The following is a 57,095-nucleotide window of genomic DNA, read 5'->3' on the forward strand; positions in this document are numbered from 1 at the left end:
CGGCATTCCACGACACCGTCTTCAGAGTCGTCGAGGCGACCAGCTTCTTCAGGCCGTTGATGCGGTCCATGTAGGGGCTATCCCTGATGTCTGGCCAGCGTGCGAAGAACATCTCGTAGGTGACGCGGCCAAGCAGGAAGAACTCGACGTTCGAAAGCGCCTGCAAGGCATGGTCCACATTCTCCCCGACGAAGAACGGCGAGGCCCATGTCATGGGTCCCTCGATGACGCCATCCAGCGAGACGAAACTCGACACGATCAGGCGCCGCATGCTCACGCCGCCCTTTCGCTGGTCTTCTCACCGGCTGCCGGCAGCCCCAGTCTCGGCCGTACCCAGGTAGCGAAGCGGGCAATGGCATCATCGGCTTCCGGCGCCCGCCCGGCCATCATCTGGAAGGAGTGCAGCATGCCGTCGAAGACGTCGAGCCGGGTCTCGACGCCTGCCTGTCTCGCCCGCTCGGCGAACATGCGGCTTTCGTCGACAAGCGTCTCGTCGGCGCCGGCCTGCAGGAAGACGGGTGGAAAGCCGGAGAGATCGGCGTAGAGCGCGCTGACCTCGGGATCGCGCCGATCGGCATCGCCGATGAAGTTGGCCGCCAGCCAGTCGACGCCAGCCTTGGCGAAGGCCGGATCTTTTTCGCGGTTAGTCTCGTAGCTGGCAGCGGTCATCGCCATGTCGAACCAGCCGGAGATGATCAGCGTGGCAACGGGCAGCGGCCGCCCCTGCGCGCGCAGCCGCTGCAGGACGCCATAGGTCAGCACCGCGCCGCAGGAGTCGCCGGCGATCACCATCCGCCGGGGGTCGAAGCCCTGGTCGACAAGCCAGTCCCAGGCTGCCATCGCCGCCTCGAGCTGGGCCGGATGCTTGGCCTGATGCGCCAGAGGATAATCGTAGACCAGCGCCCGGCAGCCGACGGCCTTGGCGAGATGGCCGACCAGCTTGCGGTGGGTGTAGATCGAGCCGCCGATGAAGCCGCCGCCATGCGCATAAAACAGCACCCGCTGCTCGTCGGCGCCCTTGGGCACGACCCACATCGCCGGCACGCCGCCGGCATCGACCTCGATATAGTCAACGCCGCGCGGCTCGCCGGTCAGCGCCGTCCAATGGACATCGTTGTGGTCGATGATCGCTTGCGGGCTGGTCAGCTTGCCCGCATTGGCCGCGATCGCCGCGTAATGGTTCCTGTTTGCCTCGCTCTCGATGCTCGCCATGATATTCTCCTGGGGTTGCGGATCGCGGAAGGCGCGACCTTCGAAGGCAGAGACGTACGGGCAGGCAAAAAGGATACGCGGCGGTGGGCGCTTTTTTTTTTGCGGACGCGCTCAGCCGCCAAACATCGCGGCATGCCGCCGGGCGAATTCGACGAACGGCGTCGGCCGCACGCCGAACATCTCATGCGTGGCCAGATGCACCCGCGATTTCGGCCGCCGCCGCCGCTCCGCCAGTTGCTCGTCGAGCGCATCGGCGAAGTCGGCAGGGACGCCGGCGGCCAGCAGATTGCGCCGGCGCTCCTGCGGGCTGACATCGACATAGCGGACCGGCTTGCCGATCCCTTGCGAAATCCGCGCCGCGATGTCGCTCATGGTCAGCGCCTCGGGTCCGGTCATGTCGAGGCTCTCGCCTTCGTGGCCGCCATCGCGCAGCAGCCGGACGGCGATCTTGGCGATGTCCTCGACATCGACCGGCGACAGTTCGGTATCGCCGAGCGCGAGGTAAAATGCGCCTTCCGCGGCGATGGTCGGCGCGTCGCGCAGATAGACCTGCATGAACTGGCTGGGGCGCAGATGAGTCCACGCCATGCCGGCTCCCTCCAGATAGCGCTCGACCTCCTCATGCATGCGCGTGAAGCGGAACTTGGTCGCGTCATAGCCGATGTTGGATTCGGCACCGGAAAACTTCACCACATGCGTGACGCCGGCCTGCTTGCAGGCGTCGATGAAACGGCACTGCGTCTCGACCATGTCTTGCGCGGCGGTCGAAATCATCAGCACGCGATCGATGCCGTCGAGTGCCGCGCCAAGCGTCTCCGCCCGGCGCATATCGCCTTCGATCAGGTCGATGCCGGCAAGTCCGCCGAGCCCTGCCGCGGATGCCCGGTCCAGATCGCGAACCAGCGCCCGCACCTCATGCTTCTGCCGCGCGAATTCGCGCACGATTGCCTTGCCGTTCAGGCCGGTGGCGCCTGTCACCAGGATCATGGTCTGTCTCTCCATTCAGCATTGATGCGGCCGCCCTTTCGGCGACCGCATCTTGAAGACGAAGAGAAGCGGGCAAAGGATTCCGGCCAACGTCTTTTTTATCGGCGCGAGGCCAGTATGCGCCGGATCAGCCCGCCGGCGCGTAGCGGCTGACCACCATGCCGCAGGCATAGGCCTTCGCGCCGAGCAGCCGGAGGTTTCGGAACCCTCCCTCGTCGAAGATACGGCGGCCGGCGCCCAGCACGGCAGGATTGACGAACAGCTGGAACTCGTCGACCAGCCCGGCCGCGATCAGCGCCGACGCAAAGCCGGCGCCGCCGAAGACGGCCATGTCGCCGCCCTCGCCCGCCTTCAGCGCGTTGACCTCGCGCGGCAGGTCGCCGCTCACCACCGTCGTGCGCTCCCAACGCGAGGCCTCGAGCCTGTCGCTCGGCACCACCTTGCGCGCCTCGACGATGCGCCGCGCGAAAGCATAGAAGGGATCGGCCGGATATTTCCTCGCCGCATTGCCCCAATGGGTGAGGTAGCCCTCCTCGGCCATTTTGCGGCTGAGCAGGATGGTGTCGATGCCGGCAAACACGGCGTTGAAATCCTGTTTCAGCTCGGCGTCCCAACCATTGTCGTCGCCCCACTCCCAGAGCTGCCACGGGTGATCGGCATCGGCGCCGACGAAACCGTCGACCGACATCTGCATCTGCAGGATGAGGTTTTTCATCGGGTGTCCTCGTCAGATTTGCCTAGGTATGGTTTACTTTCGGAACCATTTGACCTGCCGGGCAAAATGATGTCAATAGTAAAGTGATTTAAAATTGGAACCATAGGGATGTCGACTCGCGAACGATCCGCTTGCCCGATCAACCTGTCGCTGGAACTGCTCGGCGATCGCTGGACGCTGCTCATCATCCGCGACCTGATCTTCGCCGGCAAAAAGCATTTTCGCGAGTTCCTGCAATCCGATGAAGGCATTTCCTCGCGCACGCTGGCCGAGCGGCTGCAGGCACTGCAGGACGAAGGCATCCTTACCCGCAGCGACGACCCGAGCCACGGATTGAAGGCAATCTACCGGCTGACCGAGGCCGGTATCGACCTCTTGCCGGTGCTTGCCACGCTCGGCGCCTGGGGCAGCAAGCATCGCAAGGCCGATGACAAGCTGGCCCGTATCGCCGAGGAACTGGCTGCCGGCGGCGAGCCGGCGCTGGAACGGATGAAGGTGGCACTGCGGGCAGAGCATATGGTGTAGGCGGGAGCGCTGTTCTAAGGGCGAAGCAGCTTCCTTGAAAGTCGGCGCCGCGGGTCGCCGGCGGAGCCGCCGCCCTTTCTCCCCGTCACTATACGGGGAGAAATGCCCGGCAGGGCAATGAGGGCAGCACTGCCGCCTGGGTAGCCAGTCGAAGCATTTGAACTAGGTCACACTCCCCAACGAGATGCCTCCACAACCTGCCTCCCGATTGACATTGGTCCGCTTTTGTTCTCTATATGTTCCGGTCTATCAGCAATCGCGGATGAGCGGAACAGGATGGAAACGACGGCCACCATCCTGCATGCCGATCTCGACGCCTTCTATGCCTCGGTCGAGCAGTTGCTCGACCCCACGCTGCGCGGCAAGCCGATCGCTGTCGGCGGCGGCGTGGTGCTCGCCGCCTCCTATGAGGCGCGCGCCTTCGGCGTGCGCGGCGGCATGCCGGGGCGCAAGGCGCGCGAGCTTTGCCCGCAATTGATCTTCGTCGGCGGCAATTTCAGCCACTACCAACGGCTGGGCGACGCGGCGATCAAGGTGCTCGACGATTTCACGCCGGTGGTCGAGCGCATCTCCATCGACGAGGCCTTTGCCGATGTCGCCGGCTGCACGCATCTGTTCGGCTCGCCGCGAGAGATCGCCATGGCGATCCGCCGCCGTGTGCGGGCAGAACTCGGCCTGCCGATCTCGATCGGCGTGGCGCGCACCAAGCACTTGGCCAAGATCGCCTCGCAGGTCGCCAAGCCCGACGGGCTGGTGGTGGTCGACCCCGGTACCGAGCTTGCCTTCCTGCACGATTTGCCGGTCTCGCTGATGTGGGGCGTCGGGCCGGCAACCAGGGCGCGGCTGGCCGAGATCGGCGTCGAGACCATCGGCGAACTGGCCCGCACCCACAGCGGCGCGCTGACGCGGCTGCTCGGCCCGGCCGCCGGCGACAAGCTCGCGGCCCTGGCGTGGAACCGCGACCCGCGCAAGCTGGAGACGAAGCGCCGGGCGCATTCGGCCGGCGCGCAATCGGCGCTTGGGCAAAAGCCGGCCGTGGCGCGGGTGATCGTGCCGACACTGCTGCATCTGGCCGACCGCGTCGCCAGTCGGCTGCGCGCCAAGAACCGTCCCGGCCGCACGGTGACGGTGCGCGTGCGCTTCGCCGATCTCAGCGCCGTCACCCGCTCGATCACGCTGGACCAGCCGATTTCGGCGACCGTGATGCTGGCCGAGATCGCCGGCGACCTGGTGCGCGGCGTGCTCGCCGAGCATCCACTGGAGAAAACCATCTCGCTGCTGGCGATCTCGGTCTCGCATCTGGAAGAGAGCGCCGAGTTGCAGCTCGACCTGCCGCTCGGCCTTGCCGACGAAAAGCGCCGCCCCGGCAGCCGAAAGGGCCTCGCCCGTTTCGGCGCCGACCGCGCCGTCGACAAGATCCGCGAGCGCTTCGGCAAACAGGCTGTCGGCTACGGCACGGTGGCGTTGGAGGCGGCCCGTTCGGTGCCGGACGAATTCAGGGAGTTGGCGGAAAAGGAACTGTGAGCGGAGAAGCCCTCCCGTCGCTCACGCCTTGCGGATCAACGTGCCGAACCAGGCGGCGCCGCGGTCACGGCCGACAGCAGCTCGCGCTTCACCAGCACCGGCTTTTGATAGGTCTTCCTCACGGCAATTCCCCCACACCCAGGCGTCTGGCGGCAACTAGCATCCGGCAGGCACCGCTTGTCAAGAAGAGGCGAAATTGGCTAGCGGGGCAGTTTGCAGATCGCGAAAATGGTTGCAATGATCGAAGCGAAGGGAGCGGCGGCGCCGACTGTCGAGATCTAATAAAAGAGGGTTGCAGTGTGACCATCCTTGACAAGGCAAAGCAATGGGCAAGGGCCATCAAGCGCGATGTGGTCGCCTTGTGGCTGGCCGCCCGCGATCCCCGCGTTCCCTGGTACGCCAAGGTTGCCGCCGGCGTGGTCGCCGCCTACGCGCTCAGTCCTATCGATCTGATACCCGATTTCATTCCCGTCCTCGGATATTTGGACGATCTGATCATCGTACCGCTCGGCATCCTGCTTGCGGTGAAGTTGATCCCCGCCGCTTTGATGGCTGAGTTTCGCGCGGAAGCCATTCGCCGATCCAGGCCGGCCAGCCGCGGCGGTCTCGCATTCATCGTTGGAATTTGGGTTCTGATGGCCGCCGCGCTCATCTGGTTGTTCTGGCCAGATCGCTCGGCCTAGATTTCAGGCCCGGCGTTTCTCATTGCCCCGGCAGCCCCACGTCAAAGCCGCGCGGTGCCGAAAATCCGATCCCAGAAAATCGACGTCACGCCGAAATTGGCGTTCTCGTCGACATGGTGATGCACCGCGTGGCGGCGCTTCAGCATATAGAGATAGCTCGGATGGGTCGGATGCCAATGATGGATCATGTGGTGGACGCTGATGTACCAGAGGTAGCCCAGCATCAGACCGCAGCTCACCGCGCTGGCGGTCGCGAAATCCGAGACCATCCAGACAGGCAGGAACGCCACCAGCGCATGAACGCCGAGGCTGAGCCAGGTGGGCGTGCCCACCGGGCTGCGCTCCTCGATATGGTGACGGTCGTGCAGGTCCCGGATCCAGGGAACGTGGTGCAGCACGAAGCGATGCAGGACGTATTCGATCAGCGTCCACAGGCCAAGGCAGGTCAGCGCCGTGCCGATCCAGTCCGGCGCGCCTTCCTCTCCGGCCTCGATCAGCCCGGCCACGCCCAATACGGCGATCACCAGCGGATAGACCACGAAGTCGCTATAGTAGCCGATCAGACCCAGCTGCATTCGGACGAATCACCTGACTTTCGACGCCGCCCCAAAAGCGATGCTATCAGATTGCCGGACTCGCGCATGAGGTGCAATCCGGATGCGCCTGACATAGCGTCGCAATTTCCCGGTGCAAGATCGGCAGACTTCGCACCAGTGCCGCAAACGGACATGCAAACATGGCAAAACGCAGCGCCGGCCTGCTGATCTATCGCCGCAGCGGTGGTGACATCGAGGTGCTGCTGGTCCATCCCGGCGGCCCGTTCTGGGCGAAGAAGGACGATGGCGCCTGGTCGATCCCGAAGGGCCTCGTCGACCAGGGCGAGGACGAGCTGGCGGCGGCACGACGCGAGACCGGGGAAGAGCTCGGCATGAAGGTCGAAGGCGCCTTCGCGCGCCTTGGCGACTACCGGCAACCGGGCGGCAAGATCGTCTCGGCCTGGTCCGTCGAGGCCGACATCGACGTCACCGCCATCAGCAGCAACACCTTCACCATGGAATGGCCGCCGCGATCCGGATCGATGAAGGAATTCCCGGAGGTCGACAGAGCCGGCTGGTTCACATTGGCCGAGGCCGAGGTGAAGATTTTGCAGGGCCAGCGCCCGATGCTGTCGGATCTGGCGGAGCAACTGGGCGTGGCATGATCGCCGACGGCAAAGCTGCCAATCTCCCCCCAAGAGGGGGAGATTGCCGGCAGGCCAGAGGGGGCGCTGTCCCGCCAACGTCTCGGTCAATCAGGTATGTCCGTCGGAGGCTTGCGTGAAAGAGGATCATACCGATAGGCAGTGATCCTTGGCGCCCCCCTCTGCCCTGCCGGGCATCTCCCCACGAGGGGGAGATTGGCTGTCATCCCCCAAACCGCGCCGCCGTCCACGCCCCGCTGGCCGCGTTCGACTCCACGGCGGCGGCGACGAACTTCACGCCGCGCGCGCCGTCGACCACGTCGGGCACCTGTGCCGCGCGGGCAGGATCGACCACGCCCCCCGAACGGTGGGCGCGGATGATGTCGGCGGCGTCGCGGTAGAAATTGGCGAAGGCCTCGATATAGCCCTCCGGATGCGCCGCCGGCATGCGCGAGACGCGCCGGGCTTCAGCCGTCGAGCCATGGCCGCCGCGCACCAGCGTGCGGGTTTCCTCGCCATGGACGGAAAAGCGCAGTTCCTCCGGCCGCGTGCCCGACCATTCGAGTCCAGCACTGTCGCCATAGATGCGCACGGAGAGGTCGTTGTAGTGGCCGGGCGACGTCTGGCTGGCCAGGATCGTGCCGCGCGCGCCGTCGGTCCAGCGCACCAGCACATGCGCATTGTCGTCGAGCCGGCGCCCCGGCACGGCGGTGAACAGGTCCGCCGAGACCGAGTCGGCCTCGCGGCCGGAGATGAAGCTTGCCAGGTTGAAGGCGTGCACGCCGATATCGGCCAGCACCGCCGACTGCCCTGCCCTCGCCGGATCGGTGCGCCATTCCGCCTGCTTCTGGCCGTCGGCATCGATCGGCTTGGTCAGCCAGTCCTGGATATAGGCGCCATGCACAGACACGATCCGGCCGAGCTCGCCCGCCATCACCATCTCGCGCGCCTGGCGCACCATGGCGTAGCCGGTGTTGTTGAGGGTGACGACGAAGCGCCGCTTTTTCGCGCGCGCCAGCGCCACCAGCGCTCGCGCGTCATCAAGCGTCGTCGACAGCGGCTTGTCGCAGATCACGTCGATTCCGGCTTCGAGAAAGGCGGTGGCGATCGGCGCGTGCAGATGGTTGGGCGTGACGATGACGACCGCCTCGATGCCATCCGGCCGCGCGGCCTCCGCCTTGGCCATGGCGCGATAATCGGCATAGCTGCGATCCGGCGCGATGCCGATTTCGGCGGCCGAGGCGGCGGCATTGTCCGGATCGGACGACAGCGCGCCGGCGACCAGCGCGATCTGGTCGTCAAGCCGCATGGCCAGCCGATGCACCGCGCCGATGAAGGCGTTGCGGCCGCCGCCGACCATGCCCACCCTCAAGCGCGTGCCCGCCGACCCGTCCGATGTTGCGTAGACCATGTTTCCTCCTCCACCTATCACTTCGTCATCCTGGGGCGGAGCAAGGAGCGCAGCGACGCGGCGCAGACCCCAGGATCCATGCCGTGGCTTCAAGGCGTTGCGACGGTGCAGAATCTTCTGATTCCGCCGCGTTCCTCGGCAACTGTCACGGCATGGATCCCTTGGGCCGCGGAGCAGCTCCAGGGGTCTCCGCGACGGAGCTTCGCTCCTGCTTCGCCCTGGGATGACGACGTTGGAAGGACTTACCGAGCCCCCCTACCACCCTCGAACAGGATTTCCAATTTCCATATTGTAAAACGATCGTATCGCGCTAGCCTGAATTCATGAGCGGGGCGAGAAAACCATCCGGACGATCCAGTGCCGACGAGGCGGCAACGCGCAAGCGCGGGCGTTCGCTGGCGGCCCTTGGCTATATACAGCCGCAGACCTACGAAGAGCTGCGCGCGGTGCTGTCGTCCGGCACGGTGCATTTTCCGAAGCGCCTGCGCCAGGTGGCGATCTTCCTGTGGCAGCATCCGAGCGAGGTCGCGCTCGGCACCATCGCCCAAGTGGCGGCACAGGCCGGCGTGCAGCCCTCGACGCTGGTGCGCTTCGCGCAGATCTTCGGCTATTCCGGCTTTTCCGATTTCCAGGGCCTGTTCAAGGACCACGTCAAGGGATCCTGGCCGGAAGGCCGTGGCGAGCAGCGCGCTGAGGCCGAGCCTAACGCCGCCATGCATTTCCTGCGCGGCATGGTCGGCGCCTCGCAGGCCTCGCTCGGCCGCATCGAAAGCGGCTTCGATGTCGAAAGCTTCGAGAAGATGTTGGCGACGCTGGCCGACGCCGACCTGATCTACGTCATCGGCTCCAAGCGCGCCTTCCCGGTCACCACCTATCTGTCGCTGACGCTTTCGCAGCAAGGCGTGCGCAACGTGCTGGTCGACAATGTCGGCTCGACCGCGCTCGACCAGGTCGGCTGTATCGGCAGGCAGGATGCGGTGCTGGCGGTATCCTTCAGCCCCTACAATTCGATCACGCCCGACCTCGTCGCGGTGGCGCACGAACGCGGCGCCCGCATCGTCACCATCACCGACAGCACCTTCTCGCCGCTGATCCGGCTCTCGGACAGCTGGCTGGAGGTGGTGGAATCCGACTTCGCCGGTTTCCGCTCGCTGGCCGCGTCGCTCGCCGTCGGCATGGCGCTGGTCCAAGGCGTCGCGGCAAAGCGCGGCAAGTGAATATTGGAGGTTTTGATGGAGAGTTTCGACTTGTGGCGGCGACCATAAATTATCGACGCCCGCGCCGCCCCTCATCGCCCTGCCGGGCACTTCTCCCCGTATAGTGACGGGAGAAGGGGCTGGCCTCAGCGCTGGCACCCCCTTTGCAACATTGGTGATTGGCGAAATCGGTGACGACAGCGCCCTCTCCCCGTCACTATACGGGGAGAGGATGCCGGCAGGCAGGTGAGGGGCGGCGCGGACTTTAGCGATGTCATCTGATGAACCGCCACTGGCACAATTGACTACCGGGAATTATCGTTCCATATTTTGAAAAATAGAAACTTTGTTCCGGGAAGAGGAATGGAGATCAGGCTCGAAGGCAAGGTGATATTGGTCACCGGGTCGACGCAAGGCATCGGCCGTGCCATCGCCGAGACCCTGGCGCGCTCCGGCGCGGCCGGGCTGCTGGTCACCGGCCGCGAGAAGACGCGTGGCGATGCGGTCGCGGCGGAGCTTTCGCGGCTGGGCACGCCGACACTCTTCGTCGCCGCGGACCTCGGAGACCCGGAAACTCCGGCCCTTTTGGCGCAGGCCTGCATCGAGCGCTTCGGTCGCATCGACGGCCTGGTCAACGCCGCCGGCCTCACCGACCGCGCGTCCTTCCTCGACGCCAGCCCCGAAGACTGGGCGGCGCTGTTCGCCGTCAATGCGCGCGCGCCGTTCTTCCTGATGCAGGCGGCGATTGCCGACATGCGGAAACGCGGCCAGGGGGGCGCGATCGTCAACATCCTGTCGATCAACGCCCATTGCGGCTCGCCGGAGCTTGCCGTCTATTCCGCCACCAAGGGCGCGCTGGCGACGCTCACCAAGAACGCCGCCAACGCCCACCGCTTCGACCGCATCCGCGTCAACGGCATCAATGTCGGCTGGACCGACACGCCGGCCGAGCGTGTGATGCAGGCGCAGACGCTCGGTCATGGCCCGGGCTGGCTTGACGCCGCCAACGCCGCCCAGCCCTTTGGCCGGCTGCTCAGGCCGGACGATATCGCCAACCTCGCCGTCTTCCTGCTTTCCGACGCGGCCGGGCCGATGACCGGGGCGGTGATCGACCAGGAGCAGTCGGTGATCGGGGCGAACCGGTGAACGCCATCGAAACGCTTGGGCCTGGCCTGCTGGAGCGGCTTCCCGCCGCCGTGCAAAAGCCGACCTACAACCGCGCATCGCTGTCACCCGGCATGGCCCATCTCGGCGTCGGTGCCTTCCACCGCTGCCACCAGGCCGAATACACCGACGACCTGCTCTCGCTGAAGTTCGACCGCTGGGGCATTGTCGGCATCAATATCCGCCCGCCCGCGCTCGCCGACACCCTTGGCCGGCAAGGCGGCCTCTACACAAGGCTGATCCGCGAGAACGACCATGTCGAGGCGCGCGTCATCGGCAGCATCGCGAAGGTGGTCGACAGCCAGGACAGCGCCGCACCGGCGCTCGCGGTGCTCGCCTCGCCCGACATCGAACTGGTGACGATGACGGTGACGGAAAAAGGCTATTGCCATATCCCGTCGACCGGCGCGCTCGATCTCGGCCATCCCGACATCGTCCATGATCTCGCCAATCCGGAAGCGCCGCGCAGCCTGCCCGGCATCCTGGCGCTGGCGCTGGAGCAGCGCAGGGCCACGCATGGCCGCAAGCTGACACTGCTCTCCTGCGACAACATTCCGACCAACGGCGTCATCCTGGAAAATGTCGTGCGGAGCTTTGCCGAACGGCGTGGCAATGGGCTTGCCGACTGGATTGCGGCCAATGCCGCCTTCCCCTCCGCCATGGTCGACCGCATCGCGCCGGCTGTGTCGCCGGATGATCTCGACAGCGTCGAACAATGGTTCGGCTATCGCGATGGGGCCGTTGCGGTGGGCGAGCCGTTCCGGCAGTGGGTGATCGAGCAGAAATTCGCCGGCCGCATGCCGCGCTGGGACCTGGCCGGCGCGACCTTCGTCGACGATGTCACGCCGTTCGAGCATCTCAAGATGCGGGTGCTGAACGGGGCGCAAACGACGCTCGCCACGCTCGGCGTGCTGGCGGGGCTCGAACACACATTCGATGCCATCGCCGACCCGCTGCTGTCGGTCTTCGTCAAGCGCATGCTGGTCGAGGAGACGCTGCCGACACTGACGCCGGTGCCCGGCATGGAGCCGAATGCCTATATCGAGCAGAGCCTCGGCCGGCTGAAGAACACAGCGATCCGCCATCGCAACCACCAGATCGCCACCGACGGCTCGCAGAAGATCGTCCAGCGCCTGCTCAACCCGATCCGCGACCGGCTGAACCAAGGCGCCGGCATCGGCCTGCTGTCGGTGCCGGTCGCCGGTTGGATGGCCTATCTCATCCTGGCCTCGGCGCGCTTCGGCAAACGCTGGCCGGTGTCGGATCCCTATGCCGGCAGGTTCGCCGCGATCGCCGACGAAACCGGACGCGACGCGCCGGCGCTGGCTTCCGCCATCCTGACCATCGACACGATTTTCGACCCCGACCTTGCCGCCGACGAGGCGTTTCGCAAGACGGTGACTTCAGCGCTGGGCGAACTGCTTTCGGACGATCCGATGGCGGCCGTTCGACACAGTCTGGAGCAAGACGGGGTCGCGAGGTTGAAACGATCCAAACTATCGGCATTATAAACATCGATCGCGGGTTCGCGGTCAGGGGAGGCATGATGAAACTTGGACTGCTCACCGCACCATTCGCGGAGACTCCGCTCGGCGAGGTCGCCGGCTGGGCAAGCTCCGTCGGCTTCGAGGCCTTGGAAATCGCCTGCTGGCCGAAAACCTCCGGCGCCACCCGCCGCTATGCTGGCACCAGCCATATCGACGCCGCCGGCACCTCGGCCTCGCAGGCGAAAGAGATTGCCGCTTCGCTGGCGGAAAAGAACATGTCCATCTCCGGCCTCGGCTACTACCCCAACCCGCTGCATCCCGATCCCGCCCACCGCGAGGCGGTCATCGGCCATCTGAAGAAGGTGATCGTGCTGGCCGCCAATATGGGCGTGCCGGTCGTCAACACCTTCTGCGGCGGCGATGCCTCCAAAACCGTCGACGTCAACTGGCAGGATGCGCTGAAAGTCTGGCCCGGGATCGTCGCCCATGCACGCGACCACGGGGTGAAGCTTGCCTTCGAGAACTGCCCGATGATCTTCAGCTATGACGAATGGCCGGGCGGGCACAACATCGCCTATTCGCCGCAAGTCTGGCGCCGCATCCTGGAGAGCTGGGGCGGCGATGTCGGCATGAATTTCGACCCCTCGCACCTGGTCTGGCAGATGATCGACCAGGCCCGCTTCATCAGGGAATTCGGCCCCTACATGCTGCATGTCCACGCCAAGGACCTGATGATTGATCATGATGGTTTGTACGAGCGCGGAATCCTTTCGGCCGGGATAGGCTGGCAGGTGCCGCGCATGCCGGGGCTGGGCGATGTCGACTGGAGCGGTTTCTTCTCCGGCCTCTACCGCGCCGGCTATGACGGCTCGGTCATCATCGAGCATGAGGACAGGCGATTTGAAGGCAGCGACGAGCAGGTGAAGCGAGGTTTCCTGCTCGCCCGCGACGTGCTGCGTCCCTTCGTCAAATGACGGCAAGGCGAGCCACTTGACTCCGTTTGTGAGTGGCACGGCTTAACGGGTTGGAACTGAACTGAAAAACAATGTGGAGGAAGACTGAAATGAAGACATATCTGACCATGGTTCCGCTGCTTGCCAGCGCCGCCCTGCTGGCCTCGGTTGCGATCTCGTCCGCCGCCGGCAAATACACGATCGGCATCTCCAACACCGTGCAGGGCAATGGCTGGCGCGAGGAGATGGTGTGCGCCATGAAGGCGCAGGCGCTCGCCTCGGGCGAAGTGACCAAGCTCAACATCGCCCACCGCAACACCGATGCCGCCGGCCAGTTGGAAGACATCCGCAACCTGATCAGCGCCAAGGTCGACGCCATCGTCGTCAACCCCGCCGATCCGGCCGGCATCAAGGCGGGTCTTGAAGAAGCGACCAAGGCCGGCATCGTCGTCGTCGCCGTCGACCAGGCCGTGACCGAGCCATCGGCCTACATCATTTCCAACAACCAGGAGCAGTATGCCTATCTCGGCGCCAAATGGCTGTTCGGCCAGATGGGCGGCAAGGGCGAGGTGTTCTACATGCGCGGTGCCGCCGGCGCCTCGGCCGACTCCGATCGCGACAAAGGCTTCAAGAAGGCGCTGGCCGAATTCCCCGACGTCAAGGTCGCGCAGGAAGTCTTCACCGGCTGGCAGCAGGACCAGGCGAAGCAGCAGATGCTGTCGTTCCTCGCCACCGGCACGCCAATCAACGGCATCTGGACCTCCGGCATCGACAACGTCATCGTCGACGCGCTGGTCGAATCGCAGGCGCCGCTGGTGCCGGTGGTCGGCGCCGACAATGCCGGCTTCGTCGGCCAGTTGAGCTCGGTCAAGGGCCTCGTCGGTGCCGCCGTCACCAACCCCGGCTCGATCGGCGGTGCCGGCGTGACGCTGGCCCTGCAGATCCTCGACGGCAAGAAGCCGGCCCAGCAGACCGTGCTGGTCGACCCGCAGCTCTGGGACAACGCCACCGACGAAGGCAAGGCCAAGCTGAAGGCCGCCGCCGACCCGTCGCTGAGCCCCGAATGGCCGGTCTCGATCTCGATCCCGGACTGGACGACCTACACCAAGGAGCAGATCGTGGCCTGCAAGGGGCCGGGGGAGTAAGGCTGAGGTTTGCCAACGGACCATCCGTCGGCGCTGCCCCTCACTGTCCTGCCGGACATCTCTCCCCGTAAACGGGGAGAGAGAAGCTGGCCGCAATGCCGGCGACAAGCCCCCCTCTCCCCGTCTCTATACGGGGAGAGGATGCCGGCAGGCAGGTGAGGGGCGGCGCCGACATTTCTAATTATTCGACCTCATAAATCGAGAACCAATCAATTTGACCACCAGCCCCCTCCTCGACGCCACGGGCGTCGCCAAGAACTACGGCGCGGTTGCGGCCCTGCGCAATGCGTCGCTGTCCGTCCTGCCGGGCGAGGTGCATGCGTTGATGGGGGCCAACGGCGCCGGCAAGTCGACGCTGGTGAAGATCCTGACCGGCGCCATTTCAGCCAATGCCGGGCGCATCCTGATCCGGGGCGAGGCGCGCGACATACGCTCGCCGGCAGCCGCGCGCCGCGCCGGGCTGTTGCCGGTCTACCAGGAGCCGTCGCTGATCCCCGATCTCGACGTGCTGTCCAATCTGCGGCTCACCGGAACGCCGGTCGAGCCGTTCCGCGCCTGGGTGCGCGAACTCGGCATCGCCGACCTCGACCTGCGCGACAGCGCGCGCGACATTCCATTGGCCGTGCTGCGCGTGCTTGATCTGGCCCGGGCGCTCGCCGTTGAACCCGACGTGCTGCTGCTCGACGAGATGACCGCGGCGCTGCCCGCCAACCTTGCCGAAAAGGTGCTGGAAGTGGTCCGCCGCCAGGGCGACGCCGGCCGCGCGGTGATCTTCATCTCCCATCGCTTCGTCGAAATCGCCGCCCTTTGCGACCGCGCCACCGTGTTGCGCGACGGCGAGACCGTCGGCGTCGTCGACATCGTGCCGGGCGTCGAGGAAAAGATCGTCGAGCTGATGCTGGGCACCCGCATCGAAAAGGCCAAGGTCGCCGCCCGAAGCGTCAGCGAGAAGGCGGCATCCGCCCCTGCCCGACCGCGCATCACCGTGAAAAACCTGCGCGTCGGCATCAAGCTCGGCGATGTCTCCTTCGATCTCGCCGATGGCGAAGTGGCCGGCGTCGTCGCGCTCGAAGGCCAGGGCCAGGACGAGCTGTTCGCCGCCCTTGCCGGCTCGATCCGGCCGTCCGGCGGCACGATCGAGGTCGACGGCCAGGCAGTAAAATTCTCACACCCGATCGACGCCATCCGCGCCGGCATTGCCTATGTGCCCGGCGACCGTTCCGAGGCGCTCGCCATGCAGCGCTCGGTGCGTGAGAACATTGCGCTTCCTTTCAGTGCCGCCCTGCGCAACTGGGGCCCCATTCATATGCGCAAGGAGCGCGCCACCGTGCAGAGCGCTATCCAGCGCCTGCAGATCGACACCCGCGCCCAGGGCGAGGTGCAGCGCCTGTCCGGCGGCAACCAGCAGAAGGTGACCATCGCGCGCTGGATCGCGGCGGACGCCCGCACCATCCTGTGCTTCGATCCGACACGCGGCATCGATGTCGGCACCAAGCAGGAGATCTATAAATTGCTGCGCGAACTCGCCGGCCACGGCAAGTCGGTGCTGTTCTACACCTCGGAACTCGAGGAGGTGCAGCGCGTCTGCGACCGCGTCATCGTCATCTTCGGCGGCCGTCTCGTTGACATCTTTCCGGTCGAGGAAGCGGACGAACCGGCGTTGATGCGGGCCGCCTACGGCCTGCCGCGCGGCGCCAAGGCCGATATCGGCATCCTGGCCGATCCCCAGTCCCCGTCTTCGGGGACGATATCATGAACCATTTCCTGCGCCGCCAGGGCTGGGTGTCAGGCCTGTTCGCCTTGCTGATCATTCTGTTCATCGTCACAAAACTGATCCAGCCCGGTTATGGCAGCGGCGATTTCGGCTCGCTGGCGCGGGCGGTACTGCCTTACGCCTTTGCCGTCGCTGCCCAGACCGTCGTCGTCATCGCCGGCGGCATCGACCTCTCGGTCGCCGCCATGATGGCGCTGACCAGCGTCACCGCCGCCTCGATGATGGCGGGGGCCAGCGAGGAATACGCGCTGTTCGTCGTGCCCTTCGTGCTCGCCATGGGTTTTGTGCTGGGCGCCCTCAACGGCCTGCTCATCGTCGTCACCCGCGTGCCCGACATCGTCGTTACGCTCGCCATGCTGTTCGTGCTGCAAGGGGCGGCCCTGCTGGTGCTCGGCGCACCGGGCGGCGCCGCGGCAGAATGGCTGAAGGCGATGATCTCGGGCACCGTGCCGATACCGGGCCTGCCCGACGCCATCGACGCCTGGCTGCCCAAGGCGCTGCTGGTGCTGATCGTCTGCCTCTGCGTGATCTGGGTCCCGCTCCGGCGCTCGCGCCTCGGCCTTTCCATCTACGCCATCGGCTCGAGCGAGCTGGCGGCGTTCCGCAGCGGCGTGCCTGTCGCCCGCACGCGCATCATCGCCTACGCGCTGTCCGGGCTGTTCGCGGCCATGGGCGGGCTGGCGCTGACCATGAGCACCGGCATCGGCGCTCCCATTCCCGGCCCCTATCTGCTCGCCAGCGTCGCCGCCGTGGTGCTGGGCGGCGTCGCGCTCGGCGGCGGCAAGGGCGGCCTGCTCGGCCCCATCGTCGCCGTCTTCGTGCTGCGCCTGGTGCGCACGGACCTGACGCTGCTCGCCATCGACCCCAACGTCACCGCCATCATCGAAGGCCTGATCATGGTCGCCGTGGTGATGTTCGGCGCGTTTATCACGATGCGGGGGCGGCAATGATGGGAGAGAGAAATATAGAGCGTAGCGCTCTACGGCGCCCCCCTCTGGCCTGCCGGCCATCTCCCCCACTTGTGGGGAGATTGGCTGTTGTTGCGGCTTTCGCCAATCTTCAACGTTGCAGAAAAGAGTGGGGCGCCAAAGCGGCCAATCTCCCCCCTTGTGGGGGAGATGTCCGGCAGGACAGAGGGGGGCGCCGTAGAGCGCTACCCTCCCAGAACATCGGACCCACCCCATGAGCACATCAGCGATCACCCCCGTCCCCTTCGGCCGCCGCCTAAAACGCTTCATGGCCGACCGGCCGCTCATCCCGCTGATCATCCTGCTGGTCATCCTGGTGGTGATCCTGCAGATCCTGCGTCCCGGCATCGTCAACGAGCGCTGGATCGCCAACACCATCAAATTCGCCATTCCGCTGGCGATCCTTGCCGGCTGCCAGACCATGACCATGCTGACCGGCGGCATCGACCTGTCGGTCGGCACGGTGGCGACGATGAGCGCCTTCATCATGGCGACGCAGATCGTCAACCAGGACCCGGCCGTGGCGTTCCTGCTGGCGATGATGCCGGCGGTGCTGATCGGCCTCGTCAACGGCATCGGCGTCGGCGTCTTCCGCGTCCACCCGCTGATCATGACGCTGGGCACCAGCCTGATCGGCACCGGCTGCCTGCAGGTCTACCAGCGCACGGTGATCGCGTCGGGCGCCAAGATCCCCGACTTCCTCGCTTGGCTGGGCACCGGCGTCACCTACGGCTTCCCCAACGCCCTGCTGCTCTTCGTGCCGCTGGCCGCGCTCATCGTCTTCACGCTCGCCCGCACCGGCTTCGGCCGCCTGCTCTACGCCGTCGGCGACAATGAGCGCGCGACGCGTCTGTCGGGCGTGCAATACTGGCAGGTCATAACGGCGCTCTACGTCACCTCAAGCGTGCTCGCCGGCATCACCGGCCTGCTCTATATCGGCCTGATCAAGGCCCCTTCCCTGTCGCTCGCCGAACCGCTGGTGCTGCCTTCGGTGGCGGCGGCCGTCATCGGCGGCACCTCCATCTTCGGCGGCCGCGGCGGCTACACCGGCACCATCATCGGCGCGCTGATCCTCACCGTGCTGACGACGCTCCTGACCATCCTGCAGATGCCGGAGGGGGCTAGAAGGATCTTGTTCGGGTTGATCGTGCTGTTCGTCACGGCGGCCTATTTGCGGATCGTCGAGGAGCGGTGAAAGGATCCCGCGAAGGCCACCGTTTTGGATCATCAAGCAATCCAGTGCCTGTGCACAAGAGATAAGCGGCGAAAGGATCGATTTTGAGAAACTCGCCGCTTCCGTATTTTTGCCAACTATATTAGTCCTTGTTGAAGTGTATTGGCGTGATGCCATTGGATACCACTATTTGTTTTCGGCCAGCGTTCACTTTGAACCATTGATTAACCGCCTATGCTTCATTCTGTGAATCGCATGCACAAGGCATGTGAAACACGAGAGCTTGCTCGATGCGGATCATGCCGGATTTCACCGTTACGATACAGAAGCTGATGTCGGCCAAGAGCGGCTTTGCAGGCGCCAACCAGCCCGCGTTCGCGAAAGCAGGCACGGCGCTGCGGACCGAGCCTCCTGTCATTCGTCCGGGTGCAACAGGTGATGAGGACGACGCCGAATACGATCCGTTCGGCAGCTTTGGCCAGGTCGCTGGGGCGCAGGCGTCTTCACCCATCAGTGCAACGTCCACCACGACGGCACAAGACCGTTATTTGCGCGCGGGCGAAGCCAACTTTGACGAACTCCAAGCGGAGTATACACGCTTCATCGGCTCGATGGTCGAGGCAGACCGCCGACACGAAGATTCCACCGTTGCGCGCAACTTCATCCCCACGGGCGAGACACCGGAAACGGTGATGGCGATGGGAGAATATGACTATATGTGGGCCGTCCAGGACGAGATGGAGGCCGCTGCCGACCGCAGCCCGCAGGCGCAGGCCAACAAGGCGATCAGCAACCAGAGCCTGACCTACGGTGATGCCGGCAGGATGACTTCCGATGCCCTGTTCAGCCTGCAGAAGGCCTTGCCAGCTTTGAACAGCGCCTTGGCGAGTGTCACCCCCGAGGCCATTGAAAAGCGCCTGCAAGGCATCGGCGACGACTCGAAACGCCAGCTTCTCGCGCAGCAACTGGCCAGGAACGATATGCTCTTTGCCAAGAGCAATCTGCGCTACGTCGCCAGGATAGTCAAAGGCATCGAGGGTGGCCCCAACAAGGTGACTGGCGACATCCTGCTCAAGAACGACCAAGGCAAGTACCAGCTGGGCGATTTCTCGATTTCGTTCAAGGGCGATGTGTTGCTGACCTCCAAGGACAAGTTCAAGGCATTCACCGGCTGAGCTTGTCCGAGGAGCCGGCCGTCTTGACGGCAACCAACTGATCGCTGGAACTATGGCCTAACGCCGGAACAATATCGAAAGAAGTGGAGCTGCCTTCCAACTGCCCGATGGTGGCGCCCGGCGGCCCGATAGCCAAGTTTATCCTCGATATCTAGGACTTCATTGCGACCACGCATGGGGCCTCCTGCAGATCGAGTATCCCGCCGTCCATGACGCGTGCTGCGTCGCGGCCGCGCGCCACCCCGAGCGCTTGGAGGGACCGCTTCACTCCGTCCACATCGCCCACCACCGGCTCATCGCCCCATCGGAATGGCGAGCGGTCGACGGTGTTATCACCGTCCAGTAAGGGCGGCGTCGTTGCGCACGCGGGCCTCACCAGAAGCCGATGAACGACCTCAATATCGCCGCGGGACCGATCGCCTGCCTGCAGGTGATGCGAAATCCGGCCCGGCCCGTTGCCTCAAGCACGTCGTCGTCGATGTCGCGCAGGATTCTGTGCGCATTGCGCCAGCCGATCCTGGCCAACGCGGCTGCCAGATCCGCCCGCGAGGGGTTAAACAGGCTCTCGTTGGCGGCCGGGTCCCCGGACCGGTCGATGTCATTGCTCGAGACAAGCGCGTGGCGTGGAATTGTCACGTCGGTGCTGGCTTCGAACGGCGTGGACAGATCGAGGAAACGGGAAATGGAACTCAGGCAAAGGGCCGGGGTCGCGACGAGTTGCTCATAGCATACGAAATGCACGGGCGTGCCGGTGCGGCGCAGCGCCTCCATAGCAAAGTAGAACTGGTTCCAGTAGTCGGCGGGTGCGCGGAACCTGTATTCCATCTGCGGCCGCGTGAAATCCTGCCTGATTTCGAAAGGCTGGTTCAGGAACGAACCGAAATGTTTGGCCGGCCTCAAAATGCTGTTGTGCCTGGTGAAACGGAACCAGGACAGGAGCTGAGTGATCGGGTCCTTGCTCATGACAATGATGGGCAAGTCGCCATATTGCAGCGCGCGCCCGTTCATCAGGGCCGGAAAGATCCCATGCTTCCAAAAACCCTGGTCAAAGACGACGGGCACGCCGAGATAGGCCTCGACCAGATGTTTTGCGAGATTCGTGCCCGATTTCGGCGTCCCCATGATGCGGATCCGGGCGACAGTGCCGCCGGCCTGCGTCCGCGATCCACCGGGACCTGGGCTAGTCATCGGCCCTCACAGCGCCAGGCTGCCCTGCTCCGCCGCCTCGGCGTTGGGGTCGCCCGGCGCGGTGGCCCAGGCGAGTTCGACCAGCGTCACCGTGCGCTTTCCCGTGCCGTCGAGCTGGCAGACGATGAGGCCCTGCTCCTCGATATAGGTCAGCAGCCGCCGGGCTCGGCGCATGGAGTGCGACCCATAGGCGCGGGCGATCGCGCCATCGCTCGGGCACGGCCAGCCCTCCTTCGCCGCGCGCGCGATCATCATGAACACGCCCTGCATGTCCTCTGGCAGCAGTGAGGCGCGCACCGAAACATCCCGCCACGCGTCATCCTCGGCCATGTCGGACCCCACCCCGGCACGGGCGCGTGTCAGCATGCGGCGAAATTCCTGGAGATCGGGTATGACCGAAGCCAGTCCCTCGATGCGGCAGCGCACGACGAATTCCTGGTAGAGGACGCCGATGACGCGAAATCCCGCATCGGGTTCGGCCAGGATGGCGCGCAGGATGCGGTCCATCCGCTCGCGCCGTTCGGCCAGATCCTCGGCGCTGGGCGCGGGCTCGGCCGGTTCGGGCCGAATGTCGCGCGGCGCCGATTTCGCCGCCATCAGCTGCTCCAGCAGATCCGGCGACGCCACCCGGCGCGGCGCGCGCATCGTCTCGGGCGGCGGGGCGGCCAGGATGATCGCGCGGGCGTCCTCGAGAGCGGATTCCGGCATCGCCATCAGCCTGGGCGTGCCGTTGCGCGGGCTGGTGTCGGTCGGGCCGATGCGTAGGCCGAGCGGGCGGCGCGACAGCGCCGGCCCCAGCGCCATGAACTGTCCGCGCTCCAGGTCGCGAAAGGCCTCCGCTTGCCGCCGCTCCATGCCGAGCAGATCGGCGGCGCGCGCCATGTCGATATCGAGGAAGGTGCGGCCCATGAGGAAGTTGGAGGCTTCCGCCGCGACGTTCTTGGCGAGCTTGGCCAGCCGCTGCGTGGCGATGATGCCGGCAAGCCCGCGCTTGCGGCCACGGCACATCAGATTGGTCATGGCGCCGAGCGAGAGTTTTCGCGCTTCGTCGGAAACCTCGCCGGCCACCGCCGGCGCGAACAGCTGCGCCTCGTCGACCACCACCAGCATCGGGTACCAATGGTCGCGCGCGACCTCGAACAGCCCGCCGAGGAAAGCAGCGGCGCGTCGCATCTGGTTCTCGGCGTCGAGCCCTTCGAGGTTGAGCACGGTCGAGACGCGGTGGATGCGCGCCCGCTCGCCGGCCGCCTGCAGGCCGCGCTCGGTGTGCTCCTCGGCATCGATCACCAGATGGCCGTAACGCTCGCCCAGCGAGACGAAGTCACCTTCCGGATCGACGATGGTCTGCTGCACCCAGGGCGCGCTCTGTTCGAGCAGGCGCCGCAACAGATGCGACTTGCCGGAGCCCGAATTGCCCTGCACCAGCAGGCGGGTCGCCAGCAACTCCTCGAGATCGAGCTTCGCCGGAGCGCCCGCCGTCGTGTGTCCCATCTCGATCGCAACGGTCATGCCAGACTCATCGGCTCCTTCGCAGACGGGCTTATCAACCCGATCGCGGCCCGTCGAGCCGCGCAGGCCAAGCGATTCGCGTTGCGCACAGCCGAGACAATGATGACGTGGCCACGATGGACGGCCGCAAACCGGCGCGCCGCCTGCCGGTTACTGCCTCGGGCCTGTGGATAGTAACCCCCTGTTCACCATGGGCCGGCGTTCCGATTGCGGGCACCAGGCATCCGCCTAACCTGACCCTGCATCGTGCCCCAACGTGATGCACCCAACGCCCCAAATGGCGGCCGGCGTCTTCAAGTTCCTCTGTGTATGCGCCGGTCGTCAGGTCTGTCCGTCACCTCATCGCTTCCTGCCTCGGCACCGGCGGCAAATGCGGTGCGGCCAGTCCCTTGAAGGGATCACGCCAGGCTTCGACGGCTTCGAGCCGGCGATACCAGCGGGCAAGAGCGGGATAATCACCGAGCGGCAGCCCGGCGACGTCGTTGAACGGCAGGAACGTCGCCATGCGGAAGTCGGCATAGGAGACCGAGTTGCCGACCAGCCATTGCCTGCCGACAAGCGTTGTCTCCAGGATCGCCGCCGTCGCTTGAAAAAGCTTCAGCCCCTCCGCGACCAACTGATGATCGATTGGGCCCAGCCCGTAGCGCTGCTTGGTGCCGCGCTCGAAATGCACCATGTCGCAGGCCCGCGCGAAATTCTCCTTGCCCCAGCTCAGCCAGCGGATCATGTCGGGCTCATCCTCACCGCCGCGCCAGAAATCCGAACCCATGTCGCGCGACAACCGGCAGGCTATGGCGTCGGCCTCCCACAAGCTGCCGCCCGGCCACGCCAGTATTGGAAGGGAAAGATTGGGATTGAGCGGCCGGAACCGCTCCGCTTGCCCCGGCGCGAACGGCGATGCGAATTCGAAGGTCAGCCTCGCCCCGAGATGACGCGCCACCGCGACCGCCAGGCGCGGATTGGGATTGCGGCTGAAGAACAGTTTTGTTTCCACCCCAGCCGGCATCGCCTCGCCCCTGTCACTCATGAATGCTCTCCTTGTCCCCGGCGACCACCGTCAGATCAAGGACGGATGCGGCTGGCGCAATCCGACAAATCATACATCCCACGGGAGCGGGCGGAACGAGCAGCCATCGAAACAGGATGGGTTGGGCAAAGTTTGGGTTGACCGTCTCCGATGGCGAGGCGACACTTCATCCCGCAGCAAGGCAGGAGGAAGAACGATGGATGAGCCCGACCGCTGGCGCCACATGTCGAACGCGCCGAAAGACGGCAGCCGGATTCTCGTTACGGTCCGCCCATCCGAACAGGGGCCGGCGGAAGTCGACCTTGCCTACTGGTCACGCGCCGATCAATTCGGTGAGGAAGGCTGGCGCGCTTCCGATTCCTCGCCTGGCCGCGTCGTCGAATATGCCGAGCCGGAGCTGAAATGCTGGATGCCGATGCCCTCGGCCAATCTCAGCCGGGGCGCCTCGATGCCGGCGCCCTGGGAAGGCGACGACGCGCAGCAGCTGGACGGCTCGGGGATTTAGCGCTCTTCCTCCCCTCTGCGATTGGCGAAATCGCCGAAACCGCCAATCTCCCCCCTCGTGGGGGAGATGTCCGGCAGGACAGAGGGGGGCGCCGTAGAGCGCCAACCTCAATCACAATCGAAACTGCCATGCCTCATACGCCATTGCCGCCGCAGAACCGAGCGAATGCTCGATCGATGCGCAAAGTCATGACCGACGAGGAGTTGAAGCTCTGGAATGAACTTCGCGCGCATCGGCTGATGGGGCTTGGCTTTCGAAGACAATTTCCGATTGCCGGCTATATCGCCGACTTTGCGTGCCCGCAGAAGAAGCTTGTCGTCGAACTCGATGGATCGCAGCATGGTGATGCAGATCTTGCAGTGAACGACACTGTCAGGACGAGGCGTCTGGAGCAGGACGGCTGGACCGTGCTCCGGTTTTGGAATGACGATGTCATCCGCGACATCGACAATGTCAGCCAGCATATTGTCATCATGGCGGGTTTGGGTGGTATCGAATGAAAGGCTGGCGGGACAGCGCCCCCCTCTGCCCTGCCGGGCATCTCCCCCACGAGGGGGGAGATTGGCAGCTTCGACGCCAGCTTTAAAACAAGAACGCCGCCGTCGCCGGGTTCGGACCGCCGCGGCCGTCGGCCGAATCCATGCCCGCGATCGTCTTCAGGTCCTGCGCGTCCAGTTCGAAATCGAAGACGTCGAAATTGGCGGCGATGCGATCCTGGCGGATCGACTTCGGGATGACGATCAGCCCCTGCTGGAGATGCCAGCGGATCATGGTCTGCGCGGCGGATTTCCCATGCTTCTTGGCAATGCCCGCAATGGTCGGGTCGCCGAGCAGCTTGCCGCTGCCCAGCGGGCTCCAGCTTTCCGTATGGATGTCGTGTTTGGCATGGAATTCCCTGAGCGCACGCTGCTGGAAACGCGGATGCAGTTCCACCTGGTTGACGCTTGGCACCACGCCCGTCTCGCCGATGATGCGCTCCAGATGATCAGGATTGAAATTCGAGACGCCGATCGACTTGATGCGGCCAGCCTGCTTCAGCTCGACGAGCGTCTTCCACGCCTCGACATATTTGTCCTGGCTGGGCACCGGCCAATGGATCAGGAACAGGTCGAGCTGCTCGACGCCGAGCTTCTTCATCGTGTCGTCGAAGGCGCGCAGCGCCGCATCGCGCTGGTGGGCGCCGTTGCGCAGTTTCGAGGTGATGAACAGCTCTGCTGCCGGCACGCCGGCGGCGCGGATCGCCTCGCCGACCCCTTCCTCGTTCTGGTAGCCCTCGGCGGTATCGATCAGCCGGTAGCCGGCCTCGATCGCCCAGCCCACCACTTGCGCGGTGATGTCGTGATCGACCTGCCACACGCCAAGGCCAAGCTGGGGAATGGCGGCGCCGTCGTTCAACGTGATCTGTTGGGGCATGGTCTGGTCCTTTTGCGGGGGGATGGTCCAGCCTATCTAGGCTCGACGCCGCGCAACGGCCAGTCGCCGGGGGAAAATTCGCCGGGGGAAAATTCGTGTCCCTTCACCTCGGCCGGCGCACCGCCCTCACCACGCCGGCGTTTCCGCTGCCGCAGAAGAGGCGGTCGCCGCCATCGGATTCCAGTCCCGAGACGCCCATGCCGGCAGGCATGTCGAGCTTCTCCAGAACCTTGCCCGTTTGCGGGTCGACGCGGCGCAGATCGCTCTCGTCGCCCTCCCAGGTGGCGTGCCACAATTCGCCGTCGACCCAGGTCACCCCTGTGACGAAACGGTTGGATTCGATGGTGCGCAGGATTTTTCCGGTCTCGGGATCGATCTGGTGGATCTTGCGCTCCCGGTGCTGCCCCACCCACAGCGTGCCCTCGGCCCAGGTCAGCCCGGAATCGCCGCCATTGCCGGGTGCCGGAATGGTGGAAAGCACCTCGCCGGTATCGGGATCGATCTTCTGGATGCGGTCCTTGGCGAGCTGGAAAAAATGCCGGCCGTCATAGGCGGTGCCGGCATGCGCCGCGACATCGATCGAACGCAACGCCTGTCCGCTCTCCGGATCGAAGGCATTCAGCCTGTCGCCCGAGGCGAACCAGACGTTCTTGCCGTCAAAGCTCACCCCGGCCACCGTCTTGGCGCCGGGAAAAGGTCCGTATTCCCTCAGGATTTCGGCCGCCGAATGCTTCATGTCTTTGTCCTCGATGGTGGTCGTCATCCCGCTGACGTCTGGGATCATGTTCCAAGGTGGGTCGAGAGTCTGAATATCAATGCACCTTAGCCATCTGGCAGCGGCGCGGGGAGTAACAAGGTGGTCGTGAATCCCGCCACCGGCGGCGTCATCCAGCGGCGCGCCCGGCCATGGCCGAAGGACTGCACCTTGCCGGCCTCGGCAAGCGGCTCGAGCGCCCGCTGCACGCTGCGCTGGCCGGTTCCGAGCGCCAGCGCCAGGGCCGAACTCGACCAGGCCTCGCCGTCGGCGAGCAAGGCAAGCACGGCCGCGTGCCGCTCCTCGATCGGCCGCGCCAGCACCATCACCGCGTGCGCCTGGCGCGGCGCCAGCGTGAAGCCATGTTTGGTGGCGCTGATGCCGGCCAGTGGGCGAAGCTCGGCGCGCAGCCGCCCGATCTCGACGCGCAGGCGCGCGCGATGCGATTCATCGGCATGCCTGCCGCCGAAGGCCCGCGCCACGAGTTCCCCCCGCGACACGTCCCCTGGCCAGGCTTCGGCGAGCGTCCGCGCCAGGGCGAACAGCACAGGCCGGCTCGCCAGCGAGATCGTGACCCCGCCGCCGCGCAGGGCGTAGCGGAAGGCATCGACGATCAGCGCCGGCGATCCCTGCAACGCCTCGACCTCCTCGAGCAGCACCGGCAGCTCCCTGCCCTGCGCGATCAGCCGCGCCGCGGGCGTCTCCAGCGCCTGGCTTGCGCTCTCGACCTCCGCGATGAGGCCGGGAATGCCGGCTATGTGGGCGGCATGGCGCGCCCATTCCAGCGCCGCGCGCGCCGGCCTGGTCCGCAGGCGCCGCATGGCGATGCCGGCGACGGCAAGCTCGTGCGCGGCCCTGGCCGCCGGCGGAAGCGGCGCCGGGTCGAGCCCGGCCAGCACATGCTCGGCCTCGTCGAGGCGGCCGATCAAGAGCAGCCGCCGCACCTTGAGGTGGCCGGCATGCGCCGCGTTCAACCGGTCGCCATGCTTTTCCAGTGCCGCGCGGGCCGCGTCGAGCGCCTTGGCCGGCCAGCCGAGATCACGCGAGACCAGCGCGATCTCGGCCTCGGCGACGACGCAGCGGGCGCGCGCGACTGCCTCTTTCGGGTTGAACGCGCGCGCGGCCCGCCGCAACAACAGCTTAGCGCGATCGAAGTCGCCGAGCTGCGCCATGGCGATGCCGCGCAGCGCCAGCGCCGGCGCATCCTCGCGCAGGGCGACGCGGTCGAGCGCACCGAGCGCATCGCCCGAAGCCAGCGCCAGCGCCGCCGCGTTGATCAGCGAGTCCATTCAAATCCCGTCACACTTGTAACTCCCACCTCGGCGCGGCGCTGCCCTACCTTAAGTCAGTACCGTCAACCAGCAAGTCGTGCCGGCAATGACGGCACGCAAGGGAGAACCAGAAAATGCCTGCCTCCACCGACCTCGACCTCGCCACGGCGAATGATACGGCCAAGCACGCCGCACGCCACCCCTGCTGCGCCGGGCCGGAACTCGCGGATTTCGCCGCGCCCGCAACGCCCCGACATTCCCAGGCAACACCACACCGCAACGACGCCACGACTGGCAAAGGAGAAGACCAATGAACATGACGATGAAGATGCCACCGATCGTTTCACGGCAAGACTGGGAAGCCGCTCACAAAGCGATGTTGGTGAAGGAGAAGGCGACGATGCGCGCCAGGGATGCGCTGTCGGCCGAACGCCGCCGCATGCCGTGGACGGAAGTGGACAAGGCCTATGTTTTCGATGGCCCCGACGGCAAGGTCAGCCTGCTCGACCTGTTCGAAGGCCGCCGCCAGTTGATCGTCTACCGCGCCTTCTTCGAGCCCGGCGTCTATGGCTGGCCCGATCACGCTTGCCGCGGCTGCTCGCTCGGCGCCGACCAGGTCGGTCACCTCGCCCATCTCAACGCCCGCAACACCACGCTCGCCTACGCTTCGCGCGCCCCGCAGGCCGACATTGCACGGCTGAAGCAGCGGATGGGCTGGGAGATTCCCTGGTACACCATCACCGACAGCTTCGACAAAGACTTCGGCGTCGACGAATGGCACGGCCACAACGTGTTCATTCATGATGGCGACCGCATCTTCCGCACCTATTTCATCAACAACCGCGGCGACGAGGCGTTGGGTACTGTCTGGAGCTATCTCGACGTCACCCCGCTCGGCCGCCAGGAGACCTGGGAGGACTCGCCCGAAGGCTACCCGCAGACCCCGCTCTACAGCTGGTGGAACTGGCACGACAATTACGAAGCTGGGGCCGACAAGAAATGGGCCGAAGTGTCAGCCGCCGGCGAGGCCGCGTTCCGCGACAAGAGCGAGTAGCAGCGCTTGGCGGGAAAGGGTGGCACGCCCCATCCTGCCTGGTTTCCTCTCCCTCGCGGAGCGGGGGAGAGGAACCCAACTCCTTGCCAACCATCAAGGGAAAAGGCCATGAGCGACATTCATTCCGGCTCCGGAAGCGCGACCCCCGAAAACACCGCCACCCCCGGCATCGCCGACTGGCTGTGCCTCGCCGCGGCGCCGACCTTCGCCCTGATGGCGCTGGTCTCCTGTCTTCAGGGCGGTGGCGCCGCAATGCTGTGCATGGGCGCCTCGCCTCTTACCGGCATGCCGGCAATGTATCTCCTGATGAGCGCCTTCCATCTGACGCCCTGGCTGCGGGTGGTTTCCGGCCGGCGGGCCCGGTAACGGCCGCCGCCCTGTAACCCCACCACAGGCCGGAGAGAGACAGGGCCTCGGACCTGTCAGAGGGTCGGTTCATGCTGGTAAAGCTCATCCATGCTGAGCGACGCCAGGGCCGCGAATGGGGCCTGCTTCTTCACACGGCCGCCGCTCAGGATCACCACGTCATCGCAGAACGAGATGGTGCTGTGGTGATGGCTGATCACGAGGGTCGTGCGGCGGCCGGCTCTCGACTTCAACGTCTCGACGATCGCCGCTTCCGACAGTCCGTCCACGGCATTCGTGGCTTCGTCCAGGATGAGCAGATCAGGATCGCGCACCAGCGCCCTCGCCAAGGCGATCCGCTGCCTTTGTCCCGCTGACAGATTGACACCCCTGTAGCCGACGACGGTGTCGTAGCCCTGGGGCAGATGTTCAATGAACTCATGCGCTTCGGCCAGTCTCGCGGCACGCTCGGCATCGCTGCTCGTGGCGCCATCCTGGCCGTAGGTTATGTTCTCGGAAATGGTGCCGTCCACCAGTTCCAGCTCCTGGCTGGCAAGCGCGACGTGCTTTCGCCACTGGCTGGGGTCGATCCGGTCGAGCGGCGATCCATCGACAAGAATCCCCCCGGAGCTCGGCTCGACAAAGCGGCACAGGAGATTGACGATCGTCGTCTTGCCCGCGCCCGACCGGCCGATGAGCGCCGTCGAGCGGCCGCTTCGGATATCGAAAGTCGCCGAATGCAGCGCCGCCGCGCGTGCGTCCGTGCCGGAATAGGTAAATGCCACGTCGTCGAAGCTGATCCCTTGCCGCAAACCGTGGAATGGCCCGTCGCCTTGCGGAGGCTTGGGCTTGTCCGCCGGATCCAGCATCCAATCGACCTCTTCGAGCGACCCGCTCAAGCCTTGCAGCTGGCTCCACGACATTTGCAAAGCCCGCATATGCGGCTGCAGCCGGTAGAGCAGGATGACGAATGCGACGATCAGCGGGAAGCTCACATTGGCGAACCATGCGCCGATCACCACCGCAAGGAACAGCATCGCATGGAGAACCTCGGTCAGCGGTGGCAACGCCCCCTGCCGGGTAAGCAGGACGAAAGCAGCCCGGCGCACCGCGTCCGATGCCTGGTCGAACACCGCTTGCTCGCGGCTCTCCTGTCCGAAGATACGGATCAGGCGCCCGGCATGGACAAGGTGCAGCATCTGCGATGCGAGATCGCTGTTGCGGGAGGCGACGCTGCGGCTGGGCGCTTTCAGATTGGCCGAGAGAACGGCATGGACGACCTGGATGAGGGCCAGGCCCAATGTGACCAACAGTGTCATCTGCCACGACAGCAGGAGCAGGAACGCCAGCAGGATGATGGCCGCCGATGCGCTGACGATGGCCGACAGCATGATCTGGATCGCATCCGATGCCCGCCAGGATTCGTTCGAGATGATGTTGAGCAGCCGTCCGGGACTTTGCTGCAGGAAGAACGGGTAACCTATCCTGAGGAGCTGCTCCGACAGCGCGCTGCGGATCGAATGGCTTGCCTTGCCGTAAATGAAGGTGGTGAGCAGCGTGTTCGCGAATGCGAACACGTTCTTCAGGATGATCGAGCCGAGGATGGCGACCGAAATGACGATCAGCCGGTCGCGCTCGTCCAGGCCCGATCCGAAATACTGAAAGACGGCGGACAAGCCGGCCATTCCGGCCGCATCCGCGTGTCCCATGATTATGCCCAGCAAGGGGATGATCAAGCCTATGCCGAACCCTTCGAGGGCGGCGCCGACTAGACCAAGAACCACCACGGCCGGAAGCAGTCGCAACTGCTTCGTTCCGAGCGCGCGGCCGAGCATCGGCAAGCTTGGCGGCAAAAATCGCATTATGGCCTGTCACCTCGCCTGGGCATCTGCCTGCCGATCCTGCGGCACTTGCACTTCTTGCGGCCATCTCGCCAGCAAAAGAACCGCAAATCTGGCCGCGCCGGTCAGATTCATGACGACGATCGGCCAATGCGACAGCTGGAGTTCGCGGTCGAACCGCGGACCACCCGCCAACTCCCGCAAAGCCCCTCTCGTGGCCCAATAGAAATGGCGAAGCAGCCAGGGCGCATGGCGGACATGTTTCAGGCAAAGGGCGCCATTGCCGAAGCTGTAGTCGCGGTGGAGCTTTTCGATCGATTTGCGGTCTCGCCGGCCATGATAATGGAAAACTGTCATATCGGGCACATATTCGACCGGGATGCCGAGCAGCATCGCTCGAACAAGGTAATCCGTGTCTTCCGCTGACCGCAGCGGGCCGCCGGCGCCGAACCGTTCGTCGAAATGACCGATACGGGCCGCGACATCGCGGTGCATCACCATGTTGCAGCCAAGCACGAAGCCGCCCGGATGAACATCGGGGGTGAGCCGCTCGCGCACCCGCGAGCGCTTGATCGTGAACGGCAAATCCCTGGGATCGCCGAGTTCGACGCAGCCGCCACGGATGAGCCATTGTTCGCCGGAAGCATAGTGTCGTTCCAGATCGCGGAGGTAATCGCCATCGATCTCGCAATCATCATCGACGAAGACCAGGACGCGGCCGCGCGCGCGCGCCACACCGGCGTTGCGGGCGGCGGCCAATCCGGGGCGCGGCTCGCGCACGGCTGTGAACGGGATATCGGATATTTCGGCGATGCCGGCCAGGCGCTCCGCCGTGCGGTCGACCGAACCATTGTCGACGACCACGAGTTCGGCCGCGAAGCCGGCATGGGCGCGGCACGCGCTTTGGACCGACCTGATGCAAGCCTCGAGCACGGCGACACGGTTGCGCGTGCATATGATGAAGCTGACCGCCGGCGGCGACCGCTCGGGCCGGGGATCGACGGGAACGAGCTCCGTCCGGCGATCGCGCTGCGTGGGTGGGCGGGCTTTGACGATCATCCCTGCGGCTAGCTCAACTGATGGGACGCCAGGACCGCAGCGGCAGGCGTGGATTTCAGGTACCGCGCCACGGCGTCCGCCTGGCGGCCGGCCGACATCGAGACAAGACTGAACCATGGCGCGTAGGCGGCGGGACGCAACGCGTACTTTTCGCGGCGTCGAATGAAATCCCATTTTGCGGTCCGCGTCAGGAATTCGTGCGTCAGCGGAGGTTGCATTTCGTCGCCTATGAGTTGGTAGAGGAAATAGAACAGGTTCAGCGCGCCGGCCGCAAAACTCGGCCGCGTTTCCGTCGGCAGCGCGGAGATCCTCGCCTCGAGTGCAAGAATGAACGCGGCGGCCCGGCGAACCGTGTCGGTCGAAACGGCCTCGCCGATGTCGCGCAGATCGCGCGTGTCCTGTGCCAGGCCTTCCCGCTCGAGGTTCTCGGCCACGATCGTCAGATGTGTCCGGCGCATCTCCTTCCTGTGCCTGCTCGTTACGCTCCCGTCATGGATACGGTAGACGATCAGGTTTTCGGGGATCATCGCCGCCGGATAACGATCGGCGAGCCGCCTGAAGAGGTCGAAATCCTCGGCGTGTTTGTATTTCGGATCGTAGAATAGAACGTCCTCTTTTATGACTTTCCGGTTGTATACAACCGTGGAATGCATGAATATCGTGAAGAACATCGACAATATACGGAGCTGGCCGAACCGGAAGACCGGATCGGGTGTACCCTTGGCGACGCGGTTGCGAAGCAAGGTATCGAAGCCGGCGCCACACAGAGCGAGATCGGGCTGCCGGTCGAACAGCGCCACCTGGCGCGACAGGCGTGACGGATAGGCGATATCGTCCGCGTCCATCCTGGCGATAAGGTCGCCCCGAGCGACAGCCAAACCCTCGTTGAGGGTTGCGATGAGGCCCCGGTTTTCGCGGGAGATGATGGAGATCCGATTGTCGGCCTGCCGGTGCCGCTGCAGGATTTGCAGGGAGTTGTCCGTCGAGCCGTCGTCGATCGCAATGACCTCCAGGCGATCGTGGTCCTGCCGCAGGATGCTGCCGAGCGCGGTGCTGAGATAGGGTCCCGCGTTGTAGACCGGCAGCAGAACGGATACCAAGGGAGCGGCCATGGTCAGCTCCGATCCGTTCGTTGAAGATCGCCTGCCGCCTCGCGGCCATCGAGCAATCCACCGGGATAAGCCCCTGCCGCGCCTCTGGGCCATCCGGCGTCGGTCGTATCGGCGCGGGCCCGGATGCGCGTGCCAGCTCCTGGCGCGACATAGGGAAAGTAGCGCTTGAAGCTGTTGAGCGGCTTTTCGAAAACCAGCCACGATACCGACGCCAGGATAAGGGTGGCCGTTCCAGCAACCAGGAACCGACCCGCCCCCTGCTCCGAGACGTTGACGGGGATCCACGGCTGGGACTTGACGGCCAACGACAGGAGTATGGGGTGGTACAGATAGACGCCATAGCTGACGCGGCCAAGGGCGGTGAGCGGCGGCAGTTCGAGAAGCCAGCCCCGGTACCCCCGATGGCCTCGAGAACAACTCGCGACGATCATCACGAGAGGCCCGAGCGGAAGGATTTGCGACAGCAGCCAGCGGCCCCATTCCTGGACAGTGTCCGGCGGCGCCGGAGCAAACCACTGCAGGGCGAAAAACGCGACCGCGAGCGCCGGCCAGCCAAGCCGTAACCACTGTGGCAAGACGGTGGCCCTGGTTCGGTAGACGGCAAGCCACGCACCCGAGGCGAGCGCGTCCATGGAAGCCGGTGGAAGCAGATCGCGCGCCAGCGCGGGGGTTCCAGTGATCGGCCAGTAAAAGCGATACGACAATGACAGCACGATGACGCCGATGCAGATCGCCTCGAGGCGGCGGCGTGGCGCCAGCAAGACGACCAGCGGCCAGGCGATATAGAACTGCTCCTCGATGCTCAGGCTCCAGAAATGGCAAAGCAGCCAGGGCGACCAGTCATTGCGCAGCGCGTACCAGAAATTCGACAGGTAAAGCGCATGCCAGATCAGCGATCCCCTGGAATGCTCCAGGTCAACCATCCAGACGACGCCCAGCACGGCAAAATAGGGCGGGAATATTCGCAGTGCCCGCCTGATGTAGAAGGATCTCAGCGCGGGCGCGGCCTCAAATTCAGCCGCCGAACGCGCTTCCAGGAGAAGGCGCGTGATGAGAAAGCCGCTCAGCACGAAGAACAGCCGCACGCCGATGTGGCCCCAGAAAGAAGAGCCTCCCGCCGCGAAGAAATGGGAATACAGCACCAATGTGACGGCGATGGCCCTCAATCCGTCCAGCTGGGTATCGCGAGAGTTTCCCATCAGCCGCTTCCCCCGGCGGAACATCTCTGATGAGGCTGCCGGGGCATCCCCACGAATTCCCGGCTTCGAGAGTCAAAGGGGTTCGCAACGGACGACCCGCATCCTTGCCGGCGCTTATGTTCGCCAAAGCGCCGACAATGCAAAATCCACGCTCCACGGGCCCGCCCGGGACGGGTCCGATATCGCATATCTGCCAGCGGAAAGCTCAAGTTGGTCAACTTGACGGAACCCTCGCCGCGCGTTTCCAGTTGGCCAATGAGTGCTTCCGCGCAATGGTGCGGCGCAACACAAAAGATTTACCGTGCTGAAATAGTTTTGTGAAGCGAGGGCTAAAAACCGACTAAAAACCGCCCTGATTTTGCCGCTAACGCCAAAGAGGCCGTTAATCGTGCGAAGTGCATGAGGTTGTTCGGGTAAAGACACACATATTACCGGTTGCATCTCGGGAAAAACATCCAGATTTTTCTACAAAACATCGAAAATTATATTTTCAATATGCCATTATAGCAAAATTAGACCGAGAATTATACGAAATAATTGGTCTTTTGCGGCGCAGCATAGCCGATCACCGCTCAGAATCGAAGCCGGGACTGGCGCGTCTGGTGCAGTCCAGGCGCCTCTTCATCCCGCCTTTACAGCCCCGAACCGCAAGCCATCCATCAACAGCTTGACCAGCCGGCGCGAGCGGTCGCGCCATTCAGGGGTGTCGGGTGCCGAGTAGATGCCGCCGAGCGCATGCAGCACGTCGGAGGCATCGACGTCGCCGCGGATCGTGCCGTCGGCGACCGCCGCCTCGACCAATTGCCGCAGCGCCTGCGACACTCGTCCCGACGTGTCGGAAAACAGCGTCGAATTGGTGGTGAGAAGGATGCGCAGGCTGGTCGCCAGGCCGCGCTTGGTGGCGATATAGTCGACGAAGCGGCGCATCCATTCTTCCAGCGCGACATCCGAGGGATGTTTTGCCGCAAGCTCGCCAGCCGCTGCGCACAACCCCTCCACCTCGCGGCGATAGACCACCTCGACCAGATGCTCGCGCGTAGGGAAATGGCGGTAGAGCGTGCCGATGCCGACGCCGGCGCGCCGGGCGATCTCCTCCAGCGAGGCGTCGATGCCGCGCTCGGCGAAGACCGAAGCCGCCATCTCGACCAGCCGGTCGCGGTTGCGTTGCGCATCCGCGCGCAACGGCTTGTCGGCGGCGGCGGGTTTTTGGTCGACGGTTGTGACGGGCTCAAAAGCCAATTTTTTCTCCACCAGGGATATGGGGGCTTGAACCATGCCTGGCCAGCCCCCACGTAAATAAACGGAGGCGCCTCCGTTTTAGTGGAGCACCTTTATCATATAATCAGGGAGCCCGGTATGTCACGTCTTTCGAAGCCGCAAGCTGTCAGCTTCCTCACCCGCGGTGGATTGGCTGTCGCCTGACCTTGCCCTTCCCTTCCAAAGCGCCAATTCATTCCCTCAGCGTCAAGCAACTGGAGCCAGACGCCCATGACGAAAATCCCCGTCCATCTCGATATCAACGGCCGGCATCACGAGTTGCAGCTCGAACCGCGTGTCACGCTGCTCGATGCCTTGCGTGACAGGCTCGGCCTGACCGGCACCAAGAAGGGCTGCGACCACGGCCAGTGCGGTGCCTGCACCGTCCATGTCGACGGCGAGCGCGTGCTGGCCTGCCTGATGCTGGCAGCCCAGGCCGAGGGCCGCACCATCACCACCATAGAGGGGCTTGCACGGGAGGGCGAACTGCATCCCGTGCAGGCTGCCTTCCTCGAACAGGACGCCTTCCAGTGCGGCTATTGCACATCAGGCCAGATCATGTCGGCGGTGGCCTGCATCCGCGAGGGCCATGCCGGATCGGACGAGGAAATCCGAGAATACATGGCCGGCAATCTCTGCCGCTGCGGCGCTTATCCGCACATCGTCGCCGCCGTGCGCCAGGCAGCGTTGGAGGCCGCGTCATGAGGGATTTTTCCTATCTTCGCGCCACCTCGGCCGACGCCGCCCGCCAGGCGGCCGCGCTCCCCGGCGCCATGCTGCTCGCCGGCGGCACGACGCTGATCGACCTCGCCAAATGCGGCGTCGCCGAACCAGACACGCTGGTCGACATCACCCATCTCGACGGGCTGGACCGGATCGAGATCGACGAGCGCGGCGCCATCATCGGCGCGCTCGCGACGATGAGCCATGTCGCCGACCACGCGGACATCAAGGGCCGCTTCCCCGCCATCTCGGAGGCGCTGTGGCAAGCGGCTTCGGCGCAGATCCGCAACATGGCGACCATTGGCGGCAATCTCATGCAGCGCACGCGCTGCCCCTATTTCCGCGATCCCTCGAATTTTGCCGCCTGCAACAAGCGCGAACCAGGCAGTGGCTGTTCGGCGATCGGCGGTGTCACCAGGGGCCATGCCGTGCTTGGCACCAGCGAGGCCTGCATCGCCATGTATCCCGGCGATCTCGCCACGGCGCTTGTCGCTTTCGATGCAACAGTTCATCTCGGCGATCGGCGCATCCTCGTCGATGACTTTTTCCTGCTGCCCGGCACGACGCCGGACAAGGAACACGCGATCGAGCCGGGCGAGATGATCACCGCCATCGAAATCCCCTCCTCCGCGGCCGTCCGGCGTTCGACCTATCTGAAGGTCCGCGACCGGCAGTCCTACGAGTTCGCCGCCGCCAGTGCAGCCGTCGGCCTCGAACTGGAAGCTGACGGACGCACCATCCGCGACCTGCGCGTAGCGCTCGGTGGCGTCGCCACCAAACCCTGGCGGGCGCGCGCCGTGGAAGACGCCTTGAAAGGCAAGATGCTGGAGCCGGAAGCTGTTCGCGCCGCCAGCCTGCTCGCCGTCGAAGGCGCTGTCGACCATGGCGCCAACCACTACAAGATCGAGCTCGCGCCGCGCGTCGTCGCACGGGCTATCCTCAAGATGGGAGAAACGGCATGACCGTTCACGACATCAGAGTTGGTGAATCGAAACGAGGCGATGCATCCGACGGCGGCGCCGACGCGGTCGGCGGCCGGCTGTCGCGCGTCGACGGCCCGGCCAAGATCACGGGTGCGGCCAAATACGCCGTCGAGCAGCAGCTCGAAGGGCTCGCCTATGCTGTGCTGGTCGAAAGCACCATCGCATCCGGCAAGGTGCGCGCCATCGACAGCAAGGCGGCCGAGGCGGCACCGGGCGTGCTCAAGGCGCTGACGCCAGACACCATCATCAGCCTGAAAACCGCTTCGGACTGGTTCGGCACCCCGCCGCCCGACAGGCCCTATTGTCCGCTGGCGCGCGACATCACCTTCTCGGGCCAGCATGTCGCGGCCGTCGTCGCCGAGACCTTCGAGCAGGCCGTGGCCGCCGCGGCGATGGTCAAGGTCAGCTACGACGAGGCGCCTTCCATCGTCGACCTCAGCGACGGCAAGGCCGGCGACGGCATCCCCGTCGATGCCATGACCAAGGAATGGGGCGACGCCCAGGCCGCCTTCGCCTCGGCCCCGGTGCGGATCTGCGCCGCCTACAACACACCACGTGAATACCAGGCGCCGATGGAGCCGCATGGCCTGATCGCCCGCTGGGAAGGCGACCACCTCACCGTGTGGGAGCCGAGCCAGTGGCTGGACGGCATGGCGCGCACCTATGCCGAATGGTTCGCCGTGCCGTTCGAGAATGTCCGGCTGGTGTCGCCCTATGTCGGCGGCGGCTTCGGTTCCAAGGCGCTGGCGCTCAGCCATGGCGCGATTGCCGCAAGTGCCGCCAAAATGCTTGGCCGGCCGGTGCGGCTGGTGATGACGCGGGCACAGACCTTCACCGGCTATGGTGGCCGCGCCGCGACCCGCCAGACGGTGACGATCGGCGCTGACCATGACGGCCTGATCCAGTCGATCGTGCATCGCGGCGTCAACGAAACGTCGATCGACGGCATGTGGGTCGAGCCGCTGGGCTCGGTCACCTCGATCATGTACGCGACGCCGAACTTCTCCTCCAGGCAGAATGTCGTAAGGGTGAATTCGGTGGTGCCGGGCGCCATGCGCGCGCCGGGCGAAAACCCGTCGGCCTTCGGCATCGAAAGCGCCATCGACGAACTCGCCTACGAGGTCGGCATCGATCCGCTGGAAATCCGGCTGCGCAACTACGCCGAGCAGGATCCGCATGCCAAAAAAGCCTGGTCGACCAGGCAGTTGCGCGAGGCTTTTGCGGCAGGCGCCGAACGCTTCGGCTGGGCCAGGCGCACGCCCGAGCCACGCTCGATGCGCGACGGCAACCATCTGATCGGCTGGGGCGTGGCCGCCGGCACCTATCCGGTGCGGCGCGCCTATGGCGAGGCGGTGGTGCGCATCCTGGCCGACGGCTCGGTCGAGGTCGAAAGCTCCTCGATCGACATGGGCCAGGGCACCTACACCATCCTGGCGCAGACTGCCGCCGAGACGGTCGGCGTGTCCGCTGACGACGTCGTGGTGAAACTGGGGGACTCCCGCTTTGCCCGTGCCGGCGTCTCCGGCGGTTCGCGGCTGGCCGGCGTGATGACCGGCGCGGTCTACAAGGCGGCGACTTCGGCGCTCGACCAGCTGATCGGTCTGGCGATCGGCGATCCACGCTCGCCCTTCCACGCGCTGCAGGCCAACACTTTGGTCGTCGCCAATGGCCGCATCACCGCGCCACGCGGCGATGGCCCCGATGTCTCGATCGCCGAGCTGCTCAAAAGCGTCGGCCGCCACCGCATCGAAGCGACCGGCGACACCATGCCGGCCAATTCGACGGCGGAAGACCGCTACAAGAACTACACCACCATCGCCATGGCGCTGCCGCACACCGAGGGCGACTATTCCCGCCACTCCTGGTGCGCGCATTTCGTCGAGGTGCGCGTCGACGAGGATTTCGGCACGGTGTGCGTGTCGCGGGTGGTTTCGGCGCTGGATTCGGGCCGGCTCTACAATCCGAAGCTGGCCGAAAGCCAATGGAAGGGCGGCATCATCATGGGCATCGGCCAGGCGCTGCTCGAAGAAGGCATCGTCGACCGCCGCCACGGCCGCATCGTCAACAACAACCTCGCCGACTATCTCGTCCCCACCAATGCCGACATCCCCGACATTGAGGTGATCTCGGTCGGCATCCCCGACCTGCATTCCTCGGTACTCGGCGGCAAGGGCGTCGGCGAACTGGCGATCGTCGGCATGGCGCCGGCCATCGCCAATGCGGTGTTCCACGCGACGGGAAAGCGGATCAGGGATCTGCCGATCACGCTGGAGAAGCTGATCTGAGCGCGTAATCTCCCCCCTCGAGGGGGAGATGTCGCCGAAGGCGACAGAGGGGGTCGTCTCGCGTGAAGCGCTAACCTCCGATCGTCGCAAGAAAGTCGCGCCCAGTCGAACCGACCCCCTCTGGCCTGCCGGCCATCTCCCCCTCGAGGGGGGAGATCACTTTCCCTACCATTCCAATGCGAACGCCAGCTTGCCGAAATGCAGGCCGCCGGCGGCCATGTGGGCGTAGGCTTCGGTCGCTTGATCAGGTGAAAACACCTTGTCGACCACCGGCTCGATCCGGGCCGCGCCGATGGCCCTGGCGGCGTCGAAAAGATCGGACACCGATCCGGTGTTGTTGCCGGTCACCTTCAGCGCCTTGATGATGATCGGCAGCAGGTTGATCGTGGCTTCGGCGCCGGTGACGAAGCCGATAGTGAACAGCGTGCCGCCGGGCGCGGTGGCGTTGACGGCGCGGGCGAAGGTGGCGGTGCCGCCGGTCTCGACGACAAGATCGGCGCCGCGGCCATCGGTCAGTTCCAGCACCTTGCCGTCCCAGTCTGATGTCGCGCGGTAGTTGATGAGATGATCGGCGCCGAGCGCCTTTGCCCGCTCCAGCTTTTCGTCCGACGACGAGGTGATGATGACGGTGGCGCCGGCGGCTTTCGCCAGCTGCAGGGTGAAGATCGAGACGCCGCCAGTGCCAAGCAGCACGACGACCGAGCCCGGACCGACATTGGCGGCGCGAATGGCGTTCCAGGCGGTGGTGCCGGCGATCGGCAGCGTCGAGGCCGCCTCGAAGGACAGATGCGCCGGGACCGGCACCACCGAATTTGCCGGCAGCGCGACATATTCCGCCAGCGATCCGGGCAGCGAAACACCGCGCATCTGCGTCATCTCGTAGGGCCGCGGCGGCCCGCCGATCCAGCGCGGCTTGGCATGCGCGACGACGCGATCGCCGATGGCGAGCCTCGTAACGCCCTCGCCCAGCGCGACGATCTCGCCGGCGGCGTCGGCGACGGGGATGAGCGGGAAGCTCGGCCCGGGATAGTTGCCGCTCGCCACCGCCACATCGACGAAATTGAGGCTCGCCGCACGCTGGCGGATCAGCACCTCGCCGCGCTGCGGTTCGGGAGTTGCAACGGTGGCGGCGCGGAAGGCGTCCAATCTGGGCTGGCTGAGTTCGATGGCTTTCATGATTTCACTCCGGTGGAACGATTTGATGGATTGAGTGAACCTATTTGCTGCGCTATCTCTGGATAATCCTTGTTTTCTGCAATTGAGAACTGTGAATAATGCAGCAATCTCACGAACCCGCGGCCCTTGCCGAGATGGCTGCCTTCGCCGCCATCGCCGAGGCGCGTTCCTTCACCAGGGCGGCGGCCCGTGTCGGGCGCGACGCGACCATCCTGTCGCGGCGCCTGCAGTCGCTGGAGGCGCGGCTGGGGGTGAGGCTGCTCTCGCGCACGACGCGCAGCGTGTCGCTGACCGAAGCGGGTGCCGAATTCCTGGTGCGTGTGCGCGCCATCCTCGCATCCGTCGACGAGGCCGAGGCCGTCGCGTCCGCGCATGCCGGGGGCGGCCCGCGCGGCCTGCTCAGGCTGGCGCTGCCCGGCACGTTCGGGCGCATGTGGATCGGGCCGCTGCTGCCTCAATTTCTTGCCGAATTTCCCGATGTCCGCATCGAGGCTGAATTCTCCAACCGCTTCACCGATCTGGTCGCCGAGAATTTCGATGTCGCCGTGCGGCTGGGCAGCCTGGAGGATTCACGCCTGGTGGCACGCAAGGTGGCGACGCGGCGCCGGCTGCTCTGCGCCGCTCCCTCCTATCTCGCCCGCAGGGGCAGGCCGGAGACACCGCAAGCGCTGCTCGACCATTCCTGCCTGGGGTTCTCGGGCTTCCAGACCTTTCCGGCCTGGGAGATGACCGACCGCGAGGGCCGGCGTGCGCGTGTCGAGGTTTCGGGGCCGTTGGTCACCGACGATGCCGAGGTGCTGGTCCAGGCCGCCGTGCAAGGCATCGGCCTGATGATGAGCACCGACTGGCTGGTCGGCCGCGAACTCGCCGATGGCCGGCTGGTATCCGTTCTGGAGGAGTGGACGCTGGCGGACGAAGGCGCGGTCTATGTCGTCACGCCCTCGGCCAAGGGAAAAGCCGCCAAGACCCGCGCCTTCGCCGACTGGATCGGCAAGCGCTTCGCGCCGGAGCCGCCCTGGCGGCGGTAAAGCCTCTGACCCGCTGGCGGTAGAGACTACGCGCTCCGCCTTCAGGGTCCGTGAGCCGCCAGCGGCGTGCCGATATCCGACACGAGTTTGACGAGGTCGGCTTGGCGTCTCGTGCCGGTTTTGGCGAAGATTCGATTGAGGTGGGTCTTCAAGGTGTTCTCACCGATGCCGAGCGACGACGCGCTCTTGGACGCTGACAATCCGCTGCCGATCCGCAGCAGCACCCGCGCCTCCGCGGGTGTGAGGTCGAACAGCGTGGTCAGAACGGCCTCCGGGAGGGGAGAAGACGATGTCGTCGTCGATATGAACACTGCCGCGCATGCCGGCCGGAAAACCGCGCGCGCCGTTCCTTCAGTCAGCGGCAACACATAGGCAACGGCGGGCGGCTGGCCCTGGGCCGAAACCGGCAGCCCTATGCCGCGCGCGCCAAGCGAAGCATCCGCGCTCGCCGCACTGGCGATCGCGTCCAGGAGGGCGCGGGCCACCACCGGATTCTGTGCCTGGAGCACGCCGTTCCTGGAGAGAATGGGACCCTGCACCGAAAACATCTGTTCGGCGGCCGCATTCGCATGGAGGATTGCTCCGTTGGCGTGGGTAAGCACGACAGGCACAGCCAGATGATCGAGCGCCTGGCGATAAAGATGGGTGGTGACGCGGCCCTGGTCGAGCAGATCTCCGATCAGCGAAGCACGGCGCAGATGCGGCGAGAGCAATGCCAGGAAATGCTGCTCTTCGATCGAAATACCTCCCCTGCTGGCGCGCGTGGTGCAGCCCAAAAGCCCGATTCGGTCCGGCGTATGAACGAATTTGGTGATGCAAGCCTCGCGCAGTCCCTGCGGTTTGGCCCAGTTCTGAAAAAACGGCGTCAGCTGGAGTTCGCTTTCGCTCATGAGCGACAGCGTCGCAACCGGCCGGTCGACATCGCCGACCACCGCTGCCTTCAGTCCGGGAATTCCATCAAAGTCATAGTCCTCCTCTAGCACCCGCATCTGCACGGGATCCCAAGGCGATTGAGCCGCGAAGCGGCCGCTATTATGGGCGGTGCCGGCAAGGGCGATGGTGGTGTAGGCCGCGTCGACGGCTTTCGTGATGCGGGTCATGACTCCGGCCCAGCCTTCCGGGTTCAAGACGCAATCATAGATATCGCCGATAATCGAACTCAGGACTTCGCTGCTCAGCCTTTCCACCACACCTCCAGGCACGCCCCGATCTCGCCTCGGAGGAATTTGTGACGTCATACTTTTGGATGACGCCAGTCGCGGCCGCTCTCGACTATGGGTTCAACTTGATCGCCTGAACGCCGGGCCGCCACTGTTGCCGGTTATTGTCGCAATGGAAAGCATCGCGTTCGATATTTTTTAAGCCGTGGATACTTGTCGAGGTTCCCCATTGTCTCGAAAGACGGTGTTTTCATCGGCGCGGTTGTCACCGCATCTTGACGAACGCGAACGATTTTCCCTGTGGCAAAACATCCATGTCGCGGAAATATTGTCGGTCGAACACGGCAGTCCGGAAAACCTGCCCTTCGAAGCGTCCATCGAGGCCACGGCTGTCGGTTCAGTGGTTCTCGGCCAGATGTCCGGAACCATCGAGCAGGCGACAAGGAAAGCGAGCAACATCGCCAATGACGGTTATCTGTTGCTGATCAACAAGGCCGCCACCGTGTTGTCAGGGGTACAGGTCGGCCGCGAATATGCCGTCGGTCAGGGAGAGGCCGTGCTCGTCACTGCATCGGAAGCTCTGAAAATGACCGGTGCCGACAGCAATGTCTGGACGAATGTGGTGATCCCACGCGCGATCCTCCTGCGTGCCTTCCCGCAGATCGATGACAGGCTGGGGTTGAAGATCGGCGCCGACAGCGAAGCCCTCGATCTTCTCAAACGCTATTGCCTGCTTCTTGAAAGCGGCAGCCCGCTTGCCTCGGCGGATCTGATCACGCACGCGACGGACACGATCGTGGATCTGATCGGCCTGGCGACCGGCGCGAAAGGTCGGGCTGCCGAACTGGCCGGGCTTCGAGGCCTGCGCGCTGCCAGGCTGGAGGCCGTCCTGGCAAGGATCGCCGAGGATTTTATCGATCCCGGCATCTCCGCCCAAAGTGTGGCGCAACAACTCGGCCTGTCGGTGCGCTACGTCCACGACCTCCTTCAGGAGACGGGAATGAGCTTCTCCGAACGCGTTCTCGAACTGCGTTTGCAGAGCGCCCACAGGATGCTCTCGCACAAACACAGCGACATGCGGGTCAGTGACATCGCCCTGACAAGCGGATTCAGCGACGTATCGTACTTCAACCGCTGCTTTCGTCGCCGCTTCGGCTATACGCCGACAAGCGCCAGATAAGTTTGCACCTTTCGGTCCGATATCAGCCCGTGCGAGGCCGAATCCGCAGCGCCTGCGCGACCGATGACGCCGAACTGCCACAGTGCGCGCAAAAGACGCTGCTTTTCGCTCCAGTCCAATTCCAGTGCCGCCCTGCCCAAGACAAGGCCGGGCTCCAATGACATGTCAGCCTTCAGGGTGAAACGACTGTCATGTCAGGGGGTTAAATGCCGCGGAATGCATTTGGAGGCCGCAAGGCTAACGCGTTGAAATGCCTGGCGCTGGCCTCGACTGCGCTGGTCGGCCTTGGCCAGCCGATCCCTGCATCGGCAGCCGAGGTCTGGACCGGCGCCGCCTCCACGAACTGGTTCGCCGCCGGAAACTGGAACCCCGCCGCTGTCCCGACATCGAGCGACGACGTGATTCTCGATCCGGTGTTTCCGCACCCGGCCGTGGTCGATGCGGCGAGTGCGGCCGCCCACTATCTGTTTGTGGGCACCATTGCGAGTTACACGGGCTCGCTGACGATTACGAACGGCGGCACCCTCTCCGACACTGCCGGCTATCTCGGCTACGTTTCGAACGCGAGCGGCACCGTGAGCGTCACTGGCCCGGGCTCCGTCTGGAGCAACAGCTCCGACCTTTTCCTTGCCTTGAGCACCGGCAGCACTGGCACCTTGAAGATCTCCAGCGGCGGCGCTGTGAGCGACACCGTGGGTCATGTCGGCTACGGCCTGGGCACCGGCACCGTAACGGTGGACGGCCCGGGCTCGACATGGACCAACAGTGGGGATCTCTACATCGCCGAATTTGGCACCGGCACGCTGGACATCACCAATGGCGGAGCGGTCAGCAATGCCATGGGCACCATCGGTTGGCACGCGGGCTCCAACGGCGCGGTGACGGTCGACGGAGCGGGTTCGATATGGACGAATTCTTCCCACCTGTTCGTCGGCGATCAGGGCACTGGTGCGCTGAACATTTCGAAAGGCGGCAAGGTCAGCAATCTGAGCGGCATTCTGGGCAATTTGGCGGGCTCCATTGGCACGGCAACTGTCGACGGTGCTGGCTCGACCTGGGCGAACGCAGCGCTCGCGGTCGGGAACGCGGGCTTCGGCGCGCTGACGATCACGAATGGCGGCGTGGTCACCAGTTCGGTGGGATATGCCGGCTATGACGTGGGCTCCAAGGGCCTGGTGACGGTCAATGGTGCTGACTCGACCTGGACCAACACTTCCGACCTCTTCATCGGCTTCCAAGGCCAGGGCTCGCTAACGGTCTCGAATGGCGGCGCGGTCAGCAACGCCTTGGGCTATGTCGGCGACTTCGCGGGCTCGACAGGTACCGTCTTCGTCGATGGTCCCGGCTCGACCTGGACCAACAGCGCGGATCTGAATGTCGGCAATCTCGGCGCCGGCAACGTGACGATCACCAATGGCGGCGCCATCAGCAACGACACCGCCTATGTCGGCAACTCGGCAGGCTCGACCGGCATGGTTTTCGTCGACGGTGCCGGTTCGACCTGGACGAACGCAGACCTGTTCGTCGGAAGTGCCGGCACGGGCACACTGGTGATCTCGCATGGCAGCACGGTCAGCAGCGGTACTGGCGTCATTGGCTCGCAGGCGGGCTCGACCGGCACGGTGATTGTCGACAACGCCGGCTCGACCTGGACCAACAGCGCGGATCTGTTTGTCGGCGATTATGGCACCGGCACGCTGGCGATCTCGCATGGCGCGGTCAGCAACGGCTCTGCGATTATTGGCGCGAAGGTGGGCTCGACGGGCATGGCGTTTGTTGATGGCGTCGGCGCGACCTGGACAAACAGTTCTTCCCTCGTTCTCGGCGGTTATGGCGCCGGCACGCTAGCGATTTCAAACGCCGGCATGGTCACCGACGCTGCTGGTTATCTGGGTTTTGATGTCGGATCGACGGGTTCGGCAATGGTCAGCGGCGCGGGCTCAACCTGGACGAGCAGCAGCCTCCTTATTGTCGGTCAGCGCGGAACCGGTTCATTGATCGTCTCGAACGGCGGCACGGTCGCCAATGCCGATGGCTATTTGGGCTTTAATGGCGGATCCATCGGTACCGCCGACGTCAGCGGCTCCGGCTCGACGTGGACCAGTAGCGGTGATCTCAACATTGGAGGTAGTGGCACAGGCTCACTGACGATCGCGAATGGCGGCGTGGTGTCGGCCGGCGGCGTAGTCAACATCGCCCTTCTGGCGGGCTCCGTCGGCACGCTGAATATCGGTGCAGCGAGCGGATCGCCAGCGGCGGCGGCCGGCGCGCTCAATGCGGCGAGCGTTCAGTTCGGACAAGGCGCGGGTGCGATCAACTTCAACCACACCGACACAAGCTACACCTTCGCATCGGCGATCGGCGGCGCGGGCTCGATCGACCAGATTGCCGGCACGACGAACCTGACCGCCAATTCGAGCGGCTTCACCGGTGGAACCAATGTGAACGGCGGACGGCTGGCCGTGAACGGTTCGCTGGCCAGTTCGCTGGTGACGATCACGGGCGGAATGCTAGGTGGCAACGGCACGGTTGGCGGCATCGTCGCACAATCAGGCGGCGTCATCGCACCGGGCAATTCGATCGGCACGCTCAATGTCGCGGGCGACATCGACCAGGCGGCGGGCTCGATCTACCAGGTCGAACTCACCTCGACCGGCCAGTCGGACCTCATCCTGGCGACGGGCACTGCGACGATCGCCGACGGCACGGTCCTCGATGTCGTCAAGACGGACGCCGCGCCTTATGTGCCGGGCACGCATTACACCGTGCTGCAAGCCGATGCGGGCGTCACCGGCACCTACACGCTCAGCGGGGCCGGCCCCTTCATTGGCCTTATCGCCAATTACGACCCCACGCATGTCTATCTCGATGTGGTGCAGGCGAAGTCCTTCGCCTCGGTCGGCCTGACGCCCAACCAGATCGCAACCGGCGGCGGCGCCGAAAGCCTTGGCAGCGGCAATCCGCTCTTTGATGCCATCTTTGCCTTGCCGAGTGAGGCAGCCGCCCAGGACGCCTTCGACCAGCTCTCGAGCGAAATCCACGCCTCGGCCAAGGGGATGTTGCTGGAAGACAGCCGCTTCATCCGCGACGCCGCCACCAAGCGAATCAGCGCAGCCTTCGGCGATGCCGGCGCAGCCGCATTGCCGGTCATGGCCTATGGCGAGGGCGGGCCCGGGATGGTGGCCGCCGACACCGACCGCTTCGCCGTCTGGGGCCAGGCCTTCGGCTCCTGGGGTCAAACCGGCAGCGACGGCAATGCAGCCAACTTCGATCGCTCGACCGGCGGCCTCCTGGTCGGCGCCGACAGCCCGATCGGCGACTGGCGCGTCGGCATCATCGGCGGCTACAGCCATTCGTCCTTCGACGCCGACGACCGCCATTCCAGCGGCGCCAGCGACAACTATCATCTCGGACTCTACGGCGGCACCAATTGGGGCGCCATAGCCTTCCGCACCGGCGCCGCCTACAGCTGGAACAGCATCTCGACAAAACGCTCGGTGGCCTTCAACGGCTTCGCCGACCAATTGTCGGCTGACTATGACGCCGGCACGGCGCAGGTGTTCGGCGAACTCGCTTACAAGGCTGGTGTCGGCCGCTTCAAGTTCGAGCCCTTCGCCAGTCTCGCTTATGTCAGTGTGCATGCTGACGGCTTCACCGAGCAAGGTGGCGCCGCCGCGCTGACCAGCGCCAGCTCAACCACCAATGCCACCTTCACCACGCTCGGGCTGCGCGCCTCGACCGACGTCGCGCTCGGCGGCATCAGCGCGACCGCGCGCGGCACGCTCGGATGGCGCCACGCCTTTGGCGACGTCACGCCGACCTCGACCTTCGCCTTCGCCGGCGGCGATGCTTTTGCCATCGCCGGCGTGCCTGTCGCCAGCGACAGCGCGGTGATCGAGGCCGGCTTCGATTTGCAAATGTCGACCAATGCCACGCTCGGCCTGTCCTATGTCGGCCAGTTCGGTGGCCACAACACCGACAACGGCGCCAAGGCAGATCTCAGCGTCAGGTTCTGACAACGAGGAGGTCAGACAATTTGGCGGCAGCAAGGGCGAAGACGGGGAATCTCCCGCACGAGACCGAGATTGGCAGTTCCGATTCTGGCTCTCCTCTATTTCCCCTGCTTCAGGAACTGGCTGAGCAAATCCACCGGCAGCGGGAACACGACGGTGGACGAGCGCTCGCCGGCGATATCGTGCAAGGCCTCGAAATAGCGCAGCTGCATGGCCTGCGGCTCGGCCGCCAGCATGCGGCCCGCCTCGACCAGTTTCGCCGCCGCCTGCTGCTCGCCTTCGGCATTGATCACCTTGGCGCGCCGCAGCCGCTCGGCCTCGGCCTGCTTGGCGATGGCGCGGACCATGTTCTCGTTGAGGTCGACATGCTTGATCTCGACATTGGACACCTTGATGCCCCACGCATCGGTGCGCTGATCGAGAATTTCCTGGATGTCGCTGTTGAGCCTGTCGCGCTCGGCCAGCATCTCGTCGAGCTCGTGTTTGCCGAGCACCGATCGCAGCGTGGTCTGCGCCAGCTGGTTGGTGGCTGCCATGTAGTCCTCGACCTGGATGACCGCCCGTTCAGCGTCGACGATGCGGAAATAAAGCACGGCGTTGACCTTCACCGAGACGTTGTCGCGCGAAATCACGTCCTGCGGCGGCACGTCCTGCACCACCACGCGCAGGTCGACCTTCACCATCTGCTGGACGAAGGGAACGAGGATGATGAGGCCCGGCCCCTTGACCCCGGTGAAGCGGCCGAGCGTGAAGACCACGCCGCGCTGATATTCCCGCAGGATGCGGATCGCCGCGGACAGGAAGATGACCATAAGAACCGCAAGCAGCAGGTAGGCCACATAGCCGATGTTCATTGCCTTGCTCCATTCCTTCCCGCGTCGCGCCGCCGCACGGTCAGCACGAGGTCGCTGATGTCGGTCACCTCGACGCTGTCGCCGGCCGCGACGGGTTCATCGGCCTTCGCCCGCCAGCGCTCGCCCAAGGCCAGCACATGGCCCTCGCCGCCCTGCCAGTCGAGGATCTCGGCCGGCTGGCCGCGCATCGCTTCGCCGCCGACGCGCGGCGGGTTTCGGCGCGCCGCCCAGAGATAGGTGCCGCTCAGCAGCGCCAATCCAAGGGTCAGCGCGGCGGCGGGACCGATGATCGCCCATGACAAGGCAAAGCCCGGCCCCTCGACCCGCAGCAGCATGGCGGCACCGAACAGAAAGGCGGCCACGCCGCCGAGCCCGAGCACGACGGTGGGATTGAAGGCCTCGATGATGAGGAAAACGACGCCGAGCAGCATCAGGGCAAGGCCGGTATAGTTGATCGGCAGGAGATCGAGCGCATAGAGGCCGAGCACGAGGCAGATGGTGCCGACGACGCCGGGCGCCACGGCCCCCGGGCTGGTGAACTCGAAGACGATGCCGTAGACGCCGACCAGCATCAGGATGACGGCGGTGTTCGGATCGGTGATGACGGAAAGCAGCTGGATGAACCAGCCCGGCTCCAGCGTCTCGACCGGCAGTCCCTTCGTCGCCAGCACCACTTTCTTGCCGGCCACATCGACGGTGCGCCCATCGGCCAGCAGCAAGAGCTCGGTGGTGTCGCGGGCGACGAAATCGATCACATGTTCCTGCAATGCCGCATTGGCCGACAGGCTCGCCGCCTCGCGCACGGCCTTCTCGCCCCAGTCGCCGTTGCGGCCGCGCAGTTCCGCCAGCGAGCGGATCAGGGCGACCGCGTCATTGGTCACCTTGGCCATCATCGCGTCGCCGGCCGGCCGGCCGTTGGCGTCCTTCTGGTCGCCCTCGCCCTTCTGGTCGCTCTTGTCGCCGCCCGGAAGCGACGGCAGCCCGCCAATCTCCACCGGCGTCGCCGCGCCCAGATTGGTGCCGGGCGCCATGGCAGCGACATGGGTGGCGTAGAGGATATAGGTGCCGGCGCTCGCCGCATGGCCGCCGGCCGGCGCGACATAGCCGATGACAGGCACCGGCGACGCCAGGATATCGGCGATCATCTCGCGCATCGAGGTGACCAGCCCGCCCGGCGTGTCGAGCTGCAGGATGAGGACTGCGGCATCCCGCCTGGCCGCGGCATCGAGCGCTTCCTTGAGCTGCCTGCTGCTTGCCGGCCCGATGGCGCCGTCAATGGCGACGCTTAGCGCAACCCTTTCGCTCCCGGCTGAGGAGAAGGGACAAAGAACAGCCGCGACGACGAAGGCCGCGGCAAGAAGGGCCACCCGCGCGAAGGTCACGCTCAAAGCTCCATGGACTCAATATGGGTTGTATTTTTGCGAAGTCCATGAAGGAGCCGACGTCGCAGATCGGCGACGGCCGAAGAGACGGCCTTCCCTTACTCCGGTGAAGGCACCGGCGGCTTCGAGGTCAGCGCCGTGCCGGCGGCGGCCACGATCACGGCGGCGATGCCGGCAAGTTGCGGCATGGTCAGGCTTTCCCGCAGGAACAGAAACCCGGCGAGCGCGCCGAGCCCCGGCTCCAGGCAGGTCAGCGTGCCGTAGATGCGGGCCGGCATGCGGGTCAGCGCCACCATCTCGAGGAAGAACGGCAGCGCGCTGGAGAACAGGCCGACGAGCAGCGCGCTGACCAGGATCGACGGCGCGAGCAGGCCGCTTCCCGCCTCGGCTATGCCGAAGGGCAGCACCAGCACGGCGGCGATGGCCATGCCATAGGCGGTGGTGCGGGTGCCGAGCTCCGCGCCCGCCTTCTGCGCCAGCACGATATACAGCGCCCAGAAACCGCCGGCGGCCAGCGCCAGCATCACGCCCACCGGGTCAAGCGGCTGCAGCGAGTGGATGAAGGGCGACAAAAGCACGATGCCGGCGACCGCCAGCGCGATCCAGCCAAAGTCGCTGGCACGCCGCGAGGTCAGCGTCGCCACCAGCAGCGGACCGGAAAACTCCAGCGCCACCGCGACGCCGAGCGGGATCCTGGCGAGCGCTGCGTAGAACAGAAGGTTGAGTGCGCAGAGCGTCACGCCATAGGCGACGAGCCACGGCAGCGTGGCGCGCGAGGGCCGCATCTGCCAGGGCCGCAGCACCGCGATCAGCATCAGGGCGCCGATGACGAGCCTGAGCGTCGTCGTGCCTTGCGCGCCGATCACCGGGAAAAGCGTCTTGGCGAAGGTGGCGCCGATCTGGATCGACACCATGGCACCCATCAGCGCCGCGACCGGCAAGGGTGCTGCCTCGCGGCTGGCAACCGGCATCGATGTCACTTTGGTTCATCCTCCATGCCGGCAGGCGCGAAGGCCGGCCGCATGGGAGATAGAGCGAACCGGCCCGCCTGTCGTGAGGCAGCGCGGATGCCTCGATGAGGGCACGGCCAGACGGAATGAGCCAGCGCGCAACGCGTCGGACATCACACCCGGCCGCGCGCCTTGGTCAGTCTCGGGATCGCCGCCAGGACGAGCAGCGCGGCACCGCCCAGAAGCGCCATCGCCCCGAGCGACCAGGCGATGCCGATATGCACGATGGCGACCGACAAGGCAAAAGGCGCGACGGCCGAGACGATCAGCCGGGCCGACATCACCCGGCCTTGCAGCCGGCCGTAGCCATCGCTGCCGAACAATGTGAGCGGCAGCGAGCCGGTGACGATGCTGAAAAGCCCGTTGCCCATGCCGAAGATGACGGCGAACGCCATTGCGCCGGCGATGGAAGGCGCGGTGCTATCCAGCGCGACCACACCGGTTGTCATCAGGCTGGCCGAGATGATGGCGAGCATCAATGGCGACAGCTTGCCGCCGAAGACCATGTTGATGAAACGGCTCAAGACTTGTGACGGCCCGAACAGCGTTCCCACGATGGCGGCGGTCGCGCCGAGGCCAAGCCCGGAAAGCAGCGGCACCATGTGCACCAGCACGGCGGCGGCGATCAGGTTCTGCAGCGAGAAGGCGATGACCATCAGCGCAAGGCCGAGCGGCCGCGACGTGGCGGGCAGCGATCCCTTGATATGCCGTGGCGGCACGCTTGCAGACCGCCTGCCCTTGGCCAGCCCATGCGAGAGCCAGGCGTGCAGCGGCAGGCAGACAAGCAGGTTCAGCCCCGCGAAGACAAGATAGACGCTCTGCCACGGCATATGCGCGTGCAGGGCCGACGTGATCGGCCAGAACACGGTCGATGCGAAGCCGGCAATGAGGGTGAGGTAGGTAATGCTGCGTTGCGCGGCATGCGGCCTGATCTGCACCAGCAGCGCGAAGGCGGCGCCGTACTGCACCAGGTTCGATGCCACTTCGAGGACGATCAGCGCCGCCACGAAGGCCACGGCGGTGGGAGCACTGGCGCAGCCGGCGAGTGCCGCCGCTGCCAGCACCGAGCCGGCGGTCATGATTTTTCCGGCGCCGAAGCGGTCGATCCAGCGCCCCAGCCAGGGCGCCGTCAGGCCGCCAATCAGCAAGGCGGCCGAAAGCGCGCCGAAAATCCATTCGGTGGGCCATCCCAAATCCCTGGCCATGTCGGCGGCGAGGATGCTGAAGCTGTAATAGAGCGTGCCGTAGCCGATGATCTGGGTGACCCCGAGGGCGGCAATCGCGGCTATCGGCGCGCGTTCCGAGGCATCGAGCTCGGAAAGGCCCCGATTACTTGATGCCACGGTCACCGGTCACCACCTCGCCATCTTCCTTGGTGAAGTGGGTCACCGGATGGTCAAGCAGGTCGAGCACAAGCTCGGACGGCCGGCACAGCCGCGTCCCCTTTGGCGTCTCGACGATCGGCCGGTTGATCAGGATCGGATGCCTCAGCATGGCATCGAGCAGCTGCTCGTCGCTCCATTTGGGATCAGCCAGGGCAAGCTCGGCATAGGGCGTGCCCTTTTCGCGCAGCACAGCGCGCACCGGAATTCCCATGGCGGCGATAAGCTGGCCCAGGCGGTCCCGGCTGGGTGGATGTTTCAGATATTCGATGACCACCGGCTCCTCGCCGCTCGCCCTGATCATGGCAAGCGTGTTGCGCGAGGTGCCGCAGTCGGGATTGTGGTAGACGGTGACGGTCATGGCGCGGCCTCGACGGCAAGAGGTTGGATTTCGGATTGCGGCTGCAGCAGCCACGTCATCAACGCCAGCGCGAAGCCGGCGCCGGCGAACTCGGCGGCGATGAAGCCGGGAAGACTTGCCGGGCTGATTCCCGAATACGTCTCCGTGAGCGCCCTCGCCACCACCACCGCGGGATTGGCAAAGGACGTCGATGCGGTGAACCAGTAAGCAGCCGTGATATAGAGGCCCACCAGCCAGGGCACGGCCGCGCGTTCGAAGCGCAAGCCGGCCAGGATGACGGCGAGCAGGCCGAAGGTCGCGACGCCCTCCGAAAGCCATTGCGCGGCGCCGGTGCGGCCATGCGTCGACAGCGCCAGCGGCGCCAGGCCGAACATCAGATGCGCGATCACCGTGCCGACAATGCCGCCGGTAAGCTGGGCCAGCATATACCAGGCGCAGTCGCCGGCCGACAGCCGGCGCGAAAACGTCAGGGCGAGCGACACGGCCGGATTGAAATGGGCACCGGATATTGGGCCGAGGATTGTGATCAGCACGACGAGGCTCGCACCGGTTGGCAGCGTGTTGCAGAGAAGCGCCAGTGCGCCGTCGGCCGTCAGCGACCGCGCCATGATCCCTGAACCGACAACCGTAGCCACCAGCAGCGCCGTGCCAAGGCTTTCCGCGACCAGACGGCGCGGCAGGTCGAACTGGCGCTCGACTGTCATTGGGCCGCCTCTTGCGCATCGGCCGCACAGCAGCCCGGCGCCAGTGCCGGCGCGCAGATTTCCGGCCTTCCGGAGCAGCAATCCTCCATCAGGAAGCGGATCAGCCCGCTCAGCGCTTCATACTCGGCGCTATAGACCATGGAGCGGGAATCACGGCGCACGCTTACCAGCCCTGCCCGTTCGAGCTCCTTCAGGTGGAAGCTCACATTCGAGGCCGAGACCTCGACCTTCTCGGCGATGGCGCCTGCGGCAATACCATCCGGACCCGCGATCACCAGATGCCGCAGAATGCGCAGTCGTGTTTCTTGCGAAAGGGCTGCGAATGCGGACAGGGCTTGACGTTCATCCATATTTCAACAATCCTAGAAATGTTGAAACGAGGATTACCGCACATGCTCGCCTCTGACAATCGGGAATTTGAATCCACCCCCGCCATCGCCGGTGATCCCGAGGACATCACCATCGCTGGCCTGCTGGCGTTTCTCGCCGGCCACAAGGACAGGCAGCTGGTGTTTTTCCATGATGGCCGGCCGGTGAAGCCCGGCTACCACGTCACCGAGGTAAAGGCCGGCACATTCGCCGCGCTGGACTGCGGCGCCAATCCCGAATCCTGGGCCGAGATCTTCGTCCAGCTCTGGGACGTCGACGAGGAACGCACGCATATGCCGGCCGGAAAATTCTCGGCGATCATCCGCAAGGTGACGGAGCATGTCGATCTCGACCCTTCCGCCCGGCTGACCTTCGAGGTCAGCGACGGCGTGCGCCCGATCGCCCTGTATCGGGCCGCCCTTCCCCGGCTCGTCGGCGGCGCGGTGCATGTCGACCTTTCGCCCCGGCCGGCAAGCTGCAAGCCGCGCGACCGTTGGCTCGAGGAAGAGAGAAAAGCCAAGGCCTGTTGCGGGCCTTCCGCTTCGGCGCAGCCTTGCTGCCGATAAGTCGCCCACAACCAAGCGAGGAAGGCTTCGTCCCTCAGTTCAGGGACTGGCGGCGTGGCGGCGGTGCCGGGTGTCGCTGCTCCAGTTCGGACGCGGCCGCCGCGCGGCCGGTCCGGCGCAGCCTTTCGAGATAGCCCGGCAACTCGCCAAGGCAATGGAATGGCCCGCCCTCCCTGATCACCGTCACCAGCGGATCGACATCGCTGTCGCTTCTCCTGGCCATCGTGGTGCGCCAGTCCTCGAGCAGGCGGCTGGCGTGATCGACCACGTCGCCCCGGCTGCTGGAAAGGTCATGCTGCTCGTGCGGATCCTCGCTGAGGTTGAACAGGCTGACGGGCCCAAAGTCCTTGTAGCCGTCATGATAGGTGCGCAGCATCAGCCAGTCGGCGCCGTCGAGCCGGAAGCGCACGCCGCGCTGCACGGCCCACGCGCCCTGGCTCAGCACCAGGAAATCGCGGCCACCCTCCTCGCCGGCGGCAAGCGCGGTCGCGAAGGATTGCCCGTCCCACAGCGCGGGCACGCTGCCGCCAAGCCGGTCGATCAGTGTCGCGGCCCAATCGAAATGATAGTGCAGGCCGGCATTGACGCCGCGCATGTCCTTAGCGCCGGGCCAGCGGATGACCAGCGGCACGTTGCAGGTGAACTCGTCCGCCGTCTGGTGGTCGCCCCAGACATTGAGCTCGCCGAGATTCTCGCCATGGTCGGCGCCGATGACGATGATCGTGTCGTCGAACAGGTTCTGCCGCTTCAGCTCCTCGATGATGAGACCGACATGGTGATCGGCATAGAGCACGCCGGTGTCATAGCCGTCGAACCACGCCTTGACCTTGCCCATGCTGTCGATCGGCGACGGCATGCGCCGGTATTTCGATCCGCCCGGTGTTACGTCGAAGCCTGAGGGTTCCTGCGGGCTGTGCGGACCGTAGCCGGCATGGCTCTTCTCGAACACGTCCTTCGTCATCCACTCCGGCAAAGGCTGGTCGGCGAACGGATCGCCGAAGGAGTCCGGCGCACGATAGGGCGTGTGCGGATCCCAGACATTGACATGCAGGAACCATTTTTTTGCCGAGCCATTGCGCTTCAGCCAGTCGAGCGCCAGGCCCGACACCTCGTCGGCATTCTCCATGCCGGCCTTGCCCGGATTGATGATCTCGTTGAAGCCGGCATACCAGTGCCAGCAGCCATGCCGCTCGCCAAAACTGCTGATCGTCGTCGTGTGGTAGCCGAGATCGCGCAGCGCCCGCATCCAGCCCTCCTCGTAGAAGGTGCCGGCCCAGGCCCGCCCGGCGCCCTCGCGGAACGGCTCGCAGGCGGTGCCGCCATGGCCGACCACGCCGGTGCGCATGCCGTGGCGGCCGCTCCACAGCGCCGTGCGCGACGGATGACAGGGCACGTCGGAGACATAGACGTTCTCGAAGCGGATGCCGTCGCGGGCGAGGCTGTCGATGACTGGAGAGGTGTTGCGATGATAGCCGTAGCAACCGAGATGGTCGCGCCTCAGGCTGTCGATGTCGATGTAGAGAACGTTCATGAAGGACTCGCCGCTTCTATGGATGTCAAAGGCAGGCCCCGGCTGATTACCGGGGCTCGCGGTGTTCAAGAGCCGGCATCAGGCCGAAATATATTGATCGCCGAGATAGTAGTCCTTCGGGTCGAGCGAGGTCTCGAGCTTGCCGAAGGTCTTGAACAGGTCGTTCATCGTCGCGAACCAGCCGTTCACGCTGCCGTCCTTGGTGAGCTTGGTGAGCTCGGCCGAGGTCATGAAACGCCCGTAGCCGGCCTCGGTCTTCAATTGTTCGGCCGGAATGCCCAACAGTTTCGAGGTGATCTCGATCGCCTTGTCCTGGTTGGCGGCGCGGAAATCCTGCGCGTCCTTGATGGCACGGACCACATTCTTGACGAGATCGGGATTGCCCTCGACCAGATCGTTGCGGGCGATGAAGACGCTCGGGAACGTGGTCTGCGGGTAGAAATCGTCGTTCTTGGCCAGTTCCACCAGGTCGGGAACCCGCGTCTTGATGATGCCGACGAACGGGTACCAGATGCCGGCCGCGTCGACCTGCTTGGAGGCGAAGGCCGCCACGATGGTGCTCGGGTCCATCTGCACGATGTCGAGGTCGGTCATCGCCATGTTGGCCTTGCGCAGCGCCAGCCGCAGCAGCATGTCGCCTGACGTGCCGGCCGCGATCGCCACCTTCCTGCCCTTGAGCTCGGCGATCGACTTGATGCCGGCTTGCGCGATCACCCGGTCGGAAAAGCCGACATCGTTGACGGCGATGATCTTGGCCTTGCCGGTCGCCGGCAGCCACAGCGCGCCTGGCCCGAGATAGCCGAACTCGAGGCTGTTGGCGCCCAGCGCCTGCACCTGGATCGGCCCGTTGGTGAAGACCTTGATGTCGGCGTCGACGCCATGCTTGGCATAGAAGCCTTGATCGGCGGCCACGCCGGAGATGCTCGCGCCCCAGAAGTCGCCATTGTAGCCGATGCGCGCCGGCGTCCCCGCTGCCCTGGCCTTGATGCCAGAGGCGGCGAACGCGGCCAGCGCCGCCGAGGATGCCATGAAATTCCGTCTTGTCAGTGTCACGCTACTCTCCTCCTGTTACTGGTGCTAAACGGCTTCCGCCGCTACTGGTGGTACACCGCTTGCCAGACGCGGTTGCGGATGGTCATGAACTCGGCCGAAAGCCGGATTTCCTCGGTTCTGGGATAAGGCAGCGGGACATCGATGATCTCCTTCAGCCTGCCCGGCCGCGCCGCCATGACGATGACGCGGTTGGCAAGGTAGACGGCCTCGTCGACATCATGGGTGATGAACATCACCGTGCGCCGCTCCCGGCTCCAGGTGTCGAGCAACTGGTCCTGCAACTGCACGCGGGTCAGCGCGTCGAGCGCGCCGAACGGCTCGTCCATCAAAAGAATGGACGGGTCCACCGCATAGGCGCGCGCGATGGCGCAGCGCTGCTTCATGCCGCCGGACAGCGTCTTTGGCAGCGCGTCGGCGAAGTCGCCGAGGCCCACGAGGTCGATGAAACGCTCGGCGATCTGCCTGCGGCGCGAAGCCTCCTCGCCCTTGATGCGCAGCCCGAACTCGACGTTCTGGCGAACGGTCAGC

53 protein-coding genes and 1 pseudogene (2 of these 54 only partly in view) are annotated in these 57,095 nt (G+C 65.2%); 25 read left to right on the plus strand and 29 right to left on the minus strand.

The genetic code is table 11. The annotated features are described in order from the left end of the window. From EN851_RS30415 to EN851_RS30430, 4 genes are all read right to left on the minus strand, one after another. Window positions 1–271, minus strand: partial view of a dihydrofolate reductase family protein gene (locus EN851_RS30415; RefSeq protein ID WP_135882043.1) — the 5' portion only. Its footprint begins 263 nt before the window's first position; 271 of the gene's 534 nt are visible here — the first part of the coding sequence; its start codon is at window positions 269–271; the stop codon falls past the left edge of the window. Between the two features lie 2 nt (window positions 272–273). Further along, entirely contained in the window at window positions 274–1,212 is a 939-nt protein-coding gene (locus EN851_RS30420) for an alpha/beta hydrolase (protein WP_135930656.1), read from the minus strand. 111 nt (window positions 1,213–1,323) lie between these two features. Continuing rightward, on the minus strand, window positions 1,324–2,199 hold the full coding sequence (locus tag EN851_RS30425; RefSeq protein ID WP_135930657.1) for an SDR family oxidoreductase: 876 nt from the start codon (window positions 2,197–2,199) through the stop codon (window positions 1,324–1,326). A 127-nt stretch (window positions 2,200–2,326) separates the two neighbouring features. Continuing rightward, window positions 2,327–2,914, minus strand: a complete 588-nt coding sequence (locus tag EN851_RS30430; protein WP_135930658.1) for a dihydrofolate reductase family protein — start codon at window positions 2,912–2,914, stop codon at window positions 2,327–2,329. Window positions 2,915–3,022: 108 nt separating this feature from the next. Between EN851_RS30430 and EN851_RS30435 the strand changes: the two genes are divergently transcribed. The 3 genes from EN851_RS30435 to EN851_RS30445 all read left to right on the plus strand — a co-directional run bounded on the left by EN851_RS30435 (window position 3,023) and on the right by EN851_RS30445 (window position 5,646). Beyond that, window positions 3,023–3,439 carry a helix-turn-helix domain-containing protein gene (locus tag EN851_RS30435; RefSeq protein WP_135930659.1) on the plus strand — a complete coding sequence of 139 codons (417 nt, stop codon included), beginning with the start codon at window positions 3,023–3,025 and terminating at the stop codon, window positions 3,437–3,439. Between the two features lie 276 nt (window positions 3,440–3,715). Beyond that, window positions 3,716–4,963 (plus strand): DNA polymerase IV, encoded by a 1,248-nt coding sequence (gene dinB, locus EN851_RS30440; RefSeq protein ID WP_135916760.1) that lies wholly within the window; start codon window positions 3,716–3,718, stop codon window positions 4,961–4,963. A 299-nt stretch (window positions 4,964–5,262) separates the two neighbouring features. Further along, window positions 5,263–5,646 carry a YkvA family protein gene (locus tag EN851_RS30445; RefSeq protein ID WP_135916808.1) on the plus strand — a complete coding sequence of 128 codons (384 nt, stop codon included), beginning with the start codon at window positions 5,263–5,265 and terminating at the stop codon, window positions 5,644–5,646. A 41-nt stretch (window positions 5,647–5,687) separates the two neighbouring features. Here the strand turns inward: EN851_RS30445 and EN851_RS30450 are convergent, their stop codons facing one another. Then, window positions 5,688–6,221 (minus strand): sterol desaturase family protein, encoded by a 534-nt coding sequence (locus EN851_RS30450; RefSeq protein ID WP_135930660.1) that lies wholly within the window; start codon window positions 6,219–6,221, stop codon window positions 5,688–5,690. A 161-nt stretch (window positions 6,222–6,382) separates the two neighbouring features. On the opposite strand from EN851_RS30450, the gene EN851_RS30455 reads away from it, so the two are divergent. After that, entirely contained in the window at window positions 6,383–6,847 is a 465-nt protein-coding gene (locus EN851_RS30455; RefSeq protein WP_135930661.1) for an NUDIX domain-containing protein, read from the plus strand. Window positions 6,848–7,049: 202 nt separating this feature from the next. Here EN851_RS30455 and EN851_RS30460 read toward each other — a convergent pair whose 3' ends face one another. Continuing rightward, entirely contained in the window at window positions 7,050–8,237 is a 1,188-nt protein-coding gene (locus EN851_RS30460) for a Gfo/Idh/MocA family oxidoreductase (RefSeq protein ID WP_135930662.1), read from the minus strand. Window positions 8,238–8,560: 323 nt separating this feature from the next. Here EN851_RS30460 and EN851_RS30465 point away from each other — a divergent pair, with 323 nt between their 5' ends. The 10 genes and pseudogenes from EN851_RS30465 to EN851_RS30520 all read left to right on the plus strand — a co-directional run. After that, window positions 8,561–9,454 (plus strand): MurR/RpiR family transcriptional regulator, encoded by an 894-nt coding sequence (locus EN851_RS30465; RefSeq protein ID WP_135930663.1) that lies wholly within the window; start codon window positions 8,561–8,563, stop codon window positions 9,452–9,454. Window positions 9,455–9,796: 342 nt separating this feature from the next. After that, window positions 9,797–10,579, plus strand: a complete 783-nt coding sequence (locus tag EN851_RS30475) for an SDR family oxidoreductase (protein ID WP_127870347.1) — start codon at window positions 9,797–9,799, stop codon at window positions 10,577–10,579. Continuing rightward, window positions 10,576–12,108, plus strand: coding sequence for a mannitol dehydrogenase family protein (locus tag EN851_RS30480; protein ID WP_135930664.1), 1,533 nt, complete (start codon window positions 10,576–10,578; stop codon window positions 12,106–12,108). Before EN851_RS30475 ends, EN851_RS30480 begins: the two co-directional genes overlap by 4 nt. 35 nt (window positions 12,109–12,143) lie before the next feature. Beyond that, entirely contained in the window at window positions 12,144–13,058 is a 915-nt protein-coding gene (locus EN851_RS30485) for a sugar phosphate isomerase/epimerase (protein ID WP_135919387.1), read from the plus strand. Window positions 13,059–13,147: 89 nt separating this feature from the next. Then, the gene (locus EN851_RS30490) at window positions 13,148–14,182 is read left to right on the plus strand and encodes an ABC transporter substrate-binding protein (protein ID WP_127870344.1); all 1,035 of its coding nucleotides are present in this window, start codon (window positions 13,148–13,150) and stop codon (window positions 14,180–14,182) included. Window positions 14,183–14,396: 214 nt separating this feature from the next. Continuing rightward, complete coding sequence (locus EN851_RS30495) at window positions 14,397–15,938, plus strand: sugar ABC transporter ATP-binding protein (RefSeq protein ID WP_135930665.1); 1,542 nt, start codon at window positions 14,397–14,399, stop codon at window positions 15,936–15,938. Further along, window positions 15,935–16,906 carry an ABC transporter permease gene (locus EN851_RS30500; RefSeq protein WP_127280750.1) on the plus strand — a complete coding sequence of 324 codons (972 nt, stop codon included), beginning with the start codon at window positions 15,935–15,937 and terminating at the stop codon, window positions 16,904–16,906. The genes EN851_RS30495 and EN851_RS30500 overlap by 4 nt, the downstream gene beginning before the upstream one ends. 232 nt (window positions 16,907–17,138) lie before the next feature. Then, window positions 17,139–18,119 carry an ABC transporter permease gene (locus tag EN851_RS30510; RefSeq protein WP_135930666.1) on the plus strand — a complete coding sequence of 327 codons (981 nt, stop codon included), beginning with the start codon at window positions 17,139–17,141 and terminating at the stop codon, window positions 18,117–18,119. Window positions 18,120–18,397: 278 nt separating this feature from the next. After that, entirely contained in the window at window positions 18,398–19,273 is an 876-nt protein-coding gene (locus EN851_RS30515) for a hypothetical protein (protein ID WP_135930667.1), read from the plus strand. Between the two features lie 250 nt (window positions 19,274–19,523). Further along, a pseudogene (locus EN851_RS30520) lies at window positions 19,524–19,619 on the plus strand (protein usg); the annotation flags it as partial. A gap of 26 nt (window positions 19,620–19,645) precedes the next feature. On the opposite strand, the gene EN851_RS30525 reads toward EN851_RS30520, so the two are convergent. From EN851_RS30525 to EN851_RS30535, 3 genes are all read right to left on the minus strand, one after another. Continuing rightward, complete coding sequence (locus tag EN851_RS30525) at window positions 19,646–20,461, minus strand: sulfotransferase domain-containing protein (protein WP_135930668.1); 816 nt, start codon at window positions 20,459–20,461, stop codon at window positions 19,646–19,648. A gap of 6 nt (window positions 20,462–20,467) precedes the next feature. After that, a complete protein-coding gene (locus EN851_RS30530) occupies window positions 20,468–21,970 on the minus strand; it encodes an ATP-binding protein (protein ID WP_127870338.1) in 1,503 nt (500 codons plus the stop codon). 334 nt (window positions 21,971–22,304) lie between these two features. Beyond that, window positions 22,305–22,997: a glutathione S-transferase family protein gene (locus EN851_RS30535; RefSeq protein ID WP_189521963.1), complete on the minus strand. Its 693-nt coding sequence runs from the start codon at window positions 22,995–22,997 to the stop codon at window positions 22,305–22,307. A 196-nt stretch (window positions 22,998–23,193) separates the two neighbouring features. Between EN851_RS30535 and EN851_RS30540 the strand changes: the two genes are divergently transcribed. Further along, the gene (locus tag EN851_RS30540; protein ID WP_135919393.1) at window positions 23,194–23,502 is read left to right on the plus strand and encodes a hypothetical protein; all 309 of its coding nucleotides are present in this window, start codon (window positions 23,194–23,196) and stop codon (window positions 23,500–23,502) included. Window positions 23,503–23,630: 128 nt separating this feature from the next. After that, window positions 23,631–24,002: an endonuclease domain-containing protein gene (locus tag EN851_RS30545; RefSeq protein ID WP_135919394.1), complete on the plus strand. Its 372-nt coding sequence runs from the start codon at window positions 23,631–23,633 to the stop codon at window positions 24,000–24,002. An 82-nt stretch (window positions 24,003–24,084) separates the two neighbouring features. Here the strand turns inward: EN851_RS30545 and EN851_RS30550 are convergent, their stop codons facing one another. From EN851_RS30550 to EN851_RS30560, 3 genes are all read right to left on the minus strand, one after another. Next, on the minus strand, window positions 24,085–24,915 hold the full coding sequence (locus EN851_RS30550) for an aldo/keto reductase (protein ID WP_135866085.1): 831 nt from the start codon (window positions 24,913–24,915) through the stop codon (window positions 24,085–24,087). Between the two features lie 103 nt (window positions 24,916–25,018). After that, window positions 25,019–25,651, minus strand: a complete 633-nt coding sequence (locus EN851_RS30555) for a PQQ-binding-like beta-propeller repeat protein (protein WP_127279056.1) — start codon at window positions 25,649–25,651, stop codon at window positions 25,019–25,021. A gap of 86 nt (window positions 25,652–25,737) precedes the next feature. Beyond that, window positions 25,738–26,958, minus strand: a complete 1,221-nt coding sequence (locus EN851_RS30560) for a helix-turn-helix domain-containing protein (RefSeq protein WP_135930669.1) — start codon at window positions 26,956–26,958, stop codon at window positions 25,738–25,740. Window positions 26,959–27,250: 292 nt separating this feature from the next. On the opposite strand from EN851_RS30560, the gene EN851_RS30565 reads away from it, so the two are divergent. Beyond that, window positions 27,251–27,994 carry a thioredoxin family protein gene (locus EN851_RS30565; RefSeq protein ID WP_127280553.1) on the plus strand — a complete coding sequence of 248 codons (744 nt, stop codon included), beginning with the start codon at window positions 27,251–27,253 and terminating at the stop codon, window positions 27,992–27,994. A 108-nt stretch (window positions 27,995–28,102) separates the two neighbouring features. Further along, the gene (locus tag EN851_RS30570; protein WP_127280552.1) at window positions 28,103–28,360 is read left to right on the plus strand and encodes a hypothetical protein; all 258 of its coding nucleotides are present in this window, start codon (window positions 28,103–28,105) and stop codon (window positions 28,358–28,360) included. Window positions 28,361–28,416: 56 nt separating this feature from the next. Here the strand turns inward: EN851_RS30570 and EN851_RS30575 are convergent, their stop codons facing one another. From EN851_RS30575 to EN851_RS30595, 5 genes are all read right to left on the minus strand, one after another. Then, the gene (locus EN851_RS30575; RefSeq protein ID WP_189521969.1) at window positions 28,417–30,204 is read right to left on the minus strand and encodes an ABC transporter ATP-binding protein; all 1,788 of its coding nucleotides are present in this window, start codon (window positions 30,202–30,204) and stop codon (window positions 28,417–28,419) included. Between the two features lie 6 nt (window positions 30,205–30,210). Continuing rightward, the gene (locus tag EN851_RS30580; protein ID WP_135930671.1) at window positions 30,211–31,239 is read right to left on the minus strand and encodes a glycosyltransferase; all 1,029 of its coding nucleotides are present in this window, start codon (window positions 31,237–31,239) and stop codon (window positions 30,211–30,213) included. Window positions 31,240–31,247: 8 nt separating this feature from the next. Continuing rightward, window positions 31,248–32,351 carry a glycosyltransferase family 2 protein gene (locus tag EN851_RS30585; protein WP_135930672.1) on the minus strand — a complete coding sequence of 368 codons (1,104 nt, stop codon included), beginning with the start codon at window positions 32,349–32,351 and terminating at the stop codon, window positions 31,248–31,250. Window positions 32,352–32,353: 2 nt separating this feature from the next. After that, a complete protein-coding gene (locus EN851_RS30590) occupies window positions 32,354–33,550 on the minus strand; it encodes an acyltransferase (RefSeq protein WP_127280758.1) in 1,197 nt (398 codons plus the stop codon). A 621-nt stretch (window positions 33,551–34,171) separates the two neighbouring features. Further along, window positions 34,172–34,789, minus strand: a complete 618-nt coding sequence (locus EN851_RS30595) for a TetR/AcrR family transcriptional regulator (RefSeq protein ID WP_135930673.1) — start codon at window positions 34,787–34,789, stop codon at window positions 34,172–34,174. Window positions 34,790–35,038: 249 nt separating this feature from the next. On the opposite strand from EN851_RS30595, the gene EN851_RS30600 reads away from it, so the two are divergent. From EN851_RS30600 to EN851_RS30610, 3 genes are read left to right on the plus strand one after another with little or no spacing between them, the layout of a single operon-like run. Further along, a complete protein-coding gene (locus EN851_RS30600) occupies window positions 35,039–35,512 on the plus strand; it encodes a (2Fe-2S)-binding protein (protein ID WP_127280642.1) in 474 nt (157 codons plus the stop codon). After that, window positions 35,509–36,492: a xanthine dehydrogenase family protein subunit M gene (locus EN851_RS30605; RefSeq protein WP_127870326.1), complete on the plus strand. Its 984-nt coding sequence runs from the start codon at window positions 35,509–35,511 to the stop codon at window positions 36,490–36,492. The genes EN851_RS30600 and EN851_RS30605 overlap by 4 nt, the downstream gene beginning before the upstream one ends. Further along, the gene (locus EN851_RS30610) at window positions 36,489–38,798 is read left to right on the plus strand and encodes a xanthine dehydrogenase family protein molybdopterin-binding subunit (RefSeq protein WP_135930674.1); all 2,310 of its coding nucleotides are present in this window, start codon (window positions 36,489–36,491) and stop codon (window positions 38,796–38,798) included. The genes EN851_RS30605 and EN851_RS30610 overlap by 4 nt, the downstream gene beginning before the upstream one ends. Before the next feature lie 165 nt (window positions 38,799–38,963). Here EN851_RS30610 and EN851_RS30615 read toward each other — a convergent pair whose 3' ends face one another. Continuing rightward, the gene (locus EN851_RS30615) at window positions 38,964–39,974 is read right to left on the minus strand and encodes an NAD(P)-dependent alcohol dehydrogenase (protein ID WP_135866062.1); all 1,011 of its coding nucleotides are present in this window, start codon (window positions 39,972–39,974) and stop codon (window positions 38,964–38,966) included. A 98-nt stretch (window positions 39,975–40,072) separates the two neighbouring features. Here EN851_RS30615 and EN851_RS30620 point away from each other — a divergent pair, with 98 nt between their 5' ends. Continuing rightward, complete coding sequence (locus tag EN851_RS30620; protein WP_127870323.1) at window positions 40,073–41,002, plus strand: LysR family transcriptional regulator; 930 nt, start codon at window positions 40,073–40,075, stop codon at window positions 41,000–41,002. Window positions 41,003–41,043: 41 nt separating this feature from the next. Here EN851_RS30620 and EN851_RS30625 read toward each other — a convergent pair whose 3' ends face one another. Continuing rightward, on the minus strand, window positions 41,044–42,189 hold the full coding sequence (locus EN851_RS30625; RefSeq protein WP_135930675.1) for a helix-turn-helix transcriptional regulator: 1,146 nt from the start codon (window positions 42,187–42,189) through the stop codon (window positions 41,044–41,046). Between the two features lie 388 nt (window positions 42,190–42,577). Between EN851_RS30625 and EN851_RS30630 the strand changes: the two genes are divergently transcribed. Both EN851_RS30630 and EN851_RS30635 read left to right on the plus strand, forming a co-directional pair. Next, entirely contained in the window at window positions 42,578–43,342 is a 765-nt protein-coding gene (locus tag EN851_RS30630; protein WP_348630739.1) for a helix-turn-helix transcriptional regulator, read from the plus strand. 206 nt (window positions 43,343–43,548) lie between these two features. Next, the gene (locus tag EN851_RS30635; protein ID WP_135930677.1) at window positions 43,549–47,358 is read left to right on the plus strand and encodes an autotransporter domain-containing protein; all 3,810 of its coding nucleotides are present in this window, start codon (window positions 43,549–43,551) and stop codon (window positions 47,356–47,358) included. A 95-nt stretch (window positions 47,359–47,453) separates the two neighbouring features. On the opposite strand, the gene EN851_RS30640 is transcribed toward EN851_RS30635, so the two are convergent. The 7 genes from EN851_RS30640 to EN851_RS30670 form a co-directional block, all read right to left on the minus strand. Further along, a complete protein-coding gene (locus tag EN851_RS30640; protein WP_135930678.1) occupies window positions 47,454–48,209 on the minus strand; it encodes a slipin family protein in 756 nt (251 codons plus the stop codon). After that, on the minus strand, window positions 48,206–49,591 hold the full coding sequence (locus EN851_RS30645; RefSeq protein ID WP_135930679.1) for a nodulation protein NfeD: 1,386 nt from the start codon (window positions 49,589–49,591) through the stop codon (window positions 48,206–48,208). Before EN851_RS30645 ends, EN851_RS30640 begins: the two co-directional genes overlap by 4 nt. Window positions 49,592–49,689: 98 nt before the next feature. Then, window positions 49,690–50,571 carry a DMT family transporter gene (locus EN851_RS30650; protein ID WP_135866053.1) on the minus strand — a complete coding sequence of 294 codons (882 nt, stop codon included), beginning with the start codon at window positions 50,569–50,571 and terminating at the stop codon, window positions 49,690–49,692. Between the two features lie 143 nt (window positions 50,572–50,714). Next, on the minus strand, window positions 50,715–51,950 hold the full coding sequence (gene arsK / locus EN851_RS30655) for an arsenite efflux MFS transporter ArsK (protein WP_245520840.1): 1,236 nt from the start codon (window positions 51,948–51,950) through the stop codon (window positions 50,715–50,717). Next, window positions 51,931–52,344: an arsenate reductase (glutaredoxin) gene (gene arsC / locus EN851_RS30660; RefSeq protein WP_135930680.1), complete on the minus strand. Its 414-nt coding sequence runs from the start codon at window positions 52,342–52,344 to the stop codon at window positions 51,931–51,933. Before arsC ends, arsK begins: the two co-directional genes overlap by 20 nt. After that, on the minus strand, window positions 52,341–53,048 hold the full coding sequence (locus EN851_RS30665; RefSeq protein WP_135930681.1) for an MIP/aquaporin family protein: 708 nt from the start codon (window positions 53,046–53,048) through the stop codon (window positions 52,341–52,343). Before EN851_RS30665 ends, arsC begins: the two co-directional genes overlap by 4 nt. Next, a complete protein-coding gene (locus tag EN851_RS30670; RefSeq protein ID WP_127281126.1) occupies window positions 53,045–53,398 on the minus strand; it encodes a metalloregulator ArsR/SmtB family transcription factor in 354 nt (117 codons plus the stop codon). The genes EN851_RS30665 and EN851_RS30670 overlap by 4 nt, the downstream gene beginning before the upstream one ends. A 42-nt stretch (window positions 53,399–53,440) precedes the next feature. Between EN851_RS30670 and EN851_RS30675 the strand changes: the two genes are divergently transcribed. After that, window positions 53,441–53,983: a DUF6428 family protein gene (locus EN851_RS30675; RefSeq protein WP_135930682.1), complete on the plus strand. Its 543-nt coding sequence runs from the start codon at window positions 53,441–53,443 to the stop codon at window positions 53,981–53,983. A gap of 34 nt (window positions 53,984–54,017) precedes the next feature. Here EN851_RS30675 and EN851_RS30680 read toward each other — a convergent pair whose 3' ends face one another. From EN851_RS30680 to EN851_RS30690, 3 genes are all read right to left on the minus strand, one after another. Further along, window positions 54,018–55,514, minus strand: coding sequence for a sulfatase (locus tag EN851_RS30680; RefSeq protein ID WP_135882072.1), 1,497 nt, complete (start codon window positions 55,512–55,514; stop codon window positions 54,018–54,020). 78 nt (window positions 55,515–55,592) lie between these two features. Then, window positions 55,593–56,567: an aliphatic sulfonate ABC transporter substrate-binding protein gene (locus tag EN851_RS30685; protein ID WP_245520841.1), complete on the minus strand. Its 975-nt coding sequence runs from the start codon at window positions 56,565–56,567 to the stop codon at window positions 55,593–55,595. A gap of 41 nt (window positions 56,568–56,608) precedes the next feature. Beyond that, window positions 56,609–57,095 carry the 3' portion of an ABC transporter ATP-binding protein gene (locus EN851_RS30690; RefSeq protein WP_189343732.1) on the minus strand. It continues 272 nt past the right edge of the window, so the window shows 487 of its 759 coding nt (coding positions 273–759); its start codon lies off the right edge, out of view; the stop codon is at window positions 56,609–56,611.

Source organism: Mesorhizobium sp. M8A.F.Ca.ET.208.01.1.1, from assembly GCF_004791315.1.
Lineage (GTDB): Bacteria > Pseudomonadota > Alphaproteobacteria > Rhizobiales > Rhizobiaceae > Mesorhizobium.

Bases quoted from the DNA above. Each gene is read 5' to 3' on its own strand.
- EN851_RS30420 (WP_135930656.1), bottom strand. From the start codon at position 1,212: ATGGCGAGCATCGAGAGCGAGGCAAACAGGAACCATTACGCGGCGATC.
- EN851_RS30425 (WP_135930657.1), bottom strand. From the start codon at position 2,199: ATGATCCTGGTGACAGGCGCCACCGGCCTGAACGGCAAGGCAATCGTG.
- EN851_RS30430 (WP_135930658.1), bottom strand. From the start codon at position 2,914: ATGAAAAACCTCATCCTGCAGATGCAGATGTCGGTCGACGGTTTCGTC.
- EN851_RS30435 (WP_135930659.1), top strand. From the start codon at position 3,023: ATGTCGACTCGCGAACGATCCGCTTGCCCGATCAACCTGTCGCTGGAA.
- dinB (WP_135916760.1), top strand. From the start codon at position 3,716: ATGGAAACGACGGCCACCATCCTGCATGCCGATCTCGACGCCTTCTAT.
- EN851_RS30450 (WP_135930660.1), bottom strand. From the start codon at position 6,221: ATGCAGCTGGGTCTGATCGGCTACTATAGCGACTTCGTGGTCTATCCG.
- EN851_RS30455 (WP_135930661.1), top strand. From the start codon at position 6,383: ATGGCAAAACGCAGCGCCGGCCTGCTGATCTATCGCCGCAGCGGTGGT.
- EN851_RS30460 (WP_135930662.1), bottom strand. From the start codon at position 8,237: ATGGTCTACGCAACATCGGACGGGTCGGCGGGCACGCGCTTGAGGGTG.
- EN851_RS30465 (WP_135930663.1), top strand. From the start codon at position 8,561: ATGAGCGGGGCGAGAAAACCATCCGGACGATCCAGTGCCGACGAGGCG.
- EN851_RS30475 (WP_127870347.1), top strand. From the start codon at position 9,797: ATGGAGATCAGGCTCGAAGGCAAGGTGATATTGGTCACCGGGTCGACG.
- EN851_RS30485 (WP_135919387.1), top strand. From the start codon at position 12,144: ATGAAACTTGGACTGCTCACCGCACCATTCGCGGAGACTCCGCTCGGC.
- EN851_RS30490 (WP_127870344.1), top strand. From the start codon at position 13,148: ATGAAGACATATCTGACCATGGTTCCGCTGCTTGCCAGCGCCGCCCTG.
- EN851_RS30500 (WP_127280750.1), top strand. From the start codon at position 15,935: ATGAACCATTTCCTGCGCCGCCAGGGCTGGGTGTCAGGCCTGTTCGCC.
- EN851_RS30510 (WP_135930666.1), top strand. From the start codon at position 17,139: ATGAGCACATCAGCGATCACCCCCGTCCCCTTCGGCCGCCGCCTAAAA.
- EN851_RS30515 (WP_135930667.1), top strand. From the start codon at position 18,398: ATGCCGGATTTCACCGTTACGATACAGAAGCTGATGTCGGCCAAGAGC.
- EN851_RS30525 (WP_135930668.1), bottom strand. From the start codon at position 20,461: ATGACTAGCCCAGGTCCCGGTGGATCGCGGACGCAGGCCGGCGGCACT.
- EN851_RS30530 (WP_127870338.1), bottom strand. From the start codon at position 21,970: ATGACCGTTGCGATCGAGATGGGACACACGACGGCGGGCGCTCCGGCG.
- EN851_RS30535 (WP_189521963.1), bottom strand. From the start codon at position 22,997: ATGAGTGACAGGGGCGAGGCGATGCCGGCTGGGGTGGAAACAAAACTG.
- EN851_RS30540 (WP_135919393.1), top strand. From the start codon at position 23,194: ATGGATGAGCCCGACCGCTGGCGCCACATGTCGAACGCGCCGAAAGAC.
- EN851_RS30545 (WP_135919394.1), top strand. From the start codon at position 23,631: ATGCCTCATACGCCATTGCCGCCGCAGAACCGAGCGAATGCTCGATCG.
- EN851_RS30550 (WP_135866085.1), bottom strand. From the start codon at position 24,915: ATGCCCCAACAGATCACGTTGAACGACGGCGCCGCCATTCCCCAGCTT.
- EN851_RS30555 (WP_127279056.1), bottom strand. From the start codon at position 25,651: ATGAAGCATTCGGCGGCCGAAATCCTGAGGGAATACGGACCTTTTCCC.
- EN851_RS30560 (WP_135930669.1), bottom strand. From the start codon at position 26,958: ATGGACTCGCTGATCAACGCGGCGGCGCTGGCGCTGGCTTCGGGCGAT.
- EN851_RS30565 (WP_127280553.1), top strand. From the start codon at position 27,251: ATGAACATGACGATGAAGATGCCACCGATCGTTTCACGGCAAGACTGG.
- EN851_RS30570 (WP_127280552.1), top strand. From the start codon at position 28,103: ATGAGCGACATTCATTCCGGCTCCGGAAGCGCGACCCCCGAAAACACC.
- EN851_RS30580 (WP_135930671.1), bottom strand. From the start codon at position 31,239: ATGATCGTCAAAGCCCGCCCACCCACGCAGCGCGATCGCCGGACGGAG.
- EN851_RS30585 (WP_135930672.1), bottom strand. From the start codon at position 32,351: ATGGCCGCTCCCTTGGTATCCGTTCTGCTGCCGGTCTACAACGCGGGA.
- EN851_RS30590 (WP_127280758.1), bottom strand. From the start codon at position 33,550: ATGGGAAACTCTCGCGATACCCAGCTGGACGGATTGAGGGCCATCGCC.
- EN851_RS30600 (WP_127280642.1), top strand. From the start codon at position 35,039: ATGACGAAAATCCCCGTCCATCTCGATATCAACGGCCGGCATCACGAG.
- EN851_RS30605 (WP_127870326.1), top strand. From the start codon at position 35,509: ATGAGGGATTTTTCCTATCTTCGCGCCACCTCGGCCGACGCCGCCCGC.
- EN851_RS30610 (WP_135930674.1), top strand. From the start codon at position 36,489: ATGACCGTTCACGACATCAGAGTTGGTGAATCGAAACGAGGCGATGCA.
- EN851_RS30615 (WP_135866062.1), bottom strand. From the start codon at position 39,974: ATGAAAGCCATCGAACTCAGCCAGCCCAGATTGGACGCCTTCCGCGCC.
- EN851_RS30620 (WP_127870323.1), top strand. From the start codon at position 40,073: ATGCAGCAATCTCACGAACCCGCGGCCCTTGCCGAGATGGCTGCCTTC.
- EN851_RS30630 (WP_348630739.1), top strand. From the start codon at position 42,578: ATGTCCGGAACCATCGAGCAGGCGACAAGGAAAGCGAGCAACATCGCC.
- EN851_RS30635 (WP_135930677.1), top strand. From the start codon at position 43,549: ATGCCGCGGAATGCATTTGGAGGCCGCAAGGCTAACGCGTTGAAATGC.
- EN851_RS30640 (WP_135930678.1), bottom strand. From the start codon at position 48,209: ATGAACATCGGCTATGTGGCCTACCTGCTGCTTGCGGTTCTTATGGTC.
- arsC (WP_135930680.1), bottom strand. From the start codon at position 52,344: ATGACCGTCACCGTCTACCACAATCCCGACTGCGGCACCTCGCGCAAC.
- EN851_RS30665 (WP_135930681.1), bottom strand. From the start codon at position 53,048: ATGACAGTCGAGCGCCAGTTCGACCTGCCGCGCCGTCTGGTCGCGGAA.
- EN851_RS30670 (WP_127281126.1), bottom strand. From the start codon at position 53,398: ATGGATGAACGTCAAGCCCTGTCCGCATTCGCAGCCCTTTCGCAAGAA.
- EN851_RS30675 (WP_135930682.1), top strand. From the start codon at position 53,441: ATGCTCGCCTCTGACAATCGGGAATTTGAATCCACCCCCGCCATCGCC.
- EN851_RS30680 (WP_135882072.1), bottom strand. From the start codon at position 55,514: ATGAACGTTCTCTACATCGACATCGACAGCCTGAGGCGCGACCATCTC.